Origin of the sequence: Brevibacillus sp. BD137, assembly GCF_041644655.1 — a bacterium.
In the GTDB taxonomy this organism is placed as follows: Bacteria; Bacillota; Bacilli; order Brevibacillales; family Brevibacillaceae; genus Brevibacillus; species Brevibacillus brevis_D.
Window position 1 is genome coordinate 112,760 of the sequence record NZ_JAOTNO010000011.1, and the last position, 56,137, is coordinate 168,896.

General features: G+C 46.9%; 62 protein-coding genes, 2 pseudogenes, 1 riboswitch and 3 other annotated features (2 of these 68 cut by a window edge). Of the genes and pseudogenes, 45 read left to right on the forward strand and 19 right to left on the reverse strand.

The annotated features are described in order from the left end of the window. Positions 1-449 carry the start of an eCIS core domain-containing protein gene (locus tag ODZ53_RS21700; protein WP_372679957.1) on the reverse strand. It extends 889 nt beyond the left edge of the window, so the window shows 449 of its 1,338 coding nt (coding positions 1-449); the start codon lies at positions 447-449; its stop codon lies off the left edge, out of view. A 136-nt stretch (positions 450-585) separates the two neighbouring features. Next, positions 586-845 (forward strand) — a binding site (T-box leader). Positions 846-943: 98 nt separating this feature from the next. Here ODZ53_RS21700 and ilvA point away from each other — a divergent pair. Continuing rightward, positions 944-2,191 carry a threonine ammonia-lyase IlvA gene (gene ilvA / locus ODZ53_RS21705; protein ID WP_173605797.1) on the forward strand — a complete coding sequence of 416 codons (1,248 nt, stop codon included), beginning with the start codon at positions 944-946 and terminating at the stop codon, positions 2,189-2,191. Positions 2,192-2,372: 181 nt separating this feature from the next. Further along, the gene (yhfH, locus tag ODZ53_RS21710; RefSeq protein ID WP_012684726.1) at positions 2,373-2,534 is read left to right on the forward strand and encodes a protein YhfH; all 162 of its coding nucleotides are present in this window, start codon (positions 2,373-2,375) and stop codon (positions 2,532-2,534) included. A 117-nt stretch (positions 2,535-2,651) separates the two neighbouring features. On the opposite strand, the gene ODZ53_RS21715 is transcribed toward yhfH, so the two are convergent. Continuing rightward, positions 2,652-3,017 carry a hypothetical protein gene (locus ODZ53_RS21715; protein WP_242466647.1) on the reverse strand — a complete coding sequence of 122 codons (366 nt, stop codon included), beginning with the start codon at positions 3,015-3,017 and terminating at the stop codon, positions 2,652-2,654. Between the two features lie 97 nt (positions 3,018-3,114). Between ODZ53_RS21715 and ODZ53_RS21720 the strand changes: the two genes are divergently transcribed. The 3 genes from ODZ53_RS21720 (at position 3,115) to ODZ53_RS21730 (ending at position 5,796) form a co-directional block, all read left to right on the forward strand. After that, positions 3,115-3,687, forward strand: a complete 573-nt coding sequence (locus ODZ53_RS21720; protein ID WP_199927527.1) for a hypothetical protein — start codon at positions 3,115-3,117, stop codon at positions 3,685-3,687. A 94-nt stretch (positions 3,688-3,781) separates the two neighbouring features. Next, complete coding sequence (locus tag ODZ53_RS21725; protein WP_372679960.1) at positions 3,782-4,345, forward strand: biotin transporter BioY; 564 nt, start codon at positions 3,782-3,784, stop codon at positions 4,343-4,345. A 110-nt stretch (positions 4,346-4,455) separates the two neighbouring features. After that, a complete protein-coding gene (locus ODZ53_RS21730; RefSeq protein WP_372679962.1) occupies positions 4,456-5,796 on the forward strand; it encodes a cytochrome P450 in 1,341 nt (446 codons plus the stop codon). A gap of 191 nt (positions 5,797-5,987) precedes the next feature. On the opposite strand, the gene ODZ53_RS21735 is transcribed toward ODZ53_RS21730, so the two are convergent. The 3 genes from ODZ53_RS21735 to ODZ53_RS21745 form a co-directional block, all read right to left on the reverse strand. Then, entirely contained in the window at positions 5,988-7,373 is a 1,386-nt protein-coding gene (locus tag ODZ53_RS21735) for a sensor histidine kinase (RefSeq protein ID WP_372679964.1), read from the reverse strand. Further along, entirely contained in the window at positions 7,374-8,093 is a 720-nt protein-coding gene (locus tag ODZ53_RS21740) for a response regulator transcription factor (RefSeq protein WP_012684732.1), read from the reverse strand. Between the two features lie 214 nt (positions 8,094-8,307). After that, positions 8,308-8,829, reverse strand: a complete 522-nt coding sequence (locus ODZ53_RS21745; protein WP_012684733.1) for a C40 family peptidase — start codon at positions 8,827-8,829, stop codon at positions 8,308-8,310. A gap of 4 nt (positions 8,830-8,833) precedes the next feature. Then, positions 8,834-8,973, reverse strand: a riboswitch (cyclic di-AMP (ydaO/yuaA leader). Positions 8,974-9,292: 319 nt separating this feature from the next. Here ODZ53_RS21745 and ODZ53_RS21750 point away from each other — a divergent pair. The 7 genes from ODZ53_RS21750 to prpE all read left to right on the forward strand — a co-directional run bounded on the left by ODZ53_RS21750 (position 9,293) and on the right by prpE (position 14,833). Next, positions 9,293-9,697, forward strand: coding sequence for a LiaF transmembrane domain-containing protein (locus tag ODZ53_RS21750; RefSeq protein ID WP_012684734.1), 405 nt, complete (start codon positions 9,293-9,295; stop codon positions 9,695-9,697). Positions 9,698-9,761: 64 nt separating this feature from the next. Continuing rightward, the gene (locus ODZ53_RS21755) at positions 9,762-10,457 is read left to right on the forward strand and encodes a PspA/IM30 family protein (RefSeq protein ID WP_372679967.1); all 696 of its coding nucleotides are present in this window, start codon (positions 9,762-9,764) and stop codon (positions 10,455-10,457) included. Positions 10,458-10,551: 94 nt separating this feature from the next. After that, the gene (locus ODZ53_RS21760; protein WP_372679969.1) at positions 10,552-11,130 is read left to right on the forward strand and encodes a class I SAM-dependent methyltransferase; all 579 of its coding nucleotides are present in this window, start codon (positions 10,552-10,554) and stop codon (positions 11,128-11,130) included. Positions 11,131-11,144: 14 nt separating this feature from the next. Then, on the forward strand, positions 11,145-12,035 hold the full coding sequence (gene liaF, locus ODZ53_RS21765) for a cell wall-active antibiotics response protein LiaF (RefSeq protein WP_087342583.1): 891 nt from the start codon (positions 11,145-11,147) through the stop codon (positions 12,033-12,035). 13 nt (positions 12,036-12,048) lie between these two features. Then, on the forward strand, positions 12,049-13,197 hold the full coding sequence (locus ODZ53_RS21770; RefSeq protein WP_372679971.1) for a HAMP domain-containing sensor histidine kinase: 1,149 nt from the start codon (positions 12,049-12,051) through the stop codon (positions 13,195-13,197). A 7-nt stretch (positions 13,198-13,204) separates the two neighbouring features. Then, positions 13,205-13,834: a response regulator gene (locus ODZ53_RS21775; protein WP_016742803.1), complete on the forward strand. Its 630-nt coding sequence runs from the start codon at positions 13,205-13,207 to the stop codon at positions 13,832-13,834. A 174-nt stretch (positions 13,835-14,008) separates the two neighbouring features. Continuing rightward, on the forward strand, positions 14,009-14,833 hold the full coding sequence (prpE, locus tag ODZ53_RS21780; RefSeq protein ID WP_372679974.1) for a bis(5'-nucleosyl)-tetraphosphatase PrpE: 825 nt from the start codon (positions 14,009-14,011) through the stop codon (positions 14,831-14,833). A gap of 14 nt (positions 14,834-14,847) precedes the next feature. Here prpE and ODZ53_RS21785 read toward each other — a convergent pair whose 3' ends face one another. Then, complete coding sequence (locus tag ODZ53_RS21785) at positions 14,848-15,624, reverse strand: N-acetylmuramoyl-L-alanine amidase family protein (RefSeq protein ID WP_012684741.1); 777 nt, start codon at positions 15,622-15,624, stop codon at positions 14,848-14,850. Positions 15,625-15,785: 161 nt separating this feature from the next. Here ODZ53_RS21785 and ODZ53_RS21790 point away from each other — a divergent pair, with 161 nt between their 5' ends. Next, positions 15,786-16,016: a YneF family protein gene (locus ODZ53_RS21790; protein ID WP_012684742.1), complete on the forward strand. Its 231-nt coding sequence runs from the start codon at positions 15,786-15,788 to the stop codon at positions 16,014-16,016. 21 nt (positions 16,017-16,037) lie between these two features. Continuing rightward, positions 16,038-16,217 (forward strand): hypothetical protein, encoded by a 180-nt coding sequence (locus ODZ53_RS21795; protein ID WP_012684743.1) that lies wholly within the window; start codon positions 16,038-16,040, stop codon positions 16,215-16,217. Between the two features lie 49 nt (positions 16,218-16,266). On the opposite strand, the gene ODZ53_RS21800 is transcribed toward ODZ53_RS21795, so the two are convergent. Beyond that, complete coding sequence (locus tag ODZ53_RS21800; RefSeq protein WP_372679977.1) at positions 16,267-17,148, reverse strand: LysR family transcriptional regulator; 882 nt, start codon at positions 17,146-17,148, stop codon at positions 16,267-16,269. Between the two features lie 149 nt (positions 17,149-17,297). Here ODZ53_RS21800 and ODZ53_RS21805 point away from each other — a divergent pair, with 149 nt between their 5' ends. The 5 genes from ODZ53_RS21805 (at position 17,298) to ODZ53_RS21825 (ending at position 24,813) form a co-directional block, all read left to right on the forward strand. Then, on the forward strand, positions 17,298-18,665 hold the full coding sequence (locus tag ODZ53_RS21805; protein WP_372679979.1) for an MFS transporter: 1,368 nt from the start codon (positions 17,298-17,300) through the stop codon (positions 18,663-18,665). 81 nt (positions 18,666-18,746) lie between these two features. Beyond that, positions 18,747-19,015, forward strand: a binding site (T-box leader). Between the two features lie 42 nt (positions 19,016-19,057). After that, positions 19,058-19,291, forward strand: a binding site (T-box leader). 64 nt (positions 19,292-19,355) lie between these two features. Further along, positions 19,356-20,900, forward strand: coding sequence for a 2-isopropylmalate synthase (locus ODZ53_RS21810; protein ID WP_372679981.1), 1,545 nt, complete (start codon positions 19,356-19,358; stop codon positions 20,898-20,900). Between the two features lie 234 nt (positions 20,901-21,134). Beyond that, complete coding sequence (locus ODZ53_RS21815; RefSeq protein WP_372679983.1) at positions 21,135-22,661, forward strand: YcdB/YcdC domain-containing protein; 1,527 nt, start codon at positions 21,135-21,137, stop codon at positions 22,659-22,661. A 66-nt stretch (positions 22,662-22,727) separates the two neighbouring features. Further along, positions 22,728-23,285 (forward strand): RNA polymerase sigma factor, encoded by a 558-nt coding sequence (locus ODZ53_RS21820; protein ID WP_372679985.1) that lies wholly within the window; start codon positions 22,728-22,730, stop codon positions 23,283-23,285. After that, entirely contained in the window at positions 23,254-24,813 is a 1,560-nt protein-coding gene (locus tag ODZ53_RS21825) for a hypothetical protein (protein ID WP_372679987.1), read from the forward strand. The genes ODZ53_RS21820 and ODZ53_RS21825 overlap by 32 nt, the downstream gene beginning before the upstream one ends. 58 nt (positions 24,814-24,871) lie before the next feature. Here the strand turns inward: ODZ53_RS21825 and ODZ53_RS21830 are convergent. Both ODZ53_RS21830 and ODZ53_RS21835 read right to left on the reverse strand, forming a co-directional pair. Beyond that, positions 24,872-25,165 (reverse strand): annotated as a pseudogene (locus ODZ53_RS21830) (c-type cytochrome); the annotation flags it as partial. A gap of 1,061 nt (positions 25,166-26,226) precedes the next feature. Then, the gene (locus ODZ53_RS21835) at positions 26,227-26,997 is read right to left on the reverse strand and encodes a sulfite exporter TauE/SafE family protein (RefSeq protein ID WP_372679989.1); all 771 of its coding nucleotides are present in this window, start codon (positions 26,995-26,997) and stop codon (positions 26,227-26,229) included. 191 nt (positions 26,998-27,188) lie between these two features. Here ODZ53_RS21835 and ODZ53_RS21840 point away from each other — a divergent pair, with 191 nt between their 5' ends. The 4 genes from ODZ53_RS21840 to ODZ53_RS21855 all read left to right on the forward strand — a co-directional run bounded on the left by ODZ53_RS21840 (position 27,189) and on the right by ODZ53_RS21855 (position 30,170). Next, entirely contained in the window at positions 27,189-27,797 is a 609-nt protein-coding gene (locus tag ODZ53_RS21840; RefSeq protein WP_012684750.1) for a superoxide dismutase, read from the forward strand. Between the two features lie 172 nt (positions 27,798-27,969). Next, on the forward strand, positions 27,970-28,764 hold the full coding sequence (locus ODZ53_RS21845) for a dioxygenase family protein (protein ID WP_372679991.1): 795 nt from the start codon (positions 27,970-27,972) through the stop codon (positions 28,762-28,764). Then, positions 28,764-29,651, forward strand: a complete 888-nt coding sequence (sigJ, locus tag ODZ53_RS21850; RefSeq protein ID WP_372679993.1) for an RNA polymerase sigma factor SigJ — start codon at positions 28,764-28,766, stop codon at positions 29,649-29,651. Before ODZ53_RS21845 ends, sigJ begins: the two co-directional genes overlap by 1 nt. Before the next feature lie 72 nt (positions 29,652-29,723). Next, on the forward strand, positions 29,724-30,170 hold the full coding sequence (locus ODZ53_RS21855) for a carboxymuconolactone decarboxylase family protein (RefSeq protein WP_372679995.1): 447 nt from the start codon (positions 29,724-29,726) through the stop codon (positions 30,168-30,170). Positions 30,171-30,227: 57 nt separating this feature from the next. Here ODZ53_RS21855 and ODZ53_RS21860 read toward each other — a convergent pair whose 3' ends face one another. Next, complete coding sequence (locus tag ODZ53_RS21860; RefSeq protein ID WP_016742787.1) at positions 30,228-30,773, reverse strand: pyridoxamine 5'-phosphate oxidase family protein; 546 nt, start codon at positions 30,771-30,773, stop codon at positions 30,228-30,230. A 143-nt stretch (positions 30,774-30,916) separates the two neighbouring features. Further along, the gene (locus ODZ53_RS21865) at positions 30,917-31,906 is read right to left on the reverse strand and encodes a metal-dependent hydrolase (protein WP_142498320.1); all 990 of its coding nucleotides are present in this window, start codon (positions 31,904-31,906) and stop codon (positions 30,917-30,919) included. A gap of 159 nt (positions 31,907-32,065) precedes the next feature. Here ODZ53_RS21865 and ODZ53_RS21870 point away from each other — a divergent pair, with 159 nt between their 5' ends. Both ODZ53_RS21870 and mutY read left to right on the forward strand, forming a co-directional pair. After that, a complete protein-coding gene (locus ODZ53_RS21870; protein ID WP_372679998.1) occupies positions 32,066-32,347 on the forward strand; it encodes a hypothetical protein in 282 nt (93 codons plus the stop codon). Between the two features lie 31 nt (positions 32,348-32,378). Then, a complete protein-coding gene (mutY, locus tag ODZ53_RS21875; RefSeq protein ID WP_372680000.1) occupies positions 32,379-33,485 on the forward strand; it encodes an A/G-specific adenine glycosylase in 1,107 nt (368 codons plus the stop codon). A gap of 41 nt (positions 33,486-33,526) precedes the next feature. Here the strand turns inward: mutY and ODZ53_RS21880 are convergent, their stop codons facing one another. From ODZ53_RS21880 to ODZ53_RS21890, 3 genes are all read right to left on the reverse strand, one after another. Next, a complete protein-coding gene (locus ODZ53_RS21880; protein ID WP_372680002.1) occupies positions 33,527-34,303 on the reverse strand; it encodes a Cof-type HAD-IIB family hydrolase in 777 nt (258 codons plus the stop codon). Between the two features lie 117 nt (positions 34,304-34,420). Continuing rightward, entirely contained in the window at positions 34,421-34,579 is a 159-nt protein-coding gene (locus ODZ53_RS21885) for a hypothetical protein (protein WP_012684759.1), read from the reverse strand. Between the two features lie 137 nt (positions 34,580-34,716). Next, the gene (locus tag ODZ53_RS21890) at positions 34,717-34,869 is read right to left on the reverse strand and encodes a hypothetical protein (protein WP_172801935.1); all 153 of its coding nucleotides are present in this window, start codon (positions 34,867-34,869) and stop codon (positions 34,717-34,719) included. Positions 34,870-34,907: 38 nt separating this feature from the next. On the opposite strand from ODZ53_RS21890, the gene ODZ53_RS21895 reads away from it, so the two are divergent. Both ODZ53_RS21895 and ODZ53_RS21900 read left to right on the forward strand, forming a co-directional pair. Continuing rightward, positions 34,908-35,183: a hypothetical protein gene (locus tag ODZ53_RS21895; RefSeq protein ID WP_372680005.1), complete on the forward strand. Its 276-nt coding sequence runs from the start codon at positions 34,908-34,910 to the stop codon at positions 35,181-35,183. A 216-nt stretch (positions 35,184-35,399) separates the two neighbouring features. Then, positions 35,400-37,367 carry a methyl-accepting chemotaxis protein gene (locus ODZ53_RS21900; protein ID WP_372680007.1) on the forward strand — a complete coding sequence of 656 codons (1,968 nt, stop codon included), beginning with the start codon at positions 35,400-35,402 and terminating at the stop codon, positions 37,365-37,367. A gap of 50 nt (positions 37,368-37,417) precedes the next feature. On the opposite strand, the gene ODZ53_RS21905 is transcribed toward ODZ53_RS21900, so the two are convergent. Next, positions 37,418-37,642, reverse strand: a complete 225-nt coding sequence (locus tag ODZ53_RS21905; RefSeq protein ID WP_012684762.1) for a hypothetical protein — start codon at positions 37,640-37,642, stop codon at positions 37,418-37,420. A 195-nt stretch (positions 37,643-37,837) separates the two neighbouring features. Between ODZ53_RS21905 and fabL the strand changes: the two genes are divergently transcribed. The 7 genes from fabL to ODZ53_RS21940 all read left to right on the forward strand — a co-directional run bounded on the left by fabL (position 37,838) and on the right by ODZ53_RS21940 (position 44,876). Next, on the forward strand, positions 37,838-38,596 hold the full coding sequence (fabL, locus tag ODZ53_RS21910; RefSeq protein ID WP_372680009.1) for an enoyl-[acyl-carrier-protein] reductase FabL: 759 nt from the start codon (positions 37,838-37,840) through the stop codon (positions 38,594-38,596). A 111-nt stretch (positions 38,597-38,707) separates the two neighbouring features. Further along, positions 38,708-39,121 carry a GNAT family N-acetyltransferase gene (locus ODZ53_RS21915; RefSeq protein ID WP_016742780.1) on the forward strand — a complete coding sequence of 138 codons (414 nt, stop codon included), beginning with the start codon at positions 38,708-38,710 and terminating at the stop codon, positions 39,119-39,121. A 48-nt stretch (positions 39,122-39,169) separates the two neighbouring features. Then, complete coding sequence (locus ODZ53_RS21920; RefSeq protein WP_007729805.1) at positions 39,170-39,706, forward strand: DUF402 domain-containing protein; 537 nt, start codon at positions 39,170-39,172, stop codon at positions 39,704-39,706. Positions 39,707-39,763: 57 nt separating this feature from the next. After that, a complete protein-coding gene (locus ODZ53_RS21925) occupies positions 39,764-41,545 on the forward strand; it encodes an ABC transporter ATP-binding protein (protein WP_372680012.1) in 1,782 nt (593 codons plus the stop codon). Positions 41,546-41,569: 24 nt separating this feature from the next. Then, positions 41,570-42,790, forward strand: coding sequence for an MFS transporter (locus ODZ53_RS21930; protein WP_372680014.1), 1,221 nt, complete (start codon positions 41,570-41,572; stop codon positions 42,788-42,790). Between the two features lie 116 nt (positions 42,791-42,906). After that, positions 42,907-44,136: an MFS transporter gene (locus tag ODZ53_RS21935; RefSeq protein WP_372680016.1), complete on the forward strand. Its 1,230-nt coding sequence runs from the start codon at positions 42,907-42,909 to the stop codon at positions 44,134-44,136. Positions 44,137-44,330: 194 nt separating this feature from the next. After that, positions 44,331-44,876, forward strand: coding sequence for a flavodoxin family protein (locus ODZ53_RS21940; RefSeq protein ID WP_199927551.1), 546 nt, complete (start codon positions 44,331-44,333; stop codon positions 44,874-44,876). 74 nt (positions 44,877-44,950) lie between these two features. Here the strand turns inward: ODZ53_RS21940 and ODZ53_RS21945 are convergent, their stop codons facing one another. From ODZ53_RS21945 to ODZ53_RS21955, 3 genes and pseudogenes are all read right to left on the reverse strand, one after another. Next, positions 44,951-45,307, reverse strand: a complete 357-nt coding sequence (locus ODZ53_RS21945; protein WP_372680018.1) for a MoaF-related domain-containing protein — start codon at positions 45,305-45,307, stop codon at positions 44,951-44,953. A gap of 102 nt (positions 45,308-45,409) precedes the next feature. After that, positions 45,410-45,613 (reverse strand): NAD-binding protein, encoded by a 204-nt coding sequence (locus tag ODZ53_RS21950; protein ID WP_372680020.1) that lies wholly within the window; start codon positions 45,611-45,613, stop codon positions 45,410-45,412. 131 nt (positions 45,614-45,744) lie between these two features. Further along, a pseudogene (locus tag ODZ53_RS21955) lies at positions 45,745-45,864 on the reverse strand (YoaP domain-containing protein); the annotation flags it as partial. A gap of 231 nt (positions 45,865-46,095) precedes the next feature. Here ODZ53_RS21955 and ODZ53_RS21960 point away from each other — a divergent pair. The 9 genes from ODZ53_RS21960 (at position 46,096) to ODZ53_RS22000 (ending at position 55,104) form a co-directional block, all read left to right on the forward strand. Next, positions 46,096-47,568 (forward strand): contractile injection system protein, VgrG/Pvc8 family, encoded by a 1,473-nt coding sequence (locus ODZ53_RS21960; protein ID WP_372680022.1) that lies wholly within the window; start codon positions 46,096-46,098, stop codon positions 47,566-47,568. A gap of 18 nt (positions 47,569-47,586) precedes the next feature. Beyond that, positions 47,587-48,204 (forward strand): hypothetical protein, encoded by a 618-nt coding sequence (locus ODZ53_RS21965; RefSeq protein ID WP_372680024.1) that lies wholly within the window; start codon positions 47,587-47,589, stop codon positions 48,202-48,204. A 1-nt stretch (position 48,205) separates the two neighbouring features. Beyond that, a complete protein-coding gene (locus ODZ53_RS21970) occupies positions 48,206-48,718 on the forward strand; it encodes an imm11 family protein (protein ID WP_372680026.1) in 513 nt (170 codons plus the stop codon). After that, positions 48,718-49,341 (forward strand): hypothetical protein, encoded by a 624-nt coding sequence (locus ODZ53_RS21975; RefSeq protein ID WP_372680028.1) that lies wholly within the window; start codon positions 48,718-48,720, stop codon positions 49,339-49,341. The genes ODZ53_RS21970 and ODZ53_RS21975 overlap by 1 nt, the downstream gene beginning before the upstream one ends. A gap of 38 nt (positions 49,342-49,379) precedes the next feature. Beyond that, positions 49,380-49,748 (forward strand): DUF4280 domain-containing protein, encoded by a 369-nt coding sequence (locus ODZ53_RS21980; protein WP_372680030.1) that lies wholly within the window; start codon positions 49,380-49,382, stop codon positions 49,746-49,748. Between the two features lie 22 nt (positions 49,749-49,770). Beyond that, positions 49,771-52,644, forward strand: coding sequence for a late control protein (locus tag ODZ53_RS21985; RefSeq protein ID WP_372680032.1), 2,874 nt, complete (start codon positions 49,771-49,773; stop codon positions 52,642-52,644). Positions 52,645-52,679: 35 nt separating this feature from the next. Further along, positions 52,680-53,207 (forward strand): hypothetical protein, encoded by a 528-nt coding sequence (locus ODZ53_RS21990; protein WP_237900162.1) that lies wholly within the window; start codon positions 52,680-52,682, stop codon positions 53,205-53,207. Positions 53,208-53,881: 674 nt separating this feature from the next. Further along, on the forward strand, positions 53,882-54,490 hold the full coding sequence (locus ODZ53_RS21995) for a helix-turn-helix domain-containing protein (protein ID WP_054977423.1): 609 nt from the start codon (positions 53,882-53,884) through the stop codon (positions 54,488-54,490). A gap of 233 nt (positions 54,491-54,723) precedes the next feature. Next, positions 54,724-55,104, forward strand: coding sequence for a hypothetical protein (locus tag ODZ53_RS22000; protein ID WP_372680091.1), 381 nt, complete (start codon positions 54,724-54,726; stop codon positions 55,102-55,104). Here the strand turns inward: ODZ53_RS22000 and ODZ53_RS22005 are convergent. Next, positions 55,006-55,212, reverse strand: coding sequence for a helix-turn-helix domain-containing protein (locus ODZ53_RS22005; RefSeq protein WP_054977408.1), 207 nt, complete (start codon positions 55,210-55,212; stop codon positions 55,006-55,008). The genes ODZ53_RS22000 and ODZ53_RS22005 overlap by 99 nt on opposite strands. 163 nt (positions 55,213-55,375) lie before the next feature. Here ODZ53_RS22005 and ODZ53_RS22010 point away from each other — a divergent pair, with 163 nt between their 5' ends. Together ODZ53_RS22010 and ODZ53_RS22015 are read left to right on the forward strand one after the other, a co-directional pair. After that, on the forward strand, positions 55,376-55,642 hold the full coding sequence (locus ODZ53_RS22010; protein WP_372680035.1) for a hypothetical protein: 267 nt from the start codon (positions 55,376-55,378) through the stop codon (positions 55,640-55,642). Continuing rightward, positions 55,639-56,137, forward strand: the 5' portion of a protein-coding gene (locus tag ODZ53_RS22015; protein WP_372680037.1) for a recombinase family protein. 281 nt of this gene lie beyond the right edge of the window; the window shows 499 of its 780 coding nt (coding positions 1-499); it begins with the start codon at positions 55,639-55,641; its stop codon lies beyond the right edge, outside the window. Before ODZ53_RS22010 ends, ODZ53_RS22015 begins: the two co-directional genes overlap by 4 nt.

Sequence of the window (56,137 nt, forward strand, 5' to 3'; positions counted from 1 at the left end):
ACATCTTGCATGTGCAGCGTAGGTTTCACACGTCCCTGCATTTGTTGGACAACATGCCAGCCTTCATGGGGAAGATGATGCTCCTGACCCGGAGCCAAATGAATATCCGTGCCTAGAGCGTAGGCCAACGCCCCGATCTGCTTCGGTTTATCCGACTGATAGTGTACGTTTACAGCAGACAAATCCATGCCAGAAAGCCTTTCCAAGCCAGATTTTAGCACATCGGGCATGCCTGTTTCATTTTTCTTAGGCTGAATCACTTTTTTCCGAAGCAATTGTAGGGCTGCTTGATTGCCTATACTTTGTTGGAGCTGCACGACCTGTGCAGGTGCGAGTGCGTCTCTGGAAGCTAGAGAGAGGAGGTGTGCTTGCTTTTGTACAGGAGCGGTTTTTTGCTTGGAAGTTGTCTCGGGAGAAGTGTGATTATGCCCGTGGCTGTAGCTTCTCAAAAAAGTCGCCTCCGATCGAATACTTGTGACCTATCTATTCGGAATTTTGTGATTATATTCCTGCAAAAAATAACAAGAAGATTGACAACTAGTGGGTTTCGGCGTAGAATGTTTAACTAATTCGAATAGTTCGTATCTATGAGCGTTGAAAAGGAAGAGTAGAAACAGAAAGCAGCGTGCAGAGAGCCGTTCCCCGTGCTGAAAGAATGGCCGCCAGCCTGTTTTGAAAATCACCTTGGAGCATTGTCCTGGAAAATCAGCTTGTGTAGCCAGTGAGTATAGGACAACGAATTCGTCCTCGTTATCGGACGGGAGTTTCATAGTGAACTGCCAAAGTCTGTTTTTCGTGAGGAAGACAGAGAAGCTGAGTGGTACCGCGATGCCCTCGCCTCAGCCAGCCGTGCGTAATTTGTGCGTAGCTGGTTGGGGCGGGGGCTTTTTGATTTGGTCTGGTCCTTATTACAAAAGAGAAGGAATTTAGGAGGAACATATATATGCATACGGTCAGAGTGGAAGACATCGTAGTAGCCAATCATGCATTAAAAGACGTAGTGGAGAAGACGCCCTTGCAAAAAAACAAAGTGCTGTCTGAGCGCTACGGCTGCAACGTATATTTGAAAAGAGAAGACTTGCAGATCGTTCGTTCCTTCAAAATCCGAGGTGCTTATCATTTTATGCGGAATCTTTCCACAATGGAGCGGGAGCGTGGTGTCGTCTGTGCGAGTGCGGGCAATCATGCGCAGGGTGTAGCTTACTCGTGTAACCATTTGCAAATCAAGGGCACGATCTTTATGCCAGCGACCACCCCGCGCCAAAAAATATCGCAGGTCAAGCTGTTTGGCGGCTCCTATGTAGAGGTTGTATTGATCGGGGACACCTTCGATGATTCATTTGCAGAGGCGATGAAGTATTGCATTCAGGAAGATCGGACCTTTGTTCATCCGTTTGACGATCCATTGGTGGTAGCTGGACAAGGAACAGTCGGCCTGGAGATCATGAATGATATGGAGGAACCGGCTGATTTCGTCTTTATGAGTATCGGCGGTGGTGGATTGGCAGCGGGTGTGGGAACGTACGTAAAAGGCATCAGCCCGAACACCCAGATCATTGGCGTGGAGCCGGCAGGAGCAGCCTCAATGCAAGCCGCTCTGGAGCAAAACGATGTTGTCACCTTAGATGAAATTGACAAGTTTGTCGATGGTGCAGCCGTCAAGCAAGTAGGGCAGCTAACGATGAGTATTTGTCAGGAGCTGCTGGATGACATCGTGCTGGTCCCGGAAGGCAAGGTATGCACAACCATTTTGGAGTTGTATAACAGCAATGCCATCGTCGTAGAACCTGCTGGTGCCCTGTCGATTGCCGCTCTCGATTACTACCGGGATCAAATCGCCGGGAAAAACGTAGTGTGTGTCATCAGCGGGGGAAACAACGACATTGACCGGATGCAAGAGATCAAGGAGCGCTCCCTGCTGCATGAGGGCTTGAAGCACTATTTTGTTATCAATTTCCCACAGCGTGCCGGAGCCTTGCGAGAGTTCATGGAAAAAGTATTGGGGCCGCACGATGATATCACCCGGTTTGAGTATACGAAAAAGAACAACAAAGAAAATGGCCCGGCGCTGGTTGGTATTGAAATGAAGTGCAAGGATGACTATCAGCCATTAGTCAGTCGGATGAAGCAGCATGGTATCCGCTATGTAGAGATTACGAATGATCCGTATTTATTCAATCTGCTGATTTAGGCCATTGTGTTACAACAGATGCGGAATTTACAAAAATGTATGAATACAGCGAAAAAAGGAGCAATAAAGAGAGAATGAGCGAGAGCGAAAGATAAATCGGCGTAATGTATTATAACAAACTTTTATAAAACAGATGCTGTTGTAATACAATACAGATAATAACACACGGGGGGTTTTAATCATGACGCCGATCACTTCTTTCTTTCGTAATCTCGAAGCAAAATGCTGTGCTGCTTGCGGTCAGATGATCCACGAACAAGCTGAATCGTATGCAACAGAATGCGCACCTTGCCAAGAGCAAGCATCCTTTGACGCTTACAAATACTATCATCAAAAACGCTAAGTCGAGCATAAATACTGGATGAAGCAGGTATACCACAGGGCATGAGCCATGGCAGGTATACCTGTTTTTTGATTCAAAGAAAAAGCCGCTGTTCCATAACAACGGCTTTTTCGCATGTCAGCGCGGTTTATCGGCGTGCTTTGCAGCTTCCTGCTTGACGTAATCAATCAGCCCCAATTGAAAGCCTTCTTGTGTAAGGAGACGTTTGGCTTCATACGTACTCGCATAGTAGGCTTGGACATGCGGATCGTTGTCAAGAACGGAACGACATGCCTGATCACGAGAAAGCTCCTGGTACCAGTCTGTCTGTTTGATTTGGGCGACGAGATCCTCATACGCAGGTTCTGGCTTTTTCCATGGATTCAAACGATGAATAATTTCACCAAGGATTGCAACAACGATTAGAATTCCGATTAAAAACATGGCTGTCACCTCAAAGGTTGGATCACTCTCATGGTACCATTCTCCTGAAGACGCCGCCATGGGGAAGTCGGTCTGCTTGCAAAACAAGGAGAAAGCAGGCATGCTAGATACTGTAAAAGAAAGGGCCGGAACGCCTGGGAAAAAAGGAGGGCGCGAGATGTTTCATCCGCTTGTTTTTGACAATATCAGGGTTGTGTTAGAAGGTGCGGTATACGACCGGGACTTCGAAGGGGCAATCACGATTACGAACCGTTCGGATGTCATGGATATGGCTACGTTCCATCGACAGTTTCAGATCGAGTTCAAACTGGCTGATCAACATGAGCATATCACAGCTGTCCGTGCTGAGATGCAGCTTCGTACTCAGTTAGCTGATATTGCAGCCGAGCAGCTAGAACAGCCATTGACAGATCATATCGGATGTACGATTTGCATCCATTTTTTCTTGCAGATGGAGAATTACAGAGATGTGCCCGCCGAAGCGAGAGAAATCACATCGATTCTCAATGACATCTGGGGGCAGCGACCGTATATTACGCAGAAAGTATCGGCTAAGCTAGAAGAGCATCGAATCGATTGGCCGCCGAAGCAAATAACCAATCAGGTGACGCTGGACTTTCATCGGAAAATTGATGAAGGCAACATCGATGACTTGAACGAATTAATCGATCATACGGTTCAGTCACTTCAAAAGCTACAGTTATACATGAATCAACAAGCAAAAAAGTAAGCGGACAGAACGGGGATTTACAAAAGGGAAGATGCGTATTATTATTTTGTTAACCTTATATTATTTTTAGTTAACAAAACGGAGGCTAGTACGCATGAGAAACGAACGCTTGAGATGGCTATTGCTCTCTGCCATCTTTGCTGCAATGACTGCGGTATTGTCGCAGGTGACGATTCCTTTGCCGTTGATTCCGATTACCGCGCAGACGTTAGCGGTAGGGCTGACGGCGACGATTTTGGGAAAACGATACGGGACACTTGCTTTGGTTATTTATGTTTTGCTCGGTGCAGTCGGATTGCCTGTATTCAGCGAGGCAAAAGGCGGATTGCAAATATTGGTTGGAAAATCCGGCGGGTACATATTTGGGTTTATTGCAACCGCTTATGTGACTGGGCTCTACTTGGAGAAAACAAGATTCACCTTGAAAAACGCCATCATCGCCAATATCATTGGCATGTTTGTCACACTCGCTTTTGGTGCTGTACAGCTCAAATACGTCATGGACATTCCATGGGATAAAGCTGTCGCTTTTGGTGTAACGCCTTTCCTCATTGTAGGGGTTGTCAAAGCTGTTCTGGCTTCTCTGATTGGTATTAAGGTACGCGAGCGACTGATTGCTTCTCGTCTGTTGCGTACAGATCAGCCTGTTACACGATAAACAAAATGATTTCGTCAGCCATCCGAAGTTCGGGTGGTTTTTTTTCGCATAATCTCCTTAACGTGCCAGATACTATCGGTAGGATTTTGCATGTAAAAAGGAGGAGACGCATGAATATCACGACCACTGGCCCAAAAGGTCTTCCAATCTCAGGGAACTTGATGGCATTTCGCCGATCGCCGCTTCAGTTCATCCGCGACGCGGCAGAAGAGCATGGAGAAGTCGTCCATTTTCGCTTCGGTCCTTCCCGCCATATTTATCTGTTAACGAATCCGGATCACATCAAAGAGGTTTTGGTCAGCAAACAGGCGCATTTTCGAAAAGGGAAAGGACTACAGGTTGCGCGAGCTGTTGTAGGAGATGGAATTCTTACCAGTGAAGGAAAAAAGCATTTGCGACAACGGCGGCTTATGCAGCCAGCTTTTCATCGAGATCGTATCGCCACCTACGGAGACGTGATGGTCCGGCAAGCAGTTGATCTCATGTCGGATTGGAAAACCGGGGAGCTGCGCGATATTCACTCGGACATGATGAAAGTAACGCTTGCGATCATTACGGAGACGATGTTTGGCAAAACCGTCAAGGAAGGTGCCGATCAGATTGGACATGCCATCGATGTCGGTTTGAAATATGTGGCAAACAAAGGCTCCTCGTTTATCGACATTCCGTTGTCCGTACCTACCAAAAGCAATCGGGAGTTCCTGGAGTCGAGTGAGCTACTGGACAAAACGATCTACTCCTTGATCGAAGCGCGGCGTAATAGCGAAGGAGAAGAGCACAAGGACTTGTTGGGGATGCTTTTGGCAGCGCGTGATGAAGATGATGGGGAGGGAATGACAGACGAGCAGGTGCGCGACGAGGTCATGACCATTTTTGTAGCTGGCCATGAGACGACTGCGAATACCATGTCGTGGATTTTCTATTTGCTGGCTACTCATCCCGAGGTGGAGAAAAAGCTGCATGACGAGCTGTCGACCGTGTTGTGTGAAAAGCTGCCGACAGTCGAAGACCTTCCGCAGCTGAAGTATACGAATCTCATTGTACAGGAAACGCTGAGGCTCTATCCTGCGGCTTGGACGATTAACCGGGAAGTGGTAGATGAGGTTGAGATCGGCGGTCACACGTACAAGCCTGGGGAAACACTGATGATGAGCCAATATGTCATGCACCGTGACCCACGCTACTATGAGCAGGCTGAAGAATTCATTCCAGAGCGTTTTGACAGCGACCTCTTAAAAAGAAATCCAGCCTATGCTTATTTCCCGTTTGGCGGCGGGCCGCGTGTTTGTATTGGGAATAACTTTGCTTTGATGGAGGCAGCTTTGTTACTGGCGACGATTGCACAGCGATATCGATTACGACTGGCTGAACCGAACCAGGTAGTGGAGCCCGAACCATTGGTCACCTTGCGTCCCAAGAACGGACTGCCGATGCGTTTGGAAAAGAGGTAGGAAAAAAATGGAAGCAGGAGACAAAAAAAGAGGCATCTTATCACTACGGTTTCGCCGATTGTGTCAGATACCGAACTGGGGGTTATTTATCACTGAAAGCAACATGCTTACAAAAATGATTTTACAAGTAAAATATAAAGAAATAATTAACTGAGAATAAATCTATATAAAGTAAGGGTAGCTTGAGAAAGCTACCCGTGGAAGAAGGGGATGGTGAAGGAAAAACTGCTTCCCATTCCCAATTCGCTGTTTACCATTAGATCTCCGCCGTGAAGCCGGACGATGCTCTTACAAATCGTTAAGCCTAAGCCTGTACCGCCACTATTGCGATTTCGTGATTTTTCCGCCCGATAAAACTTGGTGAAAATCTTCGTCAAGTCTTCAGCGGCGATTCCTTCTCCTTTGTCGATTACAGTAAAAAGGACATGTCCTTCTCGCTGATCACAAGTAAGGTAAATGGAGCCATCCGGTTTGTTGTAGTGAATGGCGTTGTTCAACAAATTTTCCATGACACGGCGCAGCTTAGTCTCATCCGCTTCGATGTGTAGTTCATTGGAGATTCGCAGCTTCCATTGAAACGTGAGACCTGCCTCTTTGATTCTTGGCAAATAGTCCTCAATGATTCCTCGCAAGAAGCTTTTGACATGAATACGGTTAATACTGAGTCGAACTTCAGAGCTTTGTGTGGTGAAGTCCTGCAGCTCATCCAGCAGCTTTTCCAAGTCCGTCGTTTTTAGCTCGATCTTGCCCATCTGTTTCTGTATTTTGGTCATATCCGTCACGCGACCAGAGCCGATGTATGAGGCATAACCTTTGATCGTGGTGAGAGGTGTACGGAAGTCGTGGGCAATCGAAGCAATCATTTCAGCCTGTCTTTCTTCCGCTAAGCGAAGCTCATCCACCATTTCCCCGAAATATCGAAAGAGTTGCCCAAATTCATCATGTGATCGATACGTAAATGTGACCAGCCGCTTCCCTTCCTGGATTTCTTGGGTGACGCGCGATAATTCGTTAACTGGCCGTAGTATCCAGCGAACGAACAAAGCGAGCAGAACCAATCCTACCAGACTAATGCTTCCGTAAATAAACCAAAGCATCATGGAAACCCCTGTCGTAGCCATCATGTCGTAATCATCCGTGTAGAAATAAACAACAATCTCCCCTGTACGCGGTGGCTCCTGCTGAAAATGGTACTCAGCGACCACTTTGAGGTCATTTTGCTTAGCAGAATCGCCACGGCTTGATGAGGAGGGGGAAGGCATTTTTAAATTATAGGCGCTTGATGTTTTGCTGTAGATGGTGTTTCCATTGGCATCCTTCACGAGCATGCGGTACATCACGTCGTCTGGCAACTGCTTCTCAAGCTCCATGCGTTCGATTGGGTCCTTGAAATTACTGACGAGAAGCAGTTGATTGAGCATGACCTTCTCTGCGGCTTCCTTCTCAGCTTGGTACTGATCATGCCGGTCATTTTTGAGTTGAGCGACAATAATGTCTTGAAAAACAAATTTAAACAACAAAATGTTGAGTGTGAGCAAGGCAATGAAGGAGAGAAAAATTTTATTGCGCAAGCTCATTTAAAGCTTCTCCCCGATAAATACGTAGCCTGTCCCCCATTGTGTTTTAATGAATTGACGTTCCGTTTCCAGCTTCTCACGGAGGTTTTTAATATGGACCGTCACTGTATTGAGCGAGCCATAACCATATCCCCAAACACGGTCATAAATTTGTTCTCTTGTAAAGACGATGCCCGCATTTTCTGCGAGGAAGGTGAGTAGTTGAAATTCTTTGGTAGAGAGCTCGATCTTTTGGTTACATACATATACGGAATACGTTTCTTTATGAATTTCCAAGTCCTTGAATTTCAAAACCGTAATCGGAGAAGAAGCTGTTTCCTTCTCAGGCTGCTCTTCGGTATGCTTTCGAATGCGCTCATAGCGACGAAGGTGGGCACGAATGCGAGCGAGCAGCTCTTCCGTATCAAAAGGCTTCGTGATGTAATCGTCTGCGCCGATTTCAAAGCCGACTACCTTATCTACCGCTTTTCCTTTTGCACTGAGAAACAGTATAGGCAAATCCCACTCACGGCGAATTTGAGAGCAGAGCTCGTAGCCACTCATGTTGGGCATCATAATATCCAAAAGGATCAGGTTGGGACGCTCACCTTGGCTGAGCAACGAGAGTGCATCTTCTCCGCTTTCAGCAGAGGAAACGCTGAAGCCCTCGTTCTCCAAAATGTCTTCTAGCAGTTCAATAATCTCCAGATTGTCATCGACAATTAAAATGTGATCTTTCACCGGAACAACCCCCAGTTACTTCTATTAATAAGGAATACCATTCAAAGAATGGGTCTTGTCTATCATAACATGCTTTGACCCTATCAGGGGAAGAAACCCCGTAAGTTATTAAGTTGTTCTAATATGTGAGGGTACCTCTTTAGACCAGGTACTAAATTTCGTCAGAAAAAGCCAGAGACGTAGTGTCCCTGGCTTTTATTATTTTGCCGAATGACTATTTTTTAGCTGGTTTTTCCGGCAACGATGCAGCTTGCACCGCTTTTTCCTTATTCGGAGTTTCTGCTTTCGCTAGAACAGGAGCACTGAGACGCTTGGCGCCTACATAACGCTTGCTCCAGTAGTATGGATCGTTCAACTTGGTGTTGACGACTCCACGACCAGATTCCGAGTGCACGAATGTGCCGTCTCCGATGTAGATACCCACGTGAGAAATGCTGCGACCGTTTGTATTGAAGAATACGAGATCGCCTGGCTGCAAATCTTTTCTGTCTACCTCTGTACCTAATTCGTACTGGGAAGCAGAATTGTGAGGCAGGTCTACACCTAACGCATCAAATACGTAGCGTGTGAAACCGGAGCAGTCAAAGCCCTTTTTGGACGAGCCGGAAGATTTGTAAGGGGTACCGTACAAGTCACTGACAACTTCATGGAGAGTATTCTCCTCAGCAGCCTGTGCAGCGCCTGCCCCCATAGCAAGTAATCCAGCCATAAATAAAGATAAAACCATCTTGCGCAAAAGAAACTGCTCCCTTCGTGAGCCTACGAGGTTAGCTGAAGGGTTCGGTCGAAAGGACGCCCTAGGCTGCTAGGAGTAGCAACCATTCACCCCAAAAACGTGGTTCCCCCGTTTCCGCTAAGCGGAATTCGGCTATTTTTCGATGTTTTTTTACACGCACTCTTACGAAGATTCTACGCCAGTCCTTTTTTTCCTTCTTTTTATCTGTTCATTCACATATTCGTCACAAAGATAGCGTCAAATGCTGTAACGTTTTCGTTCGACAGTGCAAGCCGCCTTTCGACGTGGGTTTATTCCTGCCTTGCTGGAGAGCTCGTCCGATTAAGGCAGGAAAATGTCTCCGTCCAAGGACGGAGGGAAAAACCAACCGCACGCCCGTTATGGGAAGCCTATACCGAGGGCTACAATAAGGGCATAACGTTCCACAAGCACCACATGCAAAACGAATGGAGGTAAGCGAGTAATGAGCGAACGGTCTGGCAAAGTACTACTCGGGCTGGTTCTGCTGCTAGTCGGTGGGTTGGTTCTTCTCGATCTGGTGGGTATCGATATCGGAGACTTGCTCGGGTTTATCATTCCCGGCGTGATCATGATATACGGTGCCAAAAAGATCATGGGACAAACCGGTTCACGATTTTGGGGAATCCTGGTCTTCCTATTCGGGTTCCTGATGTTGATTGGCAAGCTTGACCTACTGTTTCACGCGCTTCTGGCCATTGGGGTGATTTATCTGGGATATCGCTTACTGCGTCCCAGCCAAGAACCTAAACAAGCGCCACCTGCTTGGGAGCGTGAATGGGCCCAAAAAGTATTAAAGGAAGATACGCTGGACACTTGGGAGAGAGATGTAAGAAGACGCCCACAGTAACGCCAATGTCGCAAGAGTCTTTTGGATGAACAATATGATGTGATATGATGAGGAGGAAAAAATAATGAGTATCTTTAAACGTTTGCGTGACCTGACAGTAGCTTCGGTAAATGATGCATTGGATTCGATGGAAGATCCGGTAGTAATGCTGAATCAATATATGCGTGACATGGAAGTAGAAATCGGACAAGTTGAAGTAGCGGTTGCCCGTCAGGTTGCTCTGGAAAAGAAATTCCGTCAGCAATTGGACGAAGCCAATGCTCTGATTGAAAAACGTGATCGCCAAGTTAAGCTCGCCCTGACTGAAGGAGAAGACGAGTTGGCTCGTCGAGCACTCGCTGACAAGAAGCAGTACGAAGGCCGTGCAGCGGAATATGAAACTCTCTACCTGTCAGCATCCGAGTCAGCTACGCAAATGCGCGAGAAGCTGGCTGAGCTGAAGGAAGAGTTCTATAAAATGCGTGCGAAAAAGTTCACACTGATGGCACGTGCACAAGTAGCTCGTACACAAAAGCAAGTCAATCAAGCAGTTGTCGGTATCGGCAATCAGTCCGCAGGCCGTGGCTTCGCTCGCATGGAAGAGAAAGTCATGCGCATGGAAGCAGAAGCGCAAATGAGCGGGCAATGGCGCCAAACGAACCGCGCTTGGGAAAACGCTTTGTCTGAGCTGGAAAAGGATGATATCGATGCAGAACTTGCCAGCATCAAAGCATCCATTAATGAAGTAAAAACACCGGTAGCCAAACCAGTACAATCCTAATTCAACAGGAACTGGGGGACAAGGTGTAGAATAGATTGTGTCAATTCGGCAGCCTGTGTACATCAGGCTGCTTTTCCCCTAGGAGGTACGATTCTTGCAGGACTTCTTGGTCTTTTTGCGGCGGTTTATCGCTGAGCCTGGACGCGTCGGTAGTATCATCCCCAGCTCTCGTTTTTTATGTGAGCAAATGTTGAAAAGCGTCGATTGGGCTTCAACCGATGTGATCCTGGAGCTGGGACCTGGTACAGGGGCATTTACCCAAACGATCTATCAGCGCTTGCATCCCGGCACACAGTACGTGCTCGTGGAACGAGATTCCCAATTTCGCTCTATGCTTCAATCACGTTTTCCCGATCTTCCTATCAGGGAGGAAGCGACTAAACTTAGGTCTTACTTGGAGGAGCAGGACCTTGCAGGTGCAGATGTCATTATCTCAGGTCTGCCATTCGCCAATTTTCCACAAGAGCAGCGGGCAGCAATTCTGGACGAAGTTCAATCTGTACTGAAGCCAGGGGGCCTATTTATTACATTCCAATATTCGCTACAACTCCAAGCTGAGTTGCAGGATCGTTTTCCCTGGGTCAAGATCGACTTTACCCTGTTGAACATTCCGCCTGCATTCATCTATACATGTCGTAATGGACAAAGTGAAAACGATCAGCGTGGGGCGTGAGAGAGGAGACTTTTGTGAAACTGTCCCGTTTACACAAAATGTTGGCTGGTGTCCTGATTATTTTTACGGGAATCGGTCTTTTATTAGACAGTTTGGGCATCATATCGTTCGGTCTGTTTGATTTGTGGCCGATGGTGCTTATTTATTTTGGACTTCGTTTGTGGGGGAATAAAAATCGGATTGGCGGAGGGATTCTATTCTCTCTGGGGACCATCATCGCGACGGACATGTGGTTTGGTGTCGGGATTGATGATTTGTTCCAGATTGCAGTACCAATCGTGTTTATTTATTTCGGCTTTCAGTTGATTCGGGGCAAGAACAGCAGACGAGATCGCCATGTGAATCAACCATTGGGAGAGAGTGGGACCCCATCTGCTGCGGAGACGATTTTGACTAGTGATGCGAGTGTCCCGAATGACGTGAACGTTTCAACAGCGGAACGCCCTTGGCAAGACAACTGGAACAAATGGAAGCATGTTGGTGGCAAAATTCCTCATCACGAAAAAATGTCTTCATCACCTGACGACATGTTGCCAAAAGATTCCCGCAGTTCTCTGATTGGGGATTATCACCTGACTTCCGGGCGTTTTGAACTGAGTTACTTGCATGTCTGGCATGGAATCGGGGATGTTGTGATTGATCTTTCTCGCGCAGTGTTGATGCGGGATGAGGCGTTTCTTGTCGTAGAGGGCTGGGTAGGCGATGTGACGATTTATGTGCCTATCGATCTTCCTGTATCGGTAACGGCAGGCTTGAGTATTGGTGACCTGGAGGTGCTAAGCCACCGGCAGGGAGGTATCAATCGCAGTGTTAAGATTCGTTCTGATCAGTATGATGAAGCATTGCAAAAAGTAAACTTGCATATCTCGCTGCTTGTCGGCGATATAAAAGTCAAGTACATCTAGGAGGTACTGGCGGATGCGTCGACAGCGATTGGCAAGTATTCAGTGGCAATACGTGCGCTATGGCATGTTACTGGCCGTCAGTGCAATTACTGCCGCGTTTATTTGTTTCTTTTGGCTATACTTTTTATGGAAAGATCACCCCGGGATTCATCGGTGGTACAACGAAATAATGAGCGACCGCAACCTTGTGAAGTGGCTGGCAGAATATATAGGCATCAATCTGCCTACCGATCCAGAGGGCTTGATTCAGCTTGCTGCTTTTGTTGTTTCTTTGCCGGCAGGTGTCTTAGTGGCATTGATCATTTCCTATATCATCGGTAATTTGTTGAAAAAAAGACTCAGTGTACTGTGGGAAGCTGCCATGAAGCTTGGACGCGGGATGCTGTCATATCGGGTTCCCGAATTGGGCGTCGATGAAGTCGGCGAATTAGGATGGCAGATCAATCGCTTGGCTTCGCAATGGGAAGAGCAAGTAGCATCTTTGCAGCGGTTGTCGAACCACAATGCGGCTCTCGCAGAGCAATTAAAGCATGCAGCAGTAACTGAGGAGCGACAGAGATTGGCGAGAGAACTGCATGACGCAGTCAGCCAGCAGCTGTTCGCCATCGCCATGACGACTGCGGCGATGAAGCGGCTTGTCGAAAAAAATCCTCAGCGTGCAGCCCAACAGATTGAATTGGTCGAAGAGATGGCAGCAGCTGCACAAGCAGAGATGAGGGCATTGCTCTTGCACCTTCGCCCGGCAACGTTACAAAACAAGTCATTGAAGGAAGCTATTTTGGAACTTTTAGATGAGCTGACGCGTAAAAATACCATGCAGCTCACTTGGGAGATCGAAGACGTCGAAGGCTTGCCGAGTGGAATTGAGGATCATTTGTTCCGTATTTTGCAGGAGTCCTTGTCCAATACATTGAGGCATGCCAGAGCTACCCAGATTACAGTGAAGCTATTTACACTGCAAGAGCAGGTTCGCCTGCGAGTAACGGATGACGGTGTTGGTTTTGATCCGGATGGGGAGAAAATGACATCCTACGGTTTGCGTAGCATGCAAGAGCGCGTAGCAGAGGTTGGAGGCTCCATGGAGATTTACTCGGCGATTGGGAAGGGGACGCAAATTGAGGTGCGTATTCCTATAGTGTTACAGACGGAACGGGAAGGGTGAAGGCTCGGTGATTCGGGTACTACTGGTAGATGATCACGAAATGGTTCGGATGGGTCTGGCTGCTTATTTGTCTACAGAGGACGATATTGAAGTCGTAGCAGAGGCAGGCAGTGGGGAAGAAGGGGTGCGAATGACGCAAGAACTGCTCCCAGATGTCGTTCTGATGGATTTGGTCATGGAAGGCATCGGCGGTGTGGAAGCGACTCGACGTATTCGTGAAAGCTGCCCTTCCAGTAAGGTTATTGTCTTGACTAGCTTTATTGATGACGAAAAGGTATATCCGGTCATTGAAGCGGGGGCATTCAGCTACTTGCTAAAGACTTCGCGTGCAGCCGAGATTGCAAAAGCAATTCGCTCAGCTGCGGCGGGTGAACCAGTTCTGGAATCGAGGGTAGCAGGAAAAATCATGGCCCGTTTCCGTCACGGTCAAGAGTCTCATCCACATGAACAGCTGACGCCGCGCGAGTTGGAGGTTTTGAAGCTAATCGGTCAGGGCAAGTCCAACCAAGAAATTGCTGATGAGCTGATTATCGGGATCAAAACAGTCAAGACTCATGTCAGCAACATTCTTGCCAAGCTGAACGTGGAGGATCGCACGCAAGCGGCCATTTACGTCCATACACATAGCTTAGGTTAATCACATAGCATCATGTATAAGTAAACGCGCCAAATAGCTCCTCAGTAAACAGGGGCTTTTTCGCGTGTTTACTTGTTTAAACCGTTTTCTTGTATGCAAACCGTGAGTTTTTTTCGTAGATGTGGTAAAGATAGTAAGTAACGAATGAGAGATAACGGAAAGGAGGGACGGGCTATGAGGCACAAACCTCAAACACGCTCCAAGGTGCTTTCGGCTGACAATGGTGTGGATATCGTTGGGGATGTTCACGGCTGTTACGACGAATTTATAGAATTGCTCAAACGCTTGGGATATGAACGAGCCCCAGACGGTACATATCGCCATCCCCACGGCCGAAAGCTCCTTTCCCTCGGTGATATCACGAGTCGTGGACCTTACTCAATCAAAATGCTGCAATTTTTTCACCAGCATGTCACGGCAGGCCTGGCTGAGATGGTAGATAGTAACCACGGGTGGAAAGTAGCCCGCTGGTTGGATGGCAGACCAGTGACATTGGCTCACGGAGATGAAAAGGTAGAAGAGGAGATTCGGTTGTATCAGCAAGAATACGGACCGAAGAAGGCCTCCTTACTGCGTGAGCAGAGCCGTAGATTACTATTTTCTTCTCCTTCGCACATGATCATCAAACAAAATGAAAAAATAGTAGCGGTCGCCGTTCATGCGGGGATTCGCGATGTTTACATAGGGATGGATTCGCCTGCGGTCTACACGTTTTGCCGATATGGCGATGTAGCAGGGACAGGGCCGGATGGGCGCCCGATCCGCAGAGAATGGGCAAAAGAACGAAAAGTGACTTCGCCCATCATCGTATGGGGACATGATCCGCATCCAGAACCAAAACGAAAAAATGGCACCATCAACATCGACCAAGGATGTGTGTTCGGCGGAAAGTTAACCGCCTACCGCTATCCAGAGGACGAATTGGTGAGTGTGCCAGCAAAAAGAAACTATTCGGGTTTAACGGATACGCCGCTGACCCGTTTTAAGGCAGAAGATTAAACGGAGACATTATGTTACGGTTTGAGCTTTTCGAATAAACGCTTCAGGATGACAGCATGTGCCCAGAGCGGCAGAGGTTGGTCAGGCTGCTGACGCCATTGTTCGTCTGTTAAAAAGCCTTGATCATACAGCCAGTTGACGGCTTCCTGCTTCCAGTCAGCGCCGTTTCCGGGAGAAGTGGTGGGAGCAAGGGTAGGTGCTGTAGTAGGTTTTGGATTTGAAGTAGGTGTCGTAGGGGGCTGGTAGGGAAGTTTAGCGTACGTGCAAAATGCCCGGACTACCCCTTCCGCGAGATCTCGCCAATCCTGCTGTAGTTTATTTGCGTCCAACGCATTGTCGGCAAAGCCATACTCGACGATGACCGTCTCCACGCTACCAGTCTCCCGGTGCATGAAGTAGTAATCGAGTCGCGGATTATCTGGCAGAGTCCGCGTAAAAATGCGTCGATTCGGCATCCCCTCCGCTGTCAGGGCATCCTGGATCAATTGGGGAAAGGTTGGGGAGCCATAAATCGAGTAAATGACCTCGGAGCCCCGGCCGCCACCTGAGTTAATATGGTTGGATATGCAGTAGCGAGCACTGCTGTTTCGAACCAGAGCAGTCCGAGCCTCACTTGTCAGAGTCACATCGGTTGTCCGTGTGATCGCGACAGGAATATTTAGAGCCAAAAAGCGATTATATTGGTAAAGCGATATTTGCAAATTCATATCTTTCTCGGTAAATTGCGTGTTGTTACCTCCGCCTGGATCGCTGCCACCGTGTCCAGCGTCCAGAATCACAATTGGAGTCATGGTTGTTTCACCTCTTGCTATTAGAATATGCTTGAGACAAGGATGTTGTTGAGGGCAGTGTTCTCATTTTCCAAGTTTTCTAATCACAATTTACAGAAGATAGCTCAACTATGGTACAATAAAAGAGTTCATAATTACGTATAGAGGATGGTAATGTATTGATGGCTTGGTACAACTGGGTAATTCCAATTGTTACATTGTTAATCGGTCTCGCTGGTGGATTTTATGGAGGGACTTATTTATTGAAAAAACAAATGTCCAACATGCAAATGGACGACAAGCAGCTTCAAGCCATGGCCCGCTCAATGGGGATGAATCTAAATCAAAAGCAGCTCAAACAAATGAGTCGTACGATGAAAAACATGAAAATGCCAAATAAATTCGGGAAGTAGCGTGAAAGGGAGTGTCGTTTGATGGGGGCGACCCGGCTGCGCTACACGATGATCGGTTTTATTGTCGGTGTGTTTATCGTGTACTTGAAAGACCTGCCGCTTGCCGAAGGAACTCGGTTTGCGGCCCCTTTTTACGGAGCGGGGATTGGACTGCTCATTGACGGCATTATTTTACGTATGAAAAAAAGAAAACAAGAGTAGGGGAAGAGCCTGGCGAAGGATGCCAGGCTTTTTTCTGTTGGAAAGGGACTTATTTTTCAAGAGAATCAGCAAAATACTGGACGATAAAATCACAGAACTGGCGTGCTGCCAGGGAGAGGTATCTTTTTTCGTGGCGAATCATTTGAAAATATCGCTGGCAAATCGGGTGTTTGATCGGAAGCATGACAAGGTGAGGGTCTTCCTCTCGACTGATACAGCCATAGAGGGCGATACCAAGACCTGCCCGGACCAGCTTTTTGATAGAGCCGGGATCATCTACCCGACAAGCGAATTTGGGGGTAACCCCCGCTTTTTGAAAGAACTGATCATACAGCATTTGGATGGGAAAGTCCTCCCGGTAGCCGATAAAGGACTCTTCAGCCAGCTCGCTTAGTTGAATGCTGGTTTGCTTGGCTAAGTGATGTGTGCGTGGGACAGCTACATGAATATCTTCTTTCAATACAGGCGTTGTCAAAATATCCGGTAGCTTGATCGGCAAATGCGTGAAGCAAATATCCACTTCGCCTGACTCCAAAAGGAGTGCCATTTCTTCCATGGTGGCTTGCGTGATCTGGAAATGCACATCGGGATGGAGTGCGAGAAACTTGCCCAACGGTTCTGATAATAGATCCAAGGTCGACGTTGCCAGATGAATACGACCATGCTCCATTCCGGCTAGATCCGATACGACTTTTTGACCTTCCTCTAACAAGTTCAGTGCTTTATCTACACGCTCCAAATACGCCTTCCCAAATGTATTTAGCCGAATTCGTCCTCGCTCGCGATCAAATAACGGAACCCCGACATCCTCTTCCAACCGAGCAATGGTTTTGCTGAGAGCAGGCTGAGCAATCCGCAGCTCTTGGGCGGCTTTCGTCATATGCTGCCACTTGGCCACTGTTCGGAAATAGTGCAATTGCAACAATTCCATTCGATTCAACTCCATATACTCAGGTATATCAACTACATGTCAGAAGATATATTTTTGTTTATTTTAAAATCATTATAAACTACATCTAGCAAGGCCAACAATCACCTTCCCGGGAAGAAATCGGTGATAACGAGAGGTGTCTTTCCAATATGCAAACCGAACCACAACAACAATCTGCTGAAAAAGTTCTTCGCGTACTCGTGTTTACGCTCATGATTACGGTGATGAGTGCTACGATGTTCAATATCGTGTTACCGCAAATCAGGACGGAGTTTCATTTATCCTTTAGCCAAGTAAGTTGGGTGACGTCTGCCTTTTTGTTAATCTATGCGGTTGGAACCGTGATGTACGGAAAGCTAGCTGATTCCTACAAGCTCAAGCATTTGCTTACATTCGGATTGATTCTATTTGCCATCGGCTCCGTTATCGGTTTTTTCGCCGATAATTATGGCATGGTGCTTTTTGGGAGAATTGTGCAGGCAGCAGGAGCTGCTGTTGTTCCGGCGACGTCTTCCATTATTCCGGTGCGTTATTTTCCCCCAGAGAGTAGGGGCCGAGCTCTAGGAATCTCCATGACCGGGATGGCAATCGGTAGCGCATTAGGTCCCGTTCTTTCCTCTTTGCTGGTCAGTCTGCTCGATTGGAGATGGCTGTTCTGCATGCCGTTGTTCACACTCTTTGCCGTGCCTTTTTTCCGTAAGTATTTGGAGGAGGAGGAGCGGGAAGCCGTCAAAATGGACTGGATCGGTGGTGGGCTTCTCGCCATAACGATTGCATTGCTTCTGCTAGCTATTACGAATCAGAGCTTGTTGCTCGCACTGGGGTGCATCCTCTCATTCCTTCTGTTCCTGGTAAGGATTCGGACGACTGCAGAACCATTTATTCGCCCTGGCTTATTCCGGAGTAAACGCTATTCGCTCGGGCTGGTCATTGCCTTTTTGATGATAGGTAGCGGCTATTCGTTCGCTTTTCTTAGTCCACAGTTGTTGGCCGATGTGAATCATCTGGCACCGGGGCTCATTGGCTTTGTCATGGTACCAGGAGCAATTGTGACCGCGTTCTTGGGGAAAAAGGCTGGGATTCTTGCAGATAAGAAAGGGAATTCGTATTTATTTTACACAGCGTCTGTGCTACTTTTGAGCAGCTTTGTCCTTTTCTCTTCCTTTGCGGGGGTTTCCCCGTTCTTCATTGCCGTTTTTCTGATTTTTGGCAATGTCGGACTATCGTTTATGATGATTTCGATGTCAAACGCAATCTCACAGTCGTTACCAAAGGAACAGATCGGCGTCGGGATGGGACTGTTGGCAATGCTGAACTTTATTGCAGGTGCACTTGCAGCTACCCTGTACGGCAAGTCGATTGATGGAGGAGCTGCTGTAAGCTGGAATCTGCTCAATAGCTATCCAGGAGCGTCGGTCTATAGCAATATTTACTCCGCTTTAGTGCTCGTGATACTGGGTCTCGCTTGCCTTTATTACAGACAGTTCAGCCGCAGCTCGATGAGAGGGCTCAATTAATTTGCTAATTAAAATTATTTTTATTACTAGCCTCCATTGACAACCGGATATAAATCAAATAAAATTTCAAACAATAATAACAATAACGCGAAGAACGGGAACAGTAAGTGGTTTGATCTGTTTAGAGAGCTGCGGGACGGTGCAACGCAGTCAGAGAAGCCAGTGAAGCTCGCCCGGGAGCGGCAGGACTGAACAAGATGTAGCGCTGCATCGAGAAGTAAGTTCTGACGGTTAACCTCCGTGATCGGGTTGTGCTGATCGACTAGGATCAGTACATGAGGTGGACTTCTGGCGAACAGCTGGGGTCAACGAGAGTGGTACCGCGATAGACAAGGTCTGTCGTCTCTTCGATAGAGACGGCAGGCCTTTTTTGATTTTCATAACGACATAGAACAAATGCGAAGAACGGGAGCTAGTAAAGCGAATTTCTTGTCCAGAGAGCTGCGGGTAGGTGCGACGCAGTCAGGAAATGCTCGAATCTCACCCGGGAGCGGCAAGGTTGAAAACGTTCAGTAGACCTTGACGGATCGTCCCACGTCATCGGGACAGCGAGGTGGATTCTCTTCTGAAAAAGAGGGGATCAACGAGAGTGGTACCGCGGCAGCGAAAAGCCTGTCGTCTCTTGTATATGGAGACGGTGGGCTTTTTTTATTACGAAAAAAACGACTAAAAATTGAGGAGGCAATACCCATGACAAAACGAATCCATATTTTTGATACGACACTGCGTGACGGAGAGCAAGCGCCAGGAGCGTCTCTTTCGCCTGAGCAAAAAATCGTGATAGCAAAGCATTTGGCAGACCTCGGTGTGGATGTCATTGAACCGGGCTTTCCCATCTCCAGCCCTGGTGACTTCATGGCGGTGCAACGTATTTCGCAAGAGGTTCACGGCGTGGAAATCTGTGGCTTTGCTCGTGCGGTGAAAGAGGACATCGACGCTGCCGTTCGGGCTACACAAGCGGCAGAGCGTCGCAGACTCCACATGTTCCTGTCATCCTCCAGTATTCATTTGGACTTCCAACTCCGCAAGTCGAGAGAGCAGGTGATTAAGATCGCCCGCGAGATGATTGCGTATAGCAAACAATTTGTAGACAGGATCGAATTTTCGCCGATGGATGCGACTCGTACAGGTGATGAATTCCTGTTTGAGATGATTGAGGCAGCGATTGAAGAAGGGGCTACCATTATCAACATCCCCGATACGGTAGGGTACGCACTGCCAGAAGAGTATGGAGCTATGTTCACTCGTGTCATGAAAAACGTTCGTGGCAGCGACAAGGTAGAGTTCAGTGCACACTGCCATAATGACCTGGGACTCGCGGTTGCAAACAGTTTGGCTGCGATTCGTGCCGGTGTCACCCAAGTCGAAGTAACGGTCAACGGGGTCGGTGAGCGAGCCGGGAACTGCTCCTTGGAAGAGCTGGTGATGGCCATTGAGACGCGCAAAGAAGCACTGGATGCCGAGACTGGCATCAGACCGGAGTACATTTACACCACTTCACAAAAGGTGAGCCGTGCCATGAGCTTCCCGATTGCTTTCAACAAACCAATTGTCGGTCGCAATGCCTTTCAACACGAAGCGGGAATTCATCAGGATGGTCTCTTAAAAGAGCGCAGCACCTACGAAATCATGGACCCGGAGAGATTGGGCGTGCCTCGCAACATGATCATTCTCGGAAAACATTCCGGTCGCCATGCCATTAAGCACCGTGTAAACGAATTCGGGATACAGCTGACCGATGAACAGATGGAGACACTGTACGTCCAATTTAAAGAGCTGGCTGACAAGCAAAAAGTTGTTCAGGATCATCAATTGCTTGAACTCGTGGGACATACCGTGAACGCAGTACTGGAGCCATTCACACTCGTAAATGCGCAAGTACTCACCGGAACATCCGGACATCGCATGGCTTCCTGCACCATTACGAACAATGTAACAGGAGAAGAACAAGCATACTCTGGCACGGGAGAAGGACCTGTTGAGGCATTGGTGGCAGGCATCAAGCAGGCACTGCCGTTCGATGTGGAGTTTACGGACATGGAGCTGTATTCATTGTCGTCGGGAGAGCATGCGACAGGCGAAGCGATCGTGACGGTCAGCGCCAACGGAAGTCATTTTAAAGGAGTTGCCGAGCATCGAGATGTACTGATGGCGGTCGCGCAGGCGTTTATGGCAGCGAGCAATCAGGCGGTGCGTGATCATCAAGCAAAGGCTGTAACAGCCGGGGCTAGCTAAGAGCCAAAACATAAAAAGTCAGCCTGAAAACCTTGCTGTTTTATCACCATAGCAAGGTTTTTTTGTATGTTTGTAACCATAGTTTGACCGGGGAAACCGATTGTTTGACGGATAGTCGCTGTTCAGATGATTGTCTTTTTGTGGAGGAAACTGGAAATAAAATGTAACCTTTTGTAAGCTCGTGCGAATAATGCAAATGAGAAGCAGGAAACAAATCTGAGGAGGAAAGAATAGATGAAAAAATGGAATCGGGCAGTTATGTCAGTCATGGCGGCAACTCTTCTGACAGCCACGCCAGCATGGGCGGCTCAAGCTGGGAAGACTTCAGCCAGCCATACGGGAGTGGCGGTGGATGCGACAGCGCAGGCCATGGCCCAAAAAACAATCGACAAGCTGTCAGAGCTACTGCCATATATGAAAGAGCTCACTGTTCAGAAAATGGACATAGATGAAACAAGCGATGCTGTCATGGTAGAACGAAAAAAGGGAGACGGTAAAAAAACTCCCCGGATGGTCATTTTTCTGGACAAGAAGACAGGGGACATCAACAGCTTTGGTTATGAGACAGATGAACCGGATGACAAGGAGCTTCCGTTGGACGTCCAGAAGGAAAAAGCGGATGCATTTTTGAAAGCTTTACTGGGAGACGCGGCGAAGATGTACCAATATAATCCGCAAAAGTCAGAGCAATTGGGCGGTCCCGCATATCGGTTAGTCATAAACGGGGTTCCGCATCATGATGAAAAAATGTCTTTGGGTCTGAATGGGAATGGGGAGGTCGTCTCTCTGATCAGCAACGTTGGGCAGATCTCCAAGCAGATTGATCCTGCTTCCCTTCCGAAACCAGAAGAAGCGATGTCTTTAGAAGAGGCAGAAAAAGCAGTCGCAGGACTGATGACACCTGTATATCGTTCGAATAACCGCAGTGGCTTGATGTTGACCTATCAGGTCTCCTGGTCCGGATTCTTGGATGCCAAGTCGGGTAAATCAGTCGAGACTGAACATGCAAGATTTTACCATGAACCCAATCTTTCAGCTCCTGCTATTCCAGTTTCGCCGCAGGGCCAAAAGTTGACTGCAAAGGATAAGGATGAAGCTGCGAGCCATTTGAAAAATCTTATTGGCTTTGACACAACCGGAGCTACTTTTACTGAAATGGTCCCCAAAAATGTGCCAAATGGGGATGTGAAGGAATTTCAATGGAAAAAAGGGGATCAAGTCGCCAGCGTACGAGTAAAAACCACGAATGGTCAAGTCGTTGCTCTGTATTTGGAGGACGATTCTAAAGAGCCCAGCAAAAATGTATCCATCGAAGAAGCTCAAAAGACAGCCCTGAAAGTGCTACAAACTTATTTGCATACCGATACAAAAGCAGTGGTACTGGACAAGGATTTCCGACTGAAGCAATCCGATCATTACTTCTTCGATTTTTTCAACACGATAAAAGGCATCCCGGTTGGGGATCAATCTTATAGAGTTGAGATTAACAGTGAGACAGGCAAACTCATGGGCCTGTTTGGAGAATTCGATCCCAGCGCAGTCACCTATCCCGATCCAGCCAAGGCAGTCTCACCAGAGAAAGCTGCCAAAGAGTATCTGAAGCATCACCCATTGGAACTGATGTACTATGCTCCGGTCATAGACCGTGAAAGTTCGGAGTCCACGATACTGGTTTACAAGCCACAAGAGAATGACTATATGTTAGAGTACGTAGACGCCCTGACTGGGGAGTCTATCCAAAACCCAAGAAAGAAGAAATAAGGGAGTGCCGTGCTTGCTTTCAATAATGGAGCAAGCACACTTGTTTTGTGTAAAGGAGGGAAGCAGATGTATGGGAGCTATGAAGAGCGGATTCATGATCTTGTCGAAACCTATTATCAGGACATCTATTATTTCCTCTATCATTTTATCGGGAACAGAAACGACGCGGAAGATATCACCCAAGAAGTATTCACGCGGGTGTTGCAGGCATTGCCTCGGTATGACGGAAGAGTGCAGATAAAAACATGGATATTCTCCATTGCCAAGCATGCTGCCATTGATCTTTATCGACGCAAAAAATTCCAGAGAATATTCGCGGATATTTGGTTTAAAGAGCTTCCAACCAAGGATGGCTTGCCAGAAGAGATTTATATGGAAAAGGAGCGAGACCGCCAGCTTAGAGATGCGATTCTCTCGCTTCCTCCCAAGTATCGCATGGTTGTGATTTTACGTTCTATTGAGGGGCACAGCGTGAAAGAGACAGCAGAGCTCCTGGGTATCTCTGAGTCCAAAGCCAAGGTAGATTATCATCGGGCCATCAAACTCGTTCAGCAAAAGATGGAGGAAAGGGGACGGAAGGAGGGGGGAGCACATGTATTGGAAAGACGTAGATATCCTACATGAGAGAATGAAAGAATTGAATCAATATGCTCCAAAACCGCAAATGGAAGCAAAGGAACGGTTAAGAGTGGCTTTGGCGGCGAAAGCTAGGAAAATGGATCAGCAGTCAATCGTCAGCAATCGAATGATCAAGAGTGTTCAGGCTGTTGCCTTTTTTCTGTTGGTTGCCTGGGGAGCTTCACTCGCTCTTCCTTCAACTGACGTAGAAGAACCAAGGCACTCGTCACCGGACCAGTTGTCTCCTCCGAGTTTTGAACCGATGACTGTTAAAAAAATAGCTCCTGAAAATACCAAGGAAAGTGTACCGGTACCTCCTGCGGTTGGGGTAAAAAAAGAACAGATAGCGGGGCCAGAAAAACGAGTTACTACAAAAGAGTCGAGAATAGGAGAGAAATCTTCTAAGGAGAGCTCTACTATGACAACAACGGCTCCCTACAGCAAAGCGACCTCGACTACCCCGCATGACCAAGCAGCTGCCTATCTGGAGCAAATGGTTGGACAGGATAGTCGCTCCTACCAGTTTGTAGATTCCTTGTCGGATACAAAGCAAAAGCAATTTGTCTTTGCGCGTACCGTAAACGGGATTCCGTTCATCAATGATCACTACATCGTGATGCTGGATGAAGCCAACAACGGAAAATCTGTACTTGCTAGCCAGATTCAGATAAGAGAGCGAAATGAACAAACCTTTCCTGATCCATCCCGTACGATTTCTAAAGTAGAGGCGGAGTCCATTCTAGCCGACGTCATGTCGCTTTTCTATTCAGACACGCAGAACATCAGCTACAATCCTGACCTGATGGGTTTTGTAGATGCCAAAGATGGTCAATTGATTGGAGTCGAGAGGGAATATAACCAATTGCGGGGCAAGAATTACAAGGTGAGTGGCGTTGGAACGAGAATGATTGCTATGAATAAAGAAGAGGCCATGAGAATATTGGAAACGAATTTTGATTTCACGGTAGAAGGAGAAAGCTTGTGGAAAGTGGAGGGCGACAAGGGTACGACTACCTATCATTGGAAGGTGGGCAAGAACAGTTCTGTTTCTCTTCAGGCGAACAATTTGACAGGTGAGGTCACTGGATTCGAGTATGTGAATCCGCCAACCTCCCCTTCTGCTGAAGCGAAGGATGCTGCTGTTGTGACCGATACAGCCGTTTCATTCCTTCAAAAATATCTGGATTCGGAAACTACGGGGCTACAAGTGATCAAAGTTGAACTCCATTCACCTACATACCGCATCTATTTCAAAGCTCTGTCTGGAAAAAAGCGTCCGGAGAATCATGTACATGGGTACACGGTTGACATCGACTCCCAAACCGGAAAGGTGATCGGCTTTCAGAAGGATTTATCCAGCAAAACTTCAATGGCGCAGACTGACGAGCAAGAGATGCAGCCAGAAAAAGCAGCGAGAGCCTACTTGAAAAACCATTCTGTACAGCTTGCTTATATATGGGTGAAAGGTCAAGAGACCCCTTCGCTAGTCTATGTGCCTTTGGAACCAAAGGCAATGGCGAGCTATCTTGATTAAACAAAGAGTGAAGGATAAGAACGCGCCATTATCTCCAATGCGGGACGAATCACACATGCTAGCCAAAAAAGGTCACCTTTGTGCAGGTGACCTTTTTCGCTATGCCCGTATCACTTTTCATGAGCCAGGGTCGATTTGTAGCGATGTAAATAAGATGAGCGACCATTGCCCGCATTTCATCACTGTTGCATGGCAATGGTTTACCATTCATGCATCGTTGAAAAAAACCGTTGATCCGATCCTCAATTGTCAGTACCTTGTCAGAGCGGGCGATGTACTGCGGATCGACGGCGGTAACTCCTGTCAATGACGAGGTCGAATCCAGCCCGGCATTGCCATGGCAGCTTGAGTAGGAGAGTTTGTTATCACTTGCTTATTGCTGTAGTGGGGAGAAGAATATTTCCAGACTAGGCTCCAGGCTCCGTCCTGCTGAGGGTTGGGACTGTCCGCTCCGAAGGGATTCGCGGGGAAACGCAAAAGTGGTAGCGGCTACGTTGCATGGGCACGGTTGCGTTTCTTTTTCCCGCGAATCCCTTCTCCGCTTGGTAGGACTCCACAAGTCGCTACGTCTGGAAATATTCTCCTCTGGCGTAGCTGATTACATTCTTCAATCTTTAGGGCATTTAAAAATAGGATTACACGGAAGGTTCGTAGAGGAAACAGGAGAAATAAGCGAAGATCTTAGGGACGCCGACCGAGACGGAATGCAAAAAGCGAAACACGCTCTTAAGCGTCCACCTCTGAAATAACTTCGAGGAAGGGACCACTTTGGACGCGGTTTCGCTTTTTGCATGGAGTCGTGCAGTCAATCCCTCAGCAGGTGGCCCTAGAAGCTGAGCGTTTTCTCCTGTTTTCTCCCCACCACTACAGCAACAACCTAAGGTTAGTATTATGTGGCTATAGTGGTTTGAAGAATATTTCCAGACTAGGCTCCAGGCTCCGTCCTGCTGAGGGCTAAGAATGCCCGCTCCGAAGGGATTCGCGGGGAAACGCAAAAGTGGTAGCCGCTTCGTCGCATGGGCACGGTTGCGTTTCTTTTGCCCGCTCATCCCTTCTCCGCTCGGTAGGACTCCACAAGTCGCTACGTCTGGAAATATTCTTCTCTGGCGTAGCTGATTACATTCTTCAATCTTTAGGGCATTTAAAAATCGGATCACACGGAAGGCTTGTAGAGGAAACAGGAGAAATAAGCGAAGATCTTAGGGACACCGACCGAGACGGAATGCAAAAAGCGAAACACGCTCTTAAGCGTCCACCTCTGAAATAACTTCGAGGAAGGGACCACTTTGGACGCGGTTTCGCTTTTTACATGGAGTCGTGCAGTCAATCCCCCAGCAGGTGGCCCTAGAAGCTGAGCGTTTTCTCCTGTTTCCTCCCCACCACTACAGCAACGTACAAGTAGGTCTTTTTAAATCAAGCTGTAAAAATCAACTCATACACCATCTTCACAATCAAGGTAATGGATACAACCAAGAACAACGGACGGACATAACGTACCCCCGTTTTGATGGCCATTTTGGCACCAAGGTTCGCCCCCAACAGCATCGCAATCCCCATGATGAGCCCAGTCATGAAGACGACCTTGCCCTCCATTGTGAAGACAAAAAGCGCAGAAATGTTACTGGCCAGATTCAAAATTCGGCCATTGCCAGCTGCTATCACAAAATCATAGCCAAACAAAAGCACCATCAGAAAAACAAAGAACGAACCGGTTCCCGGCCCGAAAAATCCATCGTAAAATCCAATTAAAAATGTAAAAGGAATCCCGATGCCAAGCGTAAATTTGGTCAGTCCGTTGTAGTTGGAATCTTGACCGAATCGTTTGTTAAAAAGGGTGTAAACAAAAATGAGTGCCATCATAATCACGACAAGGGTCTTCAAAAACTCCTGAGGAACGAACAGAACTGTTTTCGCTCCGAAATAGGCGCCGATCAAGGAGACGGGAAATAAGATCAGCATGAGTTTCTTGTCAAATTTGCCGTTCTTGATAAAGGTGTAGGAGCTGGTGGCAGATGAAATCGTGCCAGCCAACTTATTCGTGCCAAGAGCAAGGTACGGTGGCATTCCAAGACCGAGCAGAGCGGGAAGAGAGATGAGTCCACCTCCACCAACAGTACTGTCGATGAATGCTGCAACGAATCCAAAGACGGCGAGAAGTACGATCGTTGATAAGTCCATTTCCACTAGTAATCACCTGATTCTCTTCGTTTGTAATAATCCAAGTCTAGCACGCTCCTTTTCGTTTGCAAGATAGAAATCTTTGAAATAATAAATAGATTAATATACTTTGCATACCGATTTGTTGAAAAACTGTTTGGCATACAGTATAATGAAGTCGTAAGCTTGACCTACATAATTTGAGGAGGAATGTTACAATGGCACATCAACTTCCTGCATTGCCTTATGCACACAACGCTTTGGAACCACATATCGACGCGCAAACCATGGAAATCCATCACGGACGCCACCATGCTACTTATGTTAACAACCTGAATGCAGCTCTGGAAGCACACGCTGACCTGCAAGGTAAAAGCATTGAAGAGCTGATCAGCAATCTGGATGCTCTGCCTGAGTCTATCCGCACTGCTGTTCGCAACAACGGTGGAGGCCATGCTAACCACACACTGTTCTGGGAAATCATGAGCCCGAATGGCGGCGGCGCACCAACTGGTGAACTGGCTGACGCAATCAACGCGGCTTTCGGAAGCTTTGACAACTTCAAAGCAGAATTCGCAAAAGCAGCTACTACTCGTTTCGGTTCCGGATGGGCTTGGCTGACTGCAGAAGGCGGAAAAGTAGCAATCAGCTCTACGCCTAACCAAGACAGCCCGATCATGGAAGGTAAAACACCTATCCTTGGTCTGGATGTTTGGGAGCATGCATACTACCTGAACTACCAAAACAAACGCCCTGACTACATCGGTGCGTTCTGGAACGTAGTAAACTGGGATGAAGTTAGCAAGCGTTTCGCAGCAGCGAAGTAATTGTAACTTTACCAGCTATAAGGCTTGTCGTTCTTTAGGAACGGCAAGTTTTTTTTGTTCAGAGAAAAGAAACGGCATCAATTCTGGATACACTTGTAACCGTGATGATTATGCGATATAATACTTACAAAAAGTAACTAAGTTTAAAAAGTATAGAGGAGAGTGTACGCATATGATGCCGTCTTTTTTCATTGCACATGGTGCCCCGTTACTTGCTATAGAAAGCAATGCATATACAGAAGCACTGAACCAATTGCCTGGCCTGCTCCCACGCAAGCCGCGTGCTATTGTCATTTTTTCCGCTCACTGGGAAGCCTATGATCAAATGGTGGGAACCATGGACACCTTCCCGACCATTCACGATTTTGGCGGTTTTCCGCAAGCGTTATACGAAATCGAGTACCCGGCAAAAGGAGAGCGTGAAGTAGCGGATGAAACCATCCGACTTCTTCAGGAAGCGGGTATTCCTGTCGCTTTGAACACGACAAGAGGCTTGGACCATGGACACTGGGTAGTTTTGCGCCATATTTATCCGGATGCAGATATTCCTGTTGTTGCCTTATCAGTTAATCCGAACCTGACTGTGAAGGAGCAATATCAGATCGGCAAAGCACTCAGTCCGCTCCGCGAAAAAGACGTTCTGATCCTCGGCAGTGGCGGAACTGTCCATAATTTTTCCTATATGGACCTGAGAGAGTCTGGTAGTAATACCTTTGAGTGGGCGGAGCAATTCGAAGACTGGCTGCAAACAACATTGACTGACTGGAATGTCGAGGATCTAGCCAACTATCGCGAACTTGCTCCACATGCAGAAAAAGCTGTTCCCGCATATGGAACCGAGCATTTTGTACCACTCGTGTACGTCATGGGTGCTGCCGACGATGAACGTACAGCGAAGCGCCTGCATATGAGCATCCGCTATGGAAGTCTCACTCACACCCTTTGGCAGTTTGGTGATCCAAAATAATGACCGTGCACATGGAGGATGTTTATCGGGAGTATAAATCATTACTGTTTTCCCTTGCGTACCGGATGACTGGCTCGGTAACGGAAGCGGAGGACATTGTTCAGGATACTTTTCTTGCATTGGCAGGTACCGACATCCAAGACATTCACCATGTAAAAAGCTATCTGTGCAAAGCTGTGACCAATCGTTGTCTGGACGTATTAAAATCAGCCCGTTGGAAGCGGGAGCAGTATGTAGGGGAATGGCTGCCGGAGCCGATGTTAGATGCTTCGGAAACCAATGATCCCTTGCAAGCGGTGATTGCCGAAGAAGCCGTCTCGTATGGCTTACTTGTTCTCTTGGAGAAACTACCGTCGACGCTACGGGCTGTTTTTGTGCTCCGAACAGCACTCGACTACGAATACAGCGAAATTGCTGCGATGCTCGGAATGACCGAAGTAAATTGCCGTAAGAAGTTCAGCCTTGCGAGAAAAAAGCTGGCTGAAGCAGGTTATCAGGCGATCGTCCCTCAGTCGAGTCGGACTTCGAGTTTGGTAGAACAGCTGATGCAGGCCATCTCCAAGTCAGATGCGAAGTCGTTGATCGGACTTTTGACAAAAGATGCCGTGCTTGTCAGCGATGGTGGCGGGAAGGTTCGTGCGGCTATTCATCCCATCTTCTCAGATGAGCGGATTACTGCCTTCTGGATGGGGGTATGGCCGAAGTGGGCTTCTCTTGCTACCATGCAGATTCGCTCGATCAACGGCCAAGATGGAATCGTCGTCTACTCCGAGGGTCAGCTGAAAATGATCATCCAGATCACTATGAATGAAGCAGATCGCATTGCACGCTTGTACATGATGGTCAATCCAGATAAGCTTGCCCATTTGCAAAAAGAAAATGGATGACTCGTCACAAGAACGACGCTTCACTCGTCTTTGAGGGTGAAAGAAAATTCGAGTGGAGAGGACAGATGAATCATGCAAGCTAGAATCAATCATCATGCAGTGAATCCCGAAGCGTATCAAACTATGCTCAAGCTGGAAAAATTCGTGAATGAGAGCGGCTTGGACAAAAAACTGATTGAGCTGATCAAAATTCGTGCCTCCCAAATCAACGGCTGCGCTTTTTGCATGGATATGCATACGCAAGATGCGCGCAAGCTCGGTGAGACAGAGCAACGCATTTACTTGCTCAGTGTATGGAGAGAATCCGCGGTTTACACAGAGGCAGAGCGCACCGTCCTTGCTCTGACAGAAGCAGTCACTGTCATTACAGCTAACGGTGTTTCTGAAGAGCTTTATCAGCAGGTTCGCGAGCATTTTGACGAGAACCAGTACGTTTCCTTGATTATGGCAATCAATACGATCAACTGCTGGAACCGAATCGCGATTTCGACAGGAATGAGTGCTCCGTATAATAAGTAAAGATCAGTGAAGCAAAAGACACGCCTCTTATAAAAAGGAGCGTGTCTTTTTTCGTTGCTATACATCCATCTCGACTTTTCTGCCGGGATAGAACTGTTTCTCTTCGGAAAGTGGGTTACCTTTGGCGGTCAGTGCAGTAGGCGTAATCCGGAAGATGGCGGTTGTACTGCCCATCGAAGAACGATACTTGATGACATGCTGCAAAGGCAACGGTTCTGAATAGTAGCCGGGTACGTACTTGTCGATCATGGATTGCATCGCATCGCGCATCTCCTCAGGTTCAGAAACACGCTCAATTGTTCCGGCGATAAACACACTCATGTAAGCCGTATCGATATGGGCAGGCACAGGTGAGGCGATTGTGCCGTACTCCTCGCAAACACTGAAACATACGCGGTTGTTGCCATTGATCATTTCGATTTTTCTGCCAGAATCCGCGCCGTGAAAATAAATACAGCCATTCCACCAAGCAAAATTCAAAGGCAGGATGTACGGCTCGATTTCATTGGACAAGCCGAGATGGCCGACCTTTGCCACTTGCAAAAATTGGTCAATTTGCTCCTGATCAGTAATGGTACGCTTAGAATAACGAATTGGTATCATGTCGAGTCCCCCAGTCTGTCGTTGTTATTTTGATCGTAATGGGTATTTGACTAGGAGAACAGGTGCAATTTTGGTAAAAATGAACGGGTCAGATGACCAAAAAATAACCGCCCTCTTCTAGCAGGGGCGGGAGTCTCGTCTTATTACGAGCGTTTTGAATCCAATTTTTTAGTGAGCTGTTCTTCTCCGCGGTGGATCCAGCCGACGAAGGAATCGCGGATGGTCAGATCAAAATCGAGGTAGACCACGGCGACGAACATGTAGTGACTTTTCCCTTGAAAACGCGAGCGGTAGCGCAGATCAATCCATTTGACCTCATAGCCAAAGGAACGCTCCTTTGTTTCTACATGCACATGATGAGTAAAAGCGAGGAAGGACTGGACTTTGTAACTTTTCTTTGCTGCCGCAATCCGCTCATTTTCCGGTTTGATGGAGAAGGTGTCCAAGACGACGACGTCCCCTGAAATGACTTCACCTACATACCAATGCTGCTCTGTCTTTGCGACGAAGGTCCAATACGTCCAGGAAAGAGTAGGGATGATGGTGAAGGTACCAGCTTTGCCGATTCGTTGGCGAACCAGCTCCGTCGTACGTCTTTGCACCTGACAACGCCAGTAGTAGTATCCGGCAATGATCACGTATATCCATAAAAAGACGTGTCCAGGATGCGCGCCTGCCGCCCATAGCATAAAACCGACGAGATGAGCAGCGAAAATGAACGGATCGAAAATGAAAATGGCGTTGAGCGCCACCCATTTGTCGCGAAACGGGTACAGGCCCTTTGTGCCATAGGAATTGAACAAATCAACGAATACGTGTAAACAGACGGCCAGGAATATCCAGCCGAGCAAATGCAGCCAATGGGGCTGTGGCATCATGGCCTGGATGAGAACAAAAATGGCTCCAGTCCAGAGAAATAAAGCGGGAACCGAGTGAGAAACGCCTCGGTGGTTGCGAATGTAGGCAGCGGTACCACGAAGGCGGACTAAGCCATCCAAATCAGGTGCCTGCGAGCCAATGACCGTACCAATCATGACGGCCATTGCAAGTGACGGAGTAGAAGCTACGACAGGATCAAGATAGGCGAGCCCGGCCAATCCAAAGCCCATGGCAAAATGTGTGGCTGTATCCATGGAATCGTTGTCTTCCTCCCTTCCTTCCACTGTTATTGTTTATTATAGCGTTTGCCTGAGGTTAATTCCCGCCCGTTCTGAAAATATTTGTGTGCTTGTTCGTACGGGGTGGGAAAGGTATGATGAAAGCGTTGAATCGGTAAAGGAGGAACACGTCGCATGCTAACGGTTTTCATTGAATACAAGCTGGATACTGAAAAACGAAGTCACGCTCTGCGATTGCTCACCTCAATGGCTGAGCGAATGGAAGCGATGGGTGCACATCAGTATCGCTCAATGGAGGGCTTGGATCAGCCCGGTCTGTTTGTCGAAACATTTGAGGTCGAGACTGTTCAAATATACGAAGAAATCAAGGCAAACCGATTGACAGATCAAGACTTTTGCGACTGTATTTCCGGCGGAGCTGCAAAACTGCATGTTTGGGCGTTTCGTCCCGCTTAAACTGGGTTGAAAAGGAGTAGAGTAAACGGAAATGGCGAGAAAAAAAGAAAGCTTGAAATATACACTTCCTGAACAATTTCATGTGTTTGGCTTTGCTCAGGATTTGCTGGCCTGGTACGACTCACAAAAGCGGGATTTGCCTTGGCGGATCAACAAAGACCCATATCGCATCTGGGTATCGGAGATTATGCTTCAGCAAACACGCGTAGAGACCGTTAAACCTTATTATGCGAATTTCATGGAGAAATTTCCGACGGTGAGTGAGTTAGCGAAAGCACCCGAGGAAGATGTCTTAAAAGCGTGGGAAGGACTCGGTTACTACTCCCGCGCGCGCAATCTTCAAGCTGCAGCCCGCGAGGTAACTGTTCGCTATGGTGGCGTTGTGCCGGATACACCAGAAGAGATTGCTACACTAAAAGGTGTCGGGCCGTATACAGCAGGTGCCATTCTTAGCATTGCCTATGAAAAGGCGGAGCCGGCTGTGGATGGAAATGTTATGCGTGTTTTTTCACGTCTGCTGTATTTAACCGATGACATTGCCAAGCCTGCCACAAGAATCAAAATCGAACATCTCGTACGCCAAGTCATTCCAGAGGGAAGAGCGGGAGATTTCAATCAGGCTTTAATGGAGCTGGGAGCGATGGTCTGTGTTCCACGCACTCCGCAATGCTTGACCTGTCCGGTGTTTGACTACTGTATGGCGCGCCAAGAAGGAGTGGCAGAAGAGCTGCCGGTCAAAGGCAAAGCCAAACCTCCACGTCCTGTTGATCTGCAAGTAGGCATTATCATACGCGACGGCAAAGTATTGATGAACAAGCGTCCCGATCAGGGGCTACTCGCCGGCATGTGGGAATTCCCTACTGTTGAAACCGAACAGGAAAGTGATGCTGCCAAGCAGGAGGCACTCGCAGTTGGTTTGCGTGAACGATTCGGAATCGATGTAGAAGTCATGCAGCCGTTAGGTACGGTTCAGCACGTCTTCTCCCATTTGCAGTGGAACATGCAAGTATGGTCCTGTGACTGGATCGATGGGGAAGAGCTCCCCGCTCATGCAAGATACGCAGCTTGGGAGGAATTAGATGCTTACACCATTCCGATGGCGCATCAAAAAATTCGTGAGCTGTTGGGACAAAAATAACAGGTAGGCAAAGCTGTCGAGCATTTCTCGGCAGCTTTTATTTATTTCATCAGACCGATGTGACGCAAGCCGTGAGATATCCCGCCATCATCGACGTGGCGCGTGACGTAATTGGCATGCGGCAACAAAGCTTCATGCGCATTACCCATGGCGATTCCCATCCCGACATAAGAGAGCATCTCTTTGTCATTCAGACCGTCTCCAAAAGCAACTGCCTTGCTTGGAGCAAGCCCGATATGGGAGAGAAGCGCTTCAATACCAAGCGCTTTTGAACCGCCTTTTGCAAAAACATCCATACAATACTCATGCCAGCGTATAAACGAGAGAGCGGGAAGCTCTTCTCTGTACTGCTGCTCATGCGCATCTGGTGTAAACAACAGCGCTTGATAAATATTTTCAGAATGGGCGAAATCTGCATTGTGATCAGGGGAATCAAGCTTCAATTGCTGAAAGGTCCAATCCAAATACGGATGCTGCTTATGGGTAGAAAAGCCCGCCGTACTGCCTTGAAACAGGATAGGATGGTCGTGCTGGGCCGCGATCTGTTGCAATTGATCGAGTGTTTTGGTCGGGATGGGGCGATCATAAATGGTTGTTCCTTGATAGACGACATATGCGCCATTGCAACTGACATACGAGTCAATGCCGCACTGCTTGGCAAGCTCGTCAAAATAATAATGAGCTCTGCCTGTTGCTAAGACGACCTCGATCTTGTTTCTTTGCAGCTCTTGAATGGCTTCGAGTGTATCCGGTGGTATGATTTTCTCTTCGTTGATGAGTGTCCCATCAATGTCTAAAAAGACGATTTGATACTCCATGATTTCACTCCCTACTTTTTCTTTTGAATCCATTATAAAGCTTCGAGAGAGGGGGTAGCAGTGGAAAATAAAAAGATCATGCCCCCGCAGACATGATCTTTGTGAACCTGTTTCGTTTTATCGAATCAAAAACTCTGGAAATTGTGTGACGATCTGATGCTTTTGTTCTTCGATGCGTTTCAGCGCTTGCTGTTGCATGTATTTTGCTTCAAGCTGCTTCGGTGTCAATTTCCGTTTCTCAATAATGATTGTGAAGAAAATCATTGGAATGTACATGAGTGTATCCCTCCCATCCCGTTAGTTTGGTGCAGTCAGCTACCGTCTATCGCTTTGACTCCTGTAAACCTCATCATCTGACGCCGTTGTTTGTTTTTCATACCAAAATCCCTCCTGTAGTCAAGTAGTGGTGTCCATTAAATGCGGCTCACAAATTGTGCAGCTTCAAAAGCGTGTTCTTCGGCGCGTTCTTCGAGATAGCGACAGCGTGCAGTTTCTGCGAAAAGTTTCTCTGCTTGTTCCTTATTGCGTTCAATCTTGACAGTGAAAAGCAAAAAGTTCAGTACCATTACCAATCACCCCCTTTCAAGGTGGAAAATGTTAATTCATGAGAAAGAAAAAGACCACGGGCGAAAGCCTGCGGTCTTCTGTCAACAAAAACGGACATGCCGTTTTGAAGGGCATAGAAAGACCACAAGCAACAACGCCTGTGGTCGGTAATAGACGAAAAGGAAATGTTGAAGAGTACGAATACTACTGGAATTCGTCGACCCAGGAGGCGCTGCTATATTCAGTTGTAACATCCACAAGACGATCCATAAGAGCTGGTTTCAGGTTCATTGCTATCATCATCATGGTGCTGCCTCCTTTCTTTCCGAAGTAGTAGTGTGTGTGGAACGTACTCTTAGAATATGGCATTTTTTTCTTGTTGTAAAGCGATTTTTTACCTATTTCTAGAAGAAAGTATATTCTGAATATAATAAAAGATAATAAAAAATAAACAAATATGTAGTCTGGTGGGCAATGAAAAGTTTACAATGAGACATATATCGGGCAACCATATAGGACAATCATGACACCAGAAAGGCGATGCTAGCGAATGAAAACACCTCGACTCACTGTAAAATCCAAGCTTATCGCTACATTTTCCACAATATTAGTGATCCCCATGCTTTTGCTTGGGTTGCTCTCTTATCAAAGTGCCAAAGCAGAGCTGTCAAATGAATTGCTGACGACTGCCTCTGAAAACGTTCGGTTGATAGATGCGCTTTTGAATCGGACACTGATGGAGCAATCAAGGAATGTGGGGTGGATCGCTGCTGATATTGTACGCAAAGACATTCAGGAAGAGAACAGGATGATCACCAAAAAGAAATTGCAGCGTTTTCTCGCTTTAAACTCGGAAGTGAGTGAAGCGTATATCGGGGACGAGAATGGCGGCATGATGACTGCAACCGATTCCAAGCTCCCGGACGGATTCGACCCGCGAAAGAGAGATTGGTACATAGCAGCCATGAAGCAGCCAGGCAAGACCATTATTGTGGACCCGTACATAGATGCCATTACCGGCAAAGTCGTGGTAGGAATGGCGATGGCATTGCCTGATCAGTCCGGTGTTTATGGAATTGATATTCAACTGTCAGCGCTGGACGCGACGGTCAAGCAAGCGAAAATCGGTACCCAAGGATTTATGACGATTTTGGATAAAAACCGAAAAATGCTAGTCAATCCAAATGGAGAGTCTGGCATTGAGGTTGCAGAGTCTTGGGTGGATACTGTATATGCAAAAGAGTCAGGTCGATTACAGTTTCAGCACGAAGGAAATCCCGTCCAAGCCGTGTTTACTACGAATGAAAATACGGGTTGGAAGCTGGTTGGCGTGATGTATGAAAGCGAAGCAGGAGAAGCAGCAAATCCGATTTTTTACACGATGCTCGTGATTATAATTGCTGCGCTGGTGGTTGCTGGCGGAGTCATTTACGTGATTTTGCGATCCTTACTCCGTCCTCTGCGCATGTTGACAGAAGCAGCGGAAAAAATGAGCCAAGGCGATGTGACACAACAAGTAGATATACGAAGTGACGATGAGCTGGGTACGTTGGGCAAAGCCTTCAATCATATGGCGGAATCTCTTCGTTCCTTGCTCCATTCGGTAAATGATTCTGTCCAGCAGCTGGCTTCTTCGGCAGAGCAGCTCGCTGCAAGTGCGGATCAGACAAGCAAAGCGACAGAACAGATCGCAGAGACCATGCAAGAAATGGCGGAAGGAACCGAGCAGCAAGTATCCCATACGCAGGAGGGTAACGCAGCAGTCGAACAAATGTCGGCAAGAATCGGTCAGATCGCCGAGCATACACAAAACGTTTTCATCGCAGCTCGGGAATCGTCAGACTTGGCAGTGACCGGAAACAAAGCCATTCAATCGGCTGTGCTGCAAATGAATGCATCCAGCGAATCGATTCACGGTCTGGCAAAAGTCGTGGATAATTTGGGTACGCGTTCACAGGAAATCGGAAACATCGTGGATGTGATCACTGCCATCGCAAACCAAACCAATCTGCTCGCACTAAATGCGGCAATCGAAGCGGCTAGAGCAGGGGAGTATGGACGAGGCTTTGCTGTGGTGGCTGATGAGGTACGTAAGCTGGCAGAGCAATCCGCAAGCTCGGCACAACAAATCAATCAGCTGATCACCGCGATTCAAGCGGAGACAAACCATGCTGTAGTTGTCATGGATCAGAGCAAGCGTGAAGTCACGGAAGGCATTGAAAAAGTGAACGAAGCTGGTCAGTCCTTCGAACAAATTCAATCAGCCGTCAATGAAGTGGCAGAGAAAATCGGTCAGGTATCTGAAGCGACACGTGATTTCTCTACAAGGGCACAGCAAGTGGTTGAGATCATTGGTCATATTTCCGAAGTGACACTGCAAGCGTCTGATGGAACACAAAGTGTATCCGCAGCTGCCCAGGAGCAGCTAGCCTCTATGGAAGAGATCGCTTCCTCAGCCGTTTCTCTCGAACATCTCGCGGAGGAATTGCAAAACCAGATCGGTCAGTTCCGTATCTAAAAACAAGCCCGGGTGCCGTGTCTACATACACGAGCAGCCGGGCTTTTTACTTAATCGTAAATAGGTGACGAGGAATGATCCCATCCCCCGCTGTCTCCATTCACAGGCCCTCTGGATTCAAGCTCATGGATGACTTTGACGTGAAGAGAGGCTCCTTCTGCACTAAGGTAAGCTGCCAATTGCGAAAAATTGTGATGGTAATAAAGCAGCTCATTCATTTCCCAATCAGCTAGTGGCACCATGGTTAATTCGGATAATTCCCGACCTATGTACACCCTGCCATTCCTCCTTATGTGGTAGTGGTTGCCTGATACCGCGAGCTTAGTATGGCTATAGTTGAGAGGATCAAGTCATGCCGGGATTTTTTCCGTAGGTAGAAAAAGCGCAGGTGGAGTTGTATAATGAAAAGGTGATTTTTACATATTAGTACCTGCTATTAATAGTTGGTCAGGTTGGGAGGTAATCTTTTTATGAATACAACGAAAAAAGTTGCACTGGTTACTGGCGGGACCCGAGGGATCGGAAAAGCGATTGCTCTTCAATTGGCGGAACAGGGTTATGACCTGGTGCTGAACTATTTGCGTAACCGCACTGCGGCAAGAGAAGCAGCAGCAGAGCTGGAAGCAAAGGGCGCTCGTGTCCATCTGATCAAAGCCAATGTAGGGGATGTAGCAAAAATCAAAGAATTGTTCGCAGAAATTGACCAGGAATTCGGGCGCTTGGATGTCTTTGTGAACAATGCGGCATCGGGTGTATTGCGTCCGCTGATGGAGCTGGAAGAAAGCCATTGGGACTGGACCATGGAAATTAACAGCAAGGCGCTGTTGTTCTGTGCGCAAGAAGCGGCAAAACTAATGATCAAGGGTGGCAACGGCGGAAAAATCGTGAGCTTGTCCAGCCTTGGGTCCATTCGCGTACTCGACAACTATACAGCGGTTGGCGTATCGAAGGCAGCTGTAGAAGCGATTACTCGTTATTTGGCAGTCGAGCTCGCACCGCATAATATTGTAGTAAACGCTGTATCTGGCGGAGCGGTGGATACGGATGCACTCAAACATTTCCCGAATCGTGAAGAATTGCTCGGTAGCTCAGCAGAGCGTACGCCAGCAGGACGCATTGTGGAGCCAGAAGATATGGCTAATGCTGTGATGTTCTTGCTCTCCGACAAAGCGTGGATGGTTCGCGGACAGACATTGATTGTAGACGGCGGTATTTCTCTTTTGACATAATGATTTATTGTAGATGGAGTATGGAGTTGGAGACTTTGTGGTGTGGCGACACAAGACAAAGTTGTCCATGTGTTGTACAATAGAGGAAGAAGGTTACGAAGGAGGCAACACATGCTGATTCGTCCGTTTCGACTCGGTGACTATTCGGCTATCACACGTATTTGGCAGGAGACGGGGTTGGACCAATCGGACAAAGAGTCATTGAACGATTTGGCCCAGCATTTGGCTTGGGACAGCGATCTGGTAATGGTTGCGGAAATTGAAGGCAGAGTGGTAGGGGTCGTGGTTGGCACGATCGACGGAGCACGTGCCTATTTCTACCGATTGGCTGTACTTCCAGAGATGCAAGGCTCAGGTATTGGTCGCGAACTCGTTGAAGCAATTGAAAAGCGTTTCAAGCAACGAGGTGTCAATAACGTCTTGATCATGGTCAATCAATCAAATCCGGAAGTCCTTCCGTTTTACCTTTCACTTGGCTATGAAGTACAAAAATATGTTACACTTTCCAAAAAGCTCTCTTCTTAAAGGAGGCTTGTCCCCATTCAAATAGAGAAGAGAAGAAAGGGGAGAGTCATGTCACCAACTCCGGGCTCCAATATCCGCATAGAAAGTTATAAACATGACCATTCGTTGCACCGCATATGGGACAAATCTACGTTGATTCATACCAGTGATGCGGTGGTGATTGGGGGAAATGATCGGGTCAAGGTGACAGAAGCAGACGGGCGGGAATGGCGTACGCGTGAACCGGCCATTTGTACATTTGGTAGAGGCCAGTGGTTCAATACCATTGCCATGATTCGTGATGACGGTATTTATTATTATTGCAACATTGGTTCGCCCTTCAGCATGAAGGGACAATTGCTAAGCTACATAGACTATGATCTCGACGTAAAAGTGTTTCCCGATATGACGTACTCGATTCTCGACGAAGAGGAGTTTCTTTTACATAGCAAACAGATGAACTATCCTCCATTTGTTGTGGAAAGAGTGCAGACAGCATTGCGTGAGGTGCTGGATTGGGTAAGCGCACGACGTGGCCCTTTTCAAAACGGCTTCGTCCAACGCTGGTACGAGCGTTATCTTTTAGTACGAGATGATGAGGAATAATCCCTTTCCCGAATGACCGGGGGAGGGATTTCCTTGTTTGCAAAGGAGGTATGATGCTTGAGCATACGCCGCTATTTGGCTTATGTCCTGCCCTATTGGAAACAAATATTGGGCACTATATTTATTGGAATTATTAAGTTCGCGATCCCACTTGCTCTGCCACTTCTTATCAAATACGTCATTGATGACCTGCTGCCAAGTCCGCTTCCTCAAGAGGAAAAGCTGAAACAGCTATTTTGGCTGATGCTCGGGGCCTTTTTGTTATTTACCGTCGTTCGCGCCCCTGTTGAGTACATCCGGCAATACTATGCACAGTGGGTATCCAGTCGTATCTTGTTCGACATTCGCAATCAATTGTTTTCTCATTTACAACGACTGTCGATGCGCTACTACAACAATACCAAAACGGGTGAGGTCATCTCTCGGGTCATTAACGACGTGGAATCAACCAAAAGCTTCGTGGAATCGGGATTGATGAATCTTTGGCTGGACCTGATTACGATTACATTGACGATGGGGATCATGCTCTATATGGACGTGGAGCTGACGATTGTCGCCATTATCGTTTTCCCTTTGTACAGTATCTCCGTCAAGTTTTTCTACAAGCGCTTGCGTCAATTGACAAAGGATCGTTCAGCTGCACTGGCGCATCTACAAGGGTATTTGTACGAACGTGTAAACGGCATGTCGCTCATCCGCAGCTTTGCATTGGAAAAGCAGGAGAGCAAGGAATTTGCCAAGGAGAACAATCAGTTTCTGGATAAGGCACTGGCACATACGCGGTGGAATGCCCGAACCTTCGCTGTGGTCAATACGGTGACGGATATCGCACCGCTACTGGTCATTGCCTATGCTGGTTACCAAGTCATCGGCGGGAGTATGAGTGTAGGGACGCTCGTTGCGTTTTATGCTTATTTGGAGCGCTTGTACACACCACTGCGACGTTTGGTCAATTCCAGTACGGTACTGACGCAGGCAATTGCATCGATGGACCGGATGTTCGAGTTTATCGATGAATCGTACGATATCGTTGACAAGCCAAACGCAGGAGAGTTGCCTGTAGACCCTGCAACCAAACGCATTCGCGGCGAAATTCGCTTTGAGAACGTGTCCTTCCGCTATCGGGAGGAAGGCCCTCTTGTCTTGAACAACGTGAATTTGAACATCTCTTCTGGTGAAACGGTTGCGATTGTCGGGATGTCAGGCGGCGGAAAATCTTCGTTGATTAGCTTGCTGCCGCGTTTTTGGGACGTGACAGAAGGGAAAATTACGATTGATGGCCTCGATATCCGAGATGTGAAGCAGCAAAATTTGCGTCACCACATCGGGATGGTGCAGCAAGATAATATTTTGTTTAGTGAATCAGCAAAAGTGAATATTTTAATGGGCAATCCTGATGCAGATGACAATGCTGTGCAAGAAGCTGCGAAGGCGGCCAATGCCCATGACTTTATTAGTGAATTACCGAATGGCTACCATACGGAGCTGGGAGAGCGAGGCGTAAAGCTCTCTGGCGGGCAAAAGCAGCGAATTGCGATTGCGCGTGTTTTCCTGCGTGACCCAGGTATTCTGATTCTGGATGAGGCGACTTCTGCCCTCGACTTGGAATCAGAGCATACGATTCAGGAGTCTTTGTCCAGATTGGCAAAAGGAAGAACCACACTCATCGTGGCCCATCGACTTTCGACGATTACCCATGCGGACAAAATCATTGTCATGAAAGAGGGTCAGATCGTTGAGGAAGGCACCCACGAGCAATTGCTGGAGAGAAAGGGAGTATACCATGGTCTGTGGAGTGTGCAAGATTTAGGAAGTGCATCCGACCTGCAACTGGGATAAGCAGATGGGATTGGAGGAAATCCGATGGAGATATGGCGCCGTAATTTATATGTGCTCTGTGGATCGTTGTTTTTCGTCATGGTGGCGATGAGCATGATCATGCCTTTTTTACCGCTTTACATTCAGCAGGATTTCGGAATTGAAGACCCTCATCAAGTCACGGCTTGGGCGGGGATTATTTTTGGAGCCAACTTTTTGACGGCGGGCCTCGTCTCGCCTATTTGGGGAAATTTGGCCGATAAGCACGGGCGCAAGATTATGATTCTGCGTTCGGGATTTTTCATGTCCATTACCATGGCAATGACCGGTTTTGCGGGAAGTCTGTGGCAGCTTTTGGCTCTTCGTCTGCTCAATGGACTCGTAGGCGGAATCATCCCTGCCAGTACCGCATTAGTAGCATCCTCTGTACCCAAAGAACGAATTGGCTATGCAACAGGGTTGCTTCAGTCTTTTATTACGGCCGGAACCATTATGGGACCGCTGTTTGGCGGTGTTCTTGCAGAGAAGATCGGCTTTCGAATGATTTTTGTAATTACTGGTTGCGTATTATTACTGGCGACCTTGGTCATTACGTTTACGGTGAAAGAGAACTTTGTTCCACCTGAAAAAAAGGAACAATCGAGTCTACGCGAAGACTTTCAGATGATCTTTTCTTCCAAAGAACTCCCGGCGCTCTTTTTTGTAACCGTAATGATCCAGTTTGCGTTGTTTAGCATTATTCCTGTGCTGCCGATTTACATTTCGCAGTTGCTCGGTTCAGAAGGGGCAAGGGTAGCGTTGTGGGCCGGAATTGTCCAGGCATGCATGGGGGTAGCAAATGTTTTTGCCTCCCCACAGCTAGGGCGTTTAGGAGATCGGTTCGGCTCGCAAAAGGTACTCTTGTTCTCGCTTTTGGCTGCCGCAATCATCTTCATTCCACAAGGTCTCGTACATACGGTATGGCAATTGGTCGCGCTCCGATTTTTGTTAGGCTTGTCCCTGGGAGGATTACTCCCATCCGTCAATGCTTTGCTACGGCGAGCAACACCTGTACATATGGTCAGTCGCGTCTACGGCTATAACAATAGCTTCGTCAGTATTGGCAGCATGCTTGGACCGATAATTGGCGGCTTTTTGGCAGGTTATGTGAGCATTAGCGGAGTTTTTTACATGACGAGTGCTTTCCTGTTTATTAACGCAGGCTGGGTGTACTACAGCTTTTTCCGAAACAAATCTGTACAGCATCCTGATTCTGGAATAGAATAAAAGGTAATTTTCGCGAAAAGAGGTGCACCTCCATTGTGACGGCGAGTCGGTGTGAATAACTTCATATTCCATCAGGACGTATAGGCTGGTCCTGAACCGACAGGAGGGTGTGCTTCATGTGGCATCGACGCTTTATTTGCCTCTGGGCGGGTCAGACATTGGCCAACCTTGGGGATGTATTTTATATTGTCGCGTTTATTTCGGTCATGTACGCTGCAACTGGTTCTGTCATGTACACGGCGTTCATACCGGTTGTCATCGTAGCTTCGCAATCTGTGAGCAGCTTGTTGGCTCCACTAGTGTTTCAGCGATTGTCGTTGACGGGCATGCTCGTGCTGTCGCAAGGCTTGAAGACGATACTTTTGGCTATAGCCTCATTAGCTGTCAGCAGGGGTGTGGGAGAGCAGGGAGAGTGGATCTGGCTGTTGTTCGGATTGGGGTCAACCATCGCCTTTATGGATGGATGGGCAAACCCTGCACGAAACGCCATGGTGCCGCAGTTGGTAGGACGAGAAGATCTGATGCAAGCGAATGGTTTGCTTGCCACCTCAGATCAAACGGTTCATTTTGCTGGCTGGGCCGCAGGAGGATTACTCGTTTCCTGGCTGGGAGCGGGTGTTGTTCTATGGGGAACGGTTGGTGCCTATGTAGTGGCAACGATCGCGATGACAGGCATAGCACCGGCAAGCGAAAAGCTGCGAGAAGAACAGGCAGCTGGGGCGACAACCAACTGGCTCACTGGATGGAAAGCCATTCGCGATGTACCTGTCCTGCGAGTGCTGGTCGCGATGGATGTCGTGATCAGCTTGTCCGGGGGTGTGTGGATCGCTGCGATTATGCTGCCATTTGTCCTCGATGTGCTTGGACAAGGGGAAGAATGGTGGGGCTATATTAATGCCGGTTACATGCTCGGAGCCATTGCGGGTGGGACGCTGCTATTGATGTATGCGGAGCGGATGCGGCGTCATTTATTTCGTTGGATCATTTGTGGTACGATTGGCGTCGGATTTTTTACCTTTTGTTTTGGCAGTAGTACGAACGCTCTGGTGGCACTGTTGTTTTCGTTTGCGTTGGGACCGTTTTTGGAAATGGTGCATGTAAGCAAGCAGACACTTTTGCAGCAAGAGACGGAGGAATCAGTACTACCCTATGTCCTGTCAGCAAAGGGGACGATTGATTTACTCGTTTTTGGCACTTCTGCCCTAGTGATGGGTGCTATCGCTGAATGGCAGGGAGTCCGGGCTGTTTATTATGTATCTGCTGGATTGTTACTCATCGCTTTTCTTTTGGCGTTGCGCTTGCAAAAAAAGCAGACGGTGCATTCAAGTGGGGTTTCTGCAAATTAAAACACGAGCAGGCTGTCTTATCCGTAGATTTTTCTACTGATTTGGCAGCCTTTTTTGAAGATTGCCGTACTGTAGGTAACGGTGCCGTTCATCAGCGTAACATAAGGGACATTTGTTGTTTAAGGTTTGAGTAAGCTAGATTTTCTCCCTACAATAAAGAGGAGTGAACATTAGGAGTAAGGATGGGTGAGCACATGAACATTCTCGTATTACATGGTAGTTCAAGAGACGCAGGGAATACGGAGCAATTGACAAATGTAGCATTGGAAGGCGTGCAGCACACCAGTATTCGTCTGCGAGAGAAAAACATTCGCCCGATTCACGACCAGAGGCATGACGAAGGAGGCTTCGATTCAGTCGCGGATGATTACGATGAAGTGACGGAAGCGGTGCTCGCCCATGATTTTCTCATTTTCGCTACGCCGATCTATTGGTACGGCATGTCGGGCCATATGAAAAACTATGTGGATCGCTGGTCGCAGAGCTTGCGAGACAAGCGTTATTTTTTCAAAGAATCTCTCGGGCAAAAGCAAGCATATGTCATTACGACTGGCGGAGACCAGCCCAGATTGAAGGGGTTGCCACTTATTCAGCAGTTTCAGTATGTTTTTTCTTTTGTCGGAATGCCATTTGCGGGCTATATCATCGGGGAAGGTAACAAACCCGGTGATGTATTGTCAGATCAACGGGCAGTAGAGGAAGCAAAGATTTTAAATGCGTGGCTGAAGGCCAAACAATAGCATATCGTACGACAACAGACCGGAAGCAATTCCGGTCTTTCGCTTTGTCATCTTCCACGGATTATGAGGTGAAGCTAGCAAAGTTCGGTTATGATACCGGAATGGAACAGACTTTTTCGAACACCCTGTGCATCATAGGTATAATGGGTATAGACCAGCATTCGATTAAAATCAGCAACTTGGCTGACCGTGTAGACTTCTTCCAGCCAATACATAAAGTAAACGCAAGGAGCGATCTCCACGTAGTTGAATGTATAGTAACCATTGAATCCTGTATGCGGGCCTGCCACCCCTTCATCATGCCGATGAGTAGCGTCAAAGAAATGAATGATAAATACATTGCCATCATCATAATCGTAGCGAAAGGTCTTACCAGCGTATACAGGGAGTCGATTACTGTATTTTATATATTGAAAATTCGGACGATGCATAGCATACTCCTCCTTTTGTATTCAATATATGTCAAACATAGGCGTATGCTCTGCGTGGCATGCAAAAAAACAGCGCCCAGTCTAAGACGTTATTTTCAGGTCTTAGGTAGCCGCTGCTTCATTCGCAAGGCGAAGGTCCTTGGTCATATGCTTTAGGGCAAAGGCGGCCGGATAGTCGTCAGCGAGGATGGAAGCCGCTTTTCCGCGAATGAGTGGTGTTCCCACGGCGCTCTCGGAAATGATGTCCAGCATCGGCTTGGCTGCCTCATAATTCGCCTGCTCGCCGCCTACCATGATGACGAGCATTGTCAGATCCACGGGCAGTAGAGGAAGCAAAGATTTTTAATGAGTGGCCGAAGGCGAAACAATAGCCTGAAAGACCGGAGAGAATTCCGGTCTTTCTTTTCTTTAAAACGAACTCCTGATTCATCTGATAAAAGCTCTGTTAGTAATTTGTCAAATTTGTTTGAGCTCAATATTTCGTGCGTAATGAATTCTCCATTATAAAACACCCCAAAGGTTGTCCTTATAGTCGGTATGATTTGTGCTTCTTCTTGTAGCCCAGCTACCTATGTGTTAGTAGTTACAGGATAATGGTCAACAAGTAGGTAGGGCGATTGGATATTTCCAAAAACAGGGTAAAAAGCACTAGATTGAAAATAAAAAAAGGACTTTATGCTTATTTATGGCAATCGAAACAACTACTACCATTAGTTTAGCTATTAAAAATGGTCTATTTTGGTATAGGAGATAGAACATTGGATATATCCACGGAGGGAGGAGTCTACGTGAGTAATCGGGTTTTAACCTATGGAAATATTCAAGTGACACCTTACAAATTCACGCATTTGCAATCACTAAAAGTGGTTAAAAAGATGAACGAACACGCGAAGGTAACGATCACGGGCATTATTCCAGATGAGCTGAAAGACAGCTATGTGAATCTAACAAATGAACAAACGCATATCAAAGTAGCTTTGACGGACGAGAAGGGGCAGCCGAAGCCATGGTTTCAAGGCATCGTGACGAATGTAAACATCCAATCTGTCAGGGGGATTTATTACCTAACAGTGAAGGCTGTTTCACATAGCTACTTATTGGATGTCAAACCGAGAACACGCTCATTCCAAAATCCAGCGATGACTTATGCGGCGCTAGTCAAAATGGTGCTGTCCACATATGGGAAAGCCGATTATATTGATTCGGTCACGAACGGTAAGGCGATCAATACGTTTGTGATGCAATATGAAGAAACCGACTGGCAGTTTCTCAAGCGGATGGCCTCGCGATTCTATACGGGCTTGGTGCCTGCAACGGCTTTTGAGCTACCCAAATTTTATTTCGGTCTGCCCAAAGGGAAGGACAAAGGCAAGCTAGAGGTCGAGCATTATACGGTACAAAAGAGGGTGGGGGAATATCAGAGCGCTTCGGAAAACCGAGTGCCAGGAATTGATGATCAAGATTTTACGGTATATGAAGTGGAAAGCCCGCAGATCCTCGAAGTCGGTGATGAAGTGAGCTTCAAGTCCAAGAAGCTTGTCGTCGGAGAAGCCGTCACTGAAATGAAGGAAGGAATACTAACGCATACCTACAAGCTCTTTCCACATAAGGGACTCTCGCGCAAGAAAATGTATAACAACGCGATCATTGGTGCCTCTATCCAAGGGCGCGTTCTTCAGATCCAAAAAGATAATATCAGAGCCAAACTAGACATGGATGATCAACAGGATCAGAGTACCGCTTACTGGTTCCCTTATTCGACGATCTATACGTCCGAGAACAATACAGGTTGGTATGTCATGCCGGAAATAGGTGACCAGATACGAATCTACTTCCCGAGCAAAAAGGAAGAGGACGGTATTGCCATCAGTTCGGTGCTCCGAGATAACCCAGATGCCAAATCTCCGGCTCCCCAAAAGTCCTCCGCTCCAAGTAGCCCAAGACCGAGCGCGGGCGCGGGTCCCGATCGGATGAAAGATCCGGCTGTGAAGACCTTCCGTACGAAATACGGCAAGGAGATCATGCTGGCGCCAGATAAGATCGTGATATCAGCAGGCGGTATGTCTATCACAATCAGCGATAATACCGGAATTGAGATCGTGAGTGATAAAAATGTGAGCATTAGTGCTAGTAAAGAGGCATATCTGATCGGGCAAACGCTACGCGTCAAAGCCGATAAGATCGAGCTGATTGGAAAAGGAAACACCATTTCATTAAATGAAAAGATCGAGATCAAGGGAACAGAGATAAAAATGAACTAATGGGAGGAACACACGGTCATGATGAAAGAAGAAGCACTCCAGCATCTGCACGACCAGGTGTTTTTGCCTGCTTTGGCAGAACGAGTGGCGGCAGTCCAGCTATTTTTCCATCAACATCAAGCCCAGCTCGTCGATGAGTTTGTGGAGTCGTTTCGACAGATCGCAAATCGGATCAAAGTCATGCAGGATCGTGAGGAATTAGCACCTGTTGGATTTATTCATTACTCCATGCTGAGGACATCTATTATGGAAGGTACATATACCTACCTCGTCGAGGCATATACAGATCAATGGTATTGGGAACCTGTCGAATGCTATGCCAGATACGACGCCAATTGGGCCTTTCAAGAGATTTCATCGTTGATTCGTCTTCTAGATGAGCAACGTAAAAAGTACATCGGTGTTCTACACACAGCGGATGTGGAGCATATGGTATGGAAGCGCTTGGATTGTTTTAGTCAAATGGTTACGGATCTGATCCGGATAGCGATTCAAGAAGCTACAAAACTCCCAGAGTATTCGGAGATAAATAAGGCGAAATGCTTGCGCATCAGAGTCGGGGAGTTTAAAGACTTTAGCGAAGATGTGCATATCGATGATGGTTCCACACGAGATCAAATCAAGGGGGCGGGATGACTTGAGAGATTACTACCAACTCATGGATGACAGTCGAATCGCTCAAAAGGTGAAGCCGCAGGGGCTACGAAAGGAAGACGGCTTCGAACAGCTCCCGCCTATCTCGATTTTAGATGTCGCTGAACATAGCTTCAATGAGTATACAGACTGGCTGGAAAAGCCTGTACCTATGATGTCACAACAAATGAAATCGATTATCGAGAAATACAATCCGAGAATTCAGTGGAAATGTGTCCATTTGATAGACAAGAGATCTGGCTCACAAAACGTGTACTGGGTCATGCAAATACCTACCTTGGATTGTCTTTCACAGGATAGCGAGTTTTATCTAAATGGAACCGTAAAGAGACTTGTGTTAGACCACGAAAAGGTCAAGGCGCATCATTTTTTTGCCATTGAAGGAATTTTGGAGCCGTATATCGTGGTGAGTCTTGATGCAGCAGAAAGCTTACTGCGCAGAAGCTATACGGGGTTCGTTTTACAAAAAGTAGAGCAGGTGCAACGGAGGGAGTAATGACCGTCTACTGGGATGAGAAGATCTTGGATGCCTGGAATGACATCCAGAAACGACGTGAAATCAAGGAAGTAGAAGAGAAGATGGCACAAATGTCACCTGAAGAATGGCTGGCAGGAGTGCAGCTTGGTGTCATTAAGTACGAAGGGCAAACGATTTATTGTGAAGAGAAGCTATTTTTCGACGAGCAGATGGCGATTCATCTCCCAACGTCTATGTGGCTGATTCCTAGAGGGATCGAATCAAAAGGAAATACAACTCACCATCACGATCAGATGACTTACAAAAATGAAAAAGGCACAGTCATGTTTGGTCTGACACATATGACGTACCACATACAGATGTACGATGTAGAGCAATTTTTGAGTACAATGACGATTCAGTTTAAAAAAAAGCAAGCGGGCTTGCAAGTCGTACATAACGAAGTGATTGAGCTCAGTGAAGTGAAGGTGGCGAGTAGCGAATTCGTCATACCGCTAAAGAACGGGAAGTATTATCAAATCTTGTTTGTTACTGCATTAGAGGAGAGGTTGCTGCTCGGTAGCTTCCATTTCACAGCTGACGAAGTGATTGTATGGCAGCCATTAGCTAGAGCCTTGATTCGAACGATGCGACTGGTATGAGTTATTGCAATGTTATGTAACGAAAGGGGAGTAGGGAGATGCTTTTGTCTTTGCTTCAACTTCTGGCTCCGAAGGCACACGGTGAGTATTCCTATGTTGTACGTGGGGCAACGGTAAAATGCAGTGAGGGAACAGACACCAGCTATTTAAATTTGCCGCAATGCCACGGAGTATACGCACGTGGTAAACCAGTCATGAATATTGCCGATAACGTTGTCGATGCCAATATCGGATGTTTTGGTATTTGCAGGGACACAGGAACCGTATGTAGACCGATGATCGCTAACAAGTGGACGGATGGAAAGCACGATGTACTGGTCAAAAACGAGCCAGCATTACTCAGTAAGTCGGAGCTGATTTGTACTGTCAAAGGGATTATTACGATTGAAAAGGATGGGCAGGATTGATGTGATTGAAGGAGAGGGGTTTATGCAGGGAACTGATGGAGTCATGACCTACCAGGATATACAGATTGTCTGGTCCTATGGAACGATTCGACTTGATCGGTTGGAATTTGTCCATCAAACTGGCGAACATGCAAGATTACACTTTACAGGTATTGTCCCCGAAGAAAAAGAAGATGAGATTATACATAGAGCAAGCAGCCACGACGTAATTGAGCTGTGTCAGAAGGTAGGAAAGCAGAAGAAGTCGATATTTATCGGACGACTACATCATGTGGAGATCAAGGTTGTCCGTGATGTCCACTATGTGACGGTGGAAGCTGTATCGCATACCTATGCCATGGATGTGGGCGTGAAGATGTGTTCTTTTCAAGACGAGAGCCGATTGTACTCAAGTATCGTAGATGAGCTCGTGTCGAAGTATCCTGGTGGAGATATGATCGATAATGCCTTCGATGATCTCAAACAGGGCAAATACATCATGCAGTACGAAGAGACGGACTGGGTATTTTTAAAACGAATTGCCTCTCACGTAGGGGCTGTCCTCGTACCAGATGTGAGTGCGAATAAGGTGCGCTTCTGGGTCGGTCTACCAGAGGGAAGAAAGCAGATCAAGCTGAAAGACAGGCCATACGAGGTTAACCAGTCCATCGCACCATATAGAACCTACACGTTTGGATACGACGATGTTTTAGAGCTTGGGGATGAAGTGTTGCGAGAGGGGCAGACCTACGCTATTACCAAGCGAATAGCAAGCATGGTAGATGGTCTATTCAGGTGGACGTATGTTTGCGCAACTCGCAAAAGTGTGAAACAAGCGAAGATCTATAACAAAGCCATCATCGGTGCCGCTATCGACGGGAAAATTATTCAAATCGGAAGAAACCAAGTTAAAATCCATCTCGATATCGATAAAACGCAAGATAAGAGCAAGGCACAGTGGTTCCCGTATGGGGCGGAAGGCAACCAAATCCTATACCTCATGCCGGAGATCGGCTCTAAAGTAAAATTGTATTTCCCAGGTGCCGATGAGGACGATGCGATGGTCATCAACTCTGTCCGTCATGCGCCACAGGGAAGCTTTGTCGAGAAGAACGATAAGCGAATGGTGGACCCGGGAGTCAAATCGTTTGGCATCCCACAAGGAAAAGAATTCACTATGGGAGACACCGAACTGAGGATGACCGCCAAAGAAGGTGCGTTGGAAATTTCTCTGAGTAGCCTCTGGGGTGCGAGTCTGAACAGTAACACGAATGTAAACATTCACGCGTCAGGAGAGCTGAATGTAAATGGTGCCGCTGTCTACATGGTGGGTTCGGGAGGGATGTACCTCGATACAGCTACGGATACGATCGCTTTAGTAGAAGAGAACGACACGAGCAGCGATCAGATTCTTCTGGATGCGGAGAAGAGTCATTCGTTTCTACCTATCTTGAGTCCGTTTGAACAAGATATTAAGAGTCTAGGCTGGCAGCGCGCGGTAGATAAACGACTCGCAGATCACGATGCGGCGGAAGCCAAAGGGGAAGGTGAAGTCGTTGAAGAGACCCTGTCGTCGCTATGGAACTTTGCCGTAGATGTTGTCGATGTAGCCTACACGGGAGTACAATTGTTAGCGAGTGATGAGGGTGAGAAGGTCACCAACATTAGGGGAACTAAGGTTAAGTCGTTAACCGAGGGGAACAACTTAGCAAAAGAAACAGAACAAAAAGCTACGAGTGCGGCAAACTATGTAGGAGAAGTGTTTCAGGGCGAGAAGTCGTTACCTGAAATCTGGGGGGATATACAAGCGGCTGGTACAAAAGTCGGTGAGAGCGCCATGCAGGACTACGTTATTCCGGTCGGGATGAATTGGCTACACCGCTTCGAAGACAAGTATGGAGGTAAAGAAGCAAAGCTAAAAAGAACACTGGAGCAAAGCTACCAACGAGGTAGGAATACGGGAAGAGTAGATGTCATAGGTGCTGAGGTAATCGCGAGTGGACTGTCAGGTGGAATGGGTGGAGCCGCTATGAAGACAGTAACTACAGCAGCCAAACGGACGCCAGATGGACCAAATAGGGATCGCACGCCAGATGGTAACGGCAGAGATGGAAGCGACGGAAATGGAACTCCATTATTCGGGCTTTTTGACTCTATTAAAAAAGATATGCAAACGCTGGATGGGAAGTTCAAAACAAAGGCGAAGACTGTTGAAGATGCGTTGAAAGATATGCAAGAGATGATTAATAGTCTTTTAGCTGGTATGCAAGGATTTTCCAAGCTGGTTCCCGATACAGGTAGGCCGATGTTCTATTCGAGGGACGGGAATGGTGGTGGCGGGCATAACAATCATACTGGGAATAATAAGCGAGATAATGAGGGGACGGGTAATGTACCACCAATTAAACCTATTGAACCGAGAGGAGAGCCTATAAAATTTGAACCACTTATTAAGCAAGAAAAAATTGCTCAACAGACATACGATAGGTTAAGAAGAACAGGTCTAGATATGAATGAACTTGAACTGTTCTCCAAAAACACAGGACTTAGTTTGGAAGAAGCTATTGAATTGAAGAAACATCTGTTTTTAACTGAGCATGTTAATTTACCGGATACTATTACTGGAAAATATTATTATACGGGTTATTTTCATCCGGATATGCATATTGCTTATGGGTGGGAAAAGGCACTTCAAGGGGAATTATCGCCTGCAGGAAAAGCATGGTTTAGACAATTAGCAGACCATGAACTAGCGGAAAGTAAAATGATGCAAGAAGGAATGCCATATCGTAAAATTGAATCATGGAATCCTAAAGAAGGATTAACTGGAAAACCACCTAACGAGGGAGCTCATGATCTAGCACCTCTTCCACCAAAAGACTTCCCAGATTTTAAAGCGGATGAGACTATTTTATAATTCTATAAGTAAATTTATTTTAGGAGGACGCTTAGTTGAATCAGATGTTTGAAGATGCTAGAACCATTATAAGAAACATTAATTGGGAAAATGAAGAACCTAACAAACCTTCACACGGAATATTAATATATGAGTTTTTAAGGAGAGGTTCTCAATTTTATGACTTTATAGATCACGAACCTAACAAGAGACTGGCAGTTTTTAGTGCTGCAGATATGTGCGGTATAAAATTGCCAATTGAAATATATGAATACTGCGATGAATTAAACGAAATTAAGGATGAGTGGTTAGTCAAATCAGCTTGCAAAAGTTATTTGGAATGGGCATATTTATCTGGTGAGAACGAATCCGTAGCACTTAAATTCCAAGGACTATATGTTCCTATTATCAAGCTGTTCAGTAGAGGAGGGAGGATAAGATACCATAATGGAGAGTTAACCTATGGAAGGGCTGCACGTTCTCGAATTATTTCTGTAGAAATGAGCACGGTTGAACCAGAGGATATTAGTGAAAAAACTTTGGATAAACTCGACACAAATTGGAATGAGACAATACCGAAATAATTATTAAAAATAGGCTTCAGTCAAACAACTTTCAGTTCGAAAGCTATATCATATAAGTACATTCAACAACGCCACAATGCGAGCTAGACGCCCGTATTGTGGTTTCTTTATTATCTGCCGCTATTGCTATACAGTACAAACAAATGGCGGCTCTCCCCAAAAGACCCCACCCGGTGGAGAATGAATCCATCATTCTACCAATTACAGACTTAACGCATGTAATACCCGTACACAGATTTCTTCATTTTACTTGTACGCACATGAAGCTTTAATTTTATACCCTATTTAACGTAATAGCATTACATCGAACAGGTCGATTATGGTCAGATACCACCATGATTGACCTGTTTTTTGTTAGCTTCGTTTTCTCGCAGTTTTTTGAAATCAATCGCAACTGTAAAGAACGTCGCCCTGATAGAGAGGATGAGAAACTAACCAATCGCACCTTTAAGGATGTGTAGCACGACAATTAATAGTAGTGGGGGCTAAATCGAAAATATTTTTGATTTTATCAGCAACAGAATGGCATGTTATCGCGATTGTTACAGTGGAGAAATGAATCTGGTGACGACCAGTTGACATATAACAGGTAAGGTAACGTGTAGGCTAGCCACCTTCCTAACTTCATAGCCGCCATGCAGCGGCATAAAACTATGAGAAGGATGGTAATGAAAATGAGTAACTTCTGGTTGATTAAGAATAATCAAGCCGCAAATGAGTACATGGACAAGGTGAGCCAAGAGAGTCAGTTTACGTCACAACATAAGGGGTTTACCAAAGTGCCGCATAAAATTCATCGGTGCTACGGCTTAACACAATATGAAAAGCTGATTCTGATTGACCTGATCGCGTATATGAGCGACAAAAGTCAATGCTATCCGACCATCGAAATGATGGCTAGAAACATCGGATGCAGTTCAAAGTCAGTAGAACGCCATATCAAGGAATTGGCAGACAAGAAGATGATTCTAGTCAGTCAGGGTAAGAATAACACCTATTCCCTTTCGAATTATCTGCATTGCCACCCATATCTGTTAATGTCGGAAAAGACCCATGAGGTTATCGGAAGCGTACGGAAGCAAGTAAACGAGCGAGAGTTGACGCTTTGGATTCAGGGCATGGTCAAGCGTGACGAATACAAGTCGTATATTGACCAACTTCAAAGACTCAATGAAAGAAGACTGCCCATTGACAAATTCGCTGAGAAGGAGATTCTGGAAAGCTATGCTCAGTTCCTGAAAGCTGAGATGACCAAACGCTTTCCGTCCGATGTGAACGGGTAAAAATGATGAGTCTGTCATTTCAGCAGACTCTCTGTCCTAATAACCGTCAAATAGTCTGTTGAAGGATGCAAAAAGGGTGCTGTAGACAATGTGTCCACGATTTAGACATAGAGTCGGTTTAGAAGGACAGGGAGTCTGGATGATAGACATAAAGTCTGTTATGAAGCGTCAGATAGTCTCACTAATAATAATCATAAACAATACTCAATAAAGAAGAACCAATAGAAGAATCAATGAAAGAAGAATCAGCAGACGCCGTGCGGCGGTCTGCGTTTTCGGGGGAGATTCTTGATTCTTGGAGGGGATTGGTAAAAGCGGCGGATAACTCTTTTGCGGATACTTTATTCAAGAATCAAAGAAAGAGTTCCGCCGCCGCCCTTCTCCGTCCTGCCCTGTCGGGCGGCTCTCTTAATGGCTCTGAGAACACACATAAGACTTTTACAAAGATGGGGGTGTGTCTGCCGATAACGTGGTTCTACGAGCCTATAGTCGGCAATAAGGGGTGCGGCAATGTGCTACTCATCTTCCATAACGATAAGGTCATGAAGTTCGATGTCGAGTGTCTTACATATGACTTCAAACGTGCTGAGATGGACTCTATCGACTTCATTTGAGCATAGATGACTGATTGTATTTGGTCTTAATCCCGTAAGTCTGGCTAGTTCGCGTTGGGACATGTTTCTTTCAGCCAGTATTTCCTTGAGTTTCACGATAATAGGCATAGCCAACCTTCTTTCCGAACAACAACCTCTTTCTATTATACGTATACGGATTGGGTGGGTCTAATAAAAGTGATTGATTGTATCGCTTAGTAGATATATAATTTGTTTGTATCTATTAGGCGTTACATTAATCTCAATTACTGTTACGGAGGGGGGAGATAACATGAATCACTTAATCCATAGACTGGAACAGTTGCAGATGAGAGAAGCTGTTGTTCATGAGAAATTGAAAACCTGTATCACTTATCAATCTGCTATCTTGGACTTTACCATTCGGGAAGGGTTTCGTTGTCAGCGTACAGCCATAGAGGATATTGTATTAGCCGTTAATCGTATTGAGATGGATTTACGTACGGAATGTTGTCAACTCAAGTTAGAACTGGCGTTAATTACGAGTGAGATGCAGTTTACTGAGGGAGCGACAACATGAAGAACGTCATCGGTTACGTAAGAGTCTCGACTAGCGGACAAGCCAAAGATGGCTACAGTTTAGCGTACCAAAAGGATGAAATCCGCTCCTATTGTCAGGAGCAAGGATGGAACTTGATGAACATATATGTTGACGAAGGTATCAGTGGGGCGAAGGTTAACGAGGATGCTCTTGAAGTAGACAGAATGGGCTTCCAGAGCATGTTAGCCTCTCTAGCCAGTAAAACCATTGATGCAGTTGTCGTCCTCCATACAAGCCGTTTATGGCGGTCTGACATTGTGAAGGTTCTGGTTCACAGAGAATTTAAAAAATACGGGGTGGACGTTCGGAGCATCGAACAACCCACCTACAGCATTTACAAGAAAGACCCGAATGACTTCCTGATTAACGGCTTGATGGAGTTGCTAGACGCTTACCAACGTCTTGAAATCGCTATGAAGTTAAGTCGAGGAAGGAGCAAGAAAGCCCAACAGGGCGGCTATGCAGGTGGTAGAG

Coding starts and splice junctions, on each gene's coding strand:
- ilvA (WP_173605797.1), top strand. CDS start 944: ATGCATACGGTCAGAGTGGAAGACATCGTAGTAGCCAATCATGCATTA.
- yhfH (WP_012684726.1), top strand. CDS start 2,373: ATGACGCCGATCACTTCTTTCTTTCGTAATCTCGAAGCAAAATGCTGT.
- ODZ53_RS21715 (WP_242466647.1), bottom strand. CDS start 3,017: ATGGCGGCGTCTTCAGGAGAATGGTACCATGAGAGTGATCCAACCTTT.
- ODZ53_RS21720 (WP_199927527.1), top strand. CDS start 3,115: ATGTTTCATCCGCTTGTTTTTGACAATATCAGGGTTGTGTTAGAAGGT.
- ODZ53_RS21725 (WP_372679960.1), top strand. CDS start 3,782: ATGAGAAACGAACGCTTGAGATGGCTATTGCTCTCTGCCATCTTTGCT.
- ODZ53_RS21730 (WP_372679962.1), top strand. CDS start 4,456: ATGAATATCACGACCACTGGCCCAAAAGGTCTTCCAATCTCAGGGAAC.
- ODZ53_RS21735 (WP_372679964.1), bottom strand. CDS start 7,373: ATGAGCTTGCGCAATAAAATTTTTCTCTCCTTCATTGCCTTGCTCACA.
- ODZ53_RS21750 (WP_012684734.1), top strand. CDS start 9,293: ATGAGCGAACGGTCTGGCAAAGTACTACTCGGGCTGGTTCTGCTGCTA.
- ODZ53_RS21755 (WP_372679967.1), top strand. CDS start 9,762: ATGAGTATCTTTAAACGTTTGCGTGACCTGACAGTAGCTTCGGTAAAT.
- ODZ53_RS21770 (WP_372679971.1), top strand. CDS start 12,049: ATGCGTCGACAGCGATTGGCAAGTATTCAGTGGCAATACGTGCGCTAT.
- prpE (WP_372679974.1), top strand. CDS start 14,009: ATGAGGCACAAACCTCAAACACGCTCCAAGGTGCTTTCGGCTGACAAT.
- ODZ53_RS21785 (WP_012684741.1), bottom strand. CDS start 15,624: ATGACTCCAATTGTGATTCTGGACGCTGGACACGGTGGCAGCGATCCA.
- ODZ53_RS21790 (WP_012684742.1), top strand. CDS start 15,786: ATGGCTTGGTACAACTGGGTAATTCCAATTGTTACATTGTTAATCGGT.
- ODZ53_RS21795 (WP_012684743.1), top strand. CDS start 16,038: ATGGGGGCGACCCGGCTGCGCTACACGATGATCGGTTTTATTGTCGGT.
- ODZ53_RS21800 (WP_372679977.1), bottom strand. CDS start 17,148: ATGGAATTGTTGCAATTGCACTATTTCCGAACAGTGGCCAAGTGGCAG.
- ODZ53_RS21805 (WP_372679979.1), top strand. CDS start 17,298: ATGCAAACCGAACCACAACAACAATCTGCTGAAAAAGTTCTTCGCGTA.
- ODZ53_RS21810 (WP_372679981.1), top strand. CDS start 19,356: ATGACAAAACGAATCCATATTTTTGATACGACACTGCGTGACGGAGAG.
- ODZ53_RS21815 (WP_372679983.1), top strand. CDS start 21,135: ATGAAAAAATGGAATCGGGCAGTTATGTCAGTCATGGCGGCAACTCTT.
- ODZ53_RS21820 (WP_372679985.1), top strand. CDS start 22,728: ATGTATGGGAGCTATGAAGAGCGGATTCATGATCTTGTCGAAACCTAT.
- ODZ53_RS21825 (WP_372679987.1), top strand. CDS start 23,254: ATGTATTGGAAAGACGTAGATATCCTACATGAGAGAATGAAAGAATTG.
- ODZ53_RS21840 (WP_012684750.1), top strand. CDS start 27,189: ATGGCACATCAACTTCCTGCATTGCCTTATGCACACAACGCTTTGGAA.
- ODZ53_RS21845 (WP_372679991.1), top strand. CDS start 27,970: ATGATGCCGTCTTTTTTCATTGCACATGGTGCCCCGTTACTTGCTATA.
- sigJ (WP_372679993.1), top strand. CDS start 28,764: ATGACCGTGCACATGGAGGATGTTTATCGGGAGTATAAATCATTACTG.
- ODZ53_RS21855 (WP_372679995.1), top strand. CDS start 29,724: ATGCAAGCTAGAATCAATCATCATGCAGTGAATCCCGAAGCGTATCAA.
- ODZ53_RS21860 (WP_016742787.1), bottom strand. CDS start 30,773: ATGATACCAATTCGTTATTCTAAGCGTACCATTACTGATCAGGAGCAA.
- ODZ53_RS21865 (WP_142498320.1), bottom strand. CDS start 31,906: ATGGATACAGCCACACATTTTGCCATGGGCTTTGGATTGGCCGGGCTC.
- ODZ53_RS21870 (WP_372679998.1), top strand. CDS start 32,066: ATGCTAACGGTTTTCATTGAATACAAGCTGGATACTGAAAAACGAAGT.
- mutY (WP_372680000.1), top strand. CDS start 32,379: ATGGCGAGAAAAAAAGAAAGCTTGAAATATACACTTCCTGAACAATTT.
- ODZ53_RS21880 (WP_372680002.1), bottom strand. CDS start 34,303: ATGGAGTATCAAATCGTCTTTTTAGACATTGATGGGACACTCATCAAC.
- ODZ53_RS21885 (WP_012684759.1), bottom strand. CDS start 34,579: ATGTACATTCCAATGATTTTCTTCACAATCATTATTGAGAAACGGAAA.
- ODZ53_RS21890 (WP_172801935.1), bottom strand. CDS start 34,869: ATGGTACTGAACTTTTTGCTTTTCACTGTCAAGATTGAACGCAATAAG.
- ODZ53_RS21895 (WP_372680005.1), top strand. CDS start 34,908: ATGAGAAAGAAAAAGACCACGGGCGAAAGCCTGCGGTCTTCTGTCAAC.
- ODZ53_RS21900 (WP_372680007.1), top strand. CDS start 35,400: ATGAAAACACCTCGACTCACTGTAAAATCCAAGCTTATCGCTACATTT.
- fabL (WP_372680009.1), top strand. CDS start 37,838: ATGAATACAACGAAAAAAGTTGCACTGGTTACTGGCGGGACCCGAGGG.
- ODZ53_RS21915 (WP_016742780.1), top strand. CDS start 38,708: ATGCTGATTCGTCCGTTTCGACTCGGTGACTATTCGGCTATCACACGT.
- ODZ53_RS21920 (WP_007729805.1), top strand. CDS start 39,170: ATGTCACCAACTCCGGGCTCCAATATCCGCATAGAAAGTTATAAACAT.
- ODZ53_RS21930 (WP_372680014.1), top strand. CDS start 41,570: ATGGAGATATGGCGCCGTAATTTATATGTGCTCTGTGGATCGTTGTTT.
- ODZ53_RS21935 (WP_372680016.1), top strand. CDS start 42,907: ATGTGGCATCGACGCTTTATTTGCCTCTGGGCGGGTCAGACATTGGCC.
- ODZ53_RS21940 (WP_199927551.1), top strand. CDS start 44,331: ATGAACATTCTCGTATTACATGGTAGTTCAAGAGACGCAGGGAATACG.
- ODZ53_RS21945 (WP_372680018.1), bottom strand. CDS start 45,307: ATGCATCGTCCGAATTTTCAATATATAAAATACAGTAATCGACTCCCT.
- ODZ53_RS21950 (WP_372680020.1), bottom strand. CDS start 45,613: ATGCTCGTCATCATGGTAGGCGGCGAGCAGGCGAATTATGAGGCAGCC.
- ODZ53_RS21965 (WP_372680024.1), top strand. CDS start 47,587: ATGATGAAAGAAGAAGCACTCCAGCATCTGCACGACCAGGTGTTTTTG.
- ODZ53_RS21975 (WP_372680028.1), top strand. CDS start 48,718: ATGACCGTCTACTGGGATGAGAAGATCTTGGATGCCTGGAATGACATC.
- ODZ53_RS21980 (WP_372680030.1), top strand. CDS start 49,380: ATGCTTTTGTCTTTGCTTCAACTTCTGGCTCCGAAGGCACACGGTGAG.
- ODZ53_RS21985 (WP_372680032.1), top strand. CDS start 49,771: ATGCAGGGAACTGATGGAGTCATGACCTACCAGGATATACAGATTGTC.
- ODZ53_RS21995 (WP_054977423.1), top strand. CDS start 53,882: ATGAGTAACTTCTGGTTGATTAAGAATAATCAAGCCGCAAATGAGTAC.
- ODZ53_RS22000 (WP_372680091.1), top strand. CDS start 54,724: ATGAAAGAAGAATCAGCAGACGCCGTGCGGCGGTCTGCGTTTTCGGGG.
- ODZ53_RS22005 (WP_054977408.1), bottom strand. CDS start 55,212: ATGCCTATTATCGTGAAACTCAAGGAAATACTGGCTGAAAGAAACATG.
- ODZ53_RS22010 (WP_372680035.1), top strand. CDS start 55,376: ATGAATCACTTAATCCATAGACTGGAACAGTTGCAGATGAGAGAAGCT.